The 57,671-nt window shown below is 34.8% G+C and carries 53 protein-coding genes, 1 tRNA gene and 1 pseudogene (1 of these 55 cut by a window edge); 34 read left to right on the plus strand and 21 right to left on the minus strand.

The annotated features are described in order from the left end of the window. Positions 1–78 precede the first annotated feature (78 nt). Both ACQUQZ_RS15015 and ACQUQZ_RS15020 read left to right on the plus strand, forming a co-directional pair. Positions 79–2,922 carry a TonB-dependent receptor gene (locus tag ACQUQZ_RS15015; protein ID WP_435355838.1) on the plus strand — a complete coding sequence of 948 codons (2,844 nt, stop codon included), beginning with the start codon at positions 79–81 and terminating at the stop codon, positions 2,920–2,922. A gap of 116 nt (positions 2,923–3,038) precedes the next feature. Next, the gene (locus tag ACQUQZ_RS15020) at positions 3,039–4,400 is read left to right on the plus strand and encodes an FGGY-family carbohydrate kinase (protein ID WP_435355839.1); all 1,362 of its coding nucleotides are present in this window, start codon (positions 3,039–3,041) and stop codon (positions 4,398–4,400) included. Between the two features lie 82 nt (positions 4,401–4,482). Here the strand turns inward: ACQUQZ_RS15020 and aac(6') are convergent, their stop codons facing one another. Together aac(6') and ACQUQZ_RS15030 are read right to left on the minus strand one after the other, a co-directional pair. Beyond that, entirely contained in the window at positions 4,483–4,944 is a 462-nt protein-coding gene (aac(6'), locus tag ACQUQZ_RS15025; protein ID WP_435355840.1) for an aminoglycoside 6'-N-acetyltransferase, read from the minus strand. 61 nt (positions 4,945–5,005) lie between these two features. Beyond that, a complete protein-coding gene (locus ACQUQZ_RS15030; RefSeq protein WP_435355841.1) occupies positions 5,006–5,902 on the minus strand; it encodes a hydroxypyruvate isomerase family protein in 897 nt (298 codons plus the stop codon). A gap of 207 nt (positions 5,903–6,109) precedes the next feature. Between ACQUQZ_RS15030 and ACQUQZ_RS15035 the strand changes: the two genes are divergently transcribed. The 8 genes from ACQUQZ_RS15035 to ACQUQZ_RS15070 all read left to right on the plus strand — a co-directional run bounded on the left by ACQUQZ_RS15035 (position 6,110) and on the right by ACQUQZ_RS15070 (position 12,533). After that, on the plus strand, positions 6,110–6,559 hold the full coding sequence (locus tag ACQUQZ_RS15035; protein WP_435355842.1) for a hypothetical protein: 450 nt from the start codon (positions 6,110–6,112) through the stop codon (positions 6,557–6,559). A 146-nt stretch (positions 6,560–6,705) separates the two neighbouring features. After that, positions 6,706–7,515 carry a serine O-acetyltransferase EpsC gene (gene epsC, locus ACQUQZ_RS15040; RefSeq protein ID WP_435355843.1) on the plus strand — a complete coding sequence of 270 codons (810 nt, stop codon included), beginning with the start codon at positions 6,706–6,708 and terminating at the stop codon, positions 7,513–7,515. 24 nt (positions 7,516–7,539) lie between these two features. Then, positions 7,540–8,412, plus strand: a complete 873-nt coding sequence (gene cysM, locus ACQUQZ_RS15045; RefSeq protein ID WP_435355844.1) for a cysteine synthase CysM — start codon at positions 7,540–7,542, stop codon at positions 8,410–8,412. A gap of 340 nt (positions 8,413–8,752) precedes the next feature. Continuing rightward, positions 8,753–9,304 (plus strand): RNA polymerase sigma factor, encoded by a 552-nt coding sequence (locus tag ACQUQZ_RS15050; RefSeq protein WP_435355845.1) that lies wholly within the window; start codon positions 8,753–8,755, stop codon positions 9,302–9,304. Positions 9,305–9,339: 35 nt separating this feature from the next. Beyond that, a complete protein-coding gene (locus ACQUQZ_RS15055) occupies positions 9,340–9,612 on the plus strand; it encodes a hypothetical protein (protein ID WP_435355846.1) in 273 nt (90 codons plus the stop codon). Between the two features lie 76 nt (positions 9,613–9,688). Continuing rightward, on the plus strand, positions 9,689–10,030 hold the full coding sequence (locus ACQUQZ_RS15060) for a hypothetical protein (protein WP_435355847.1): 342 nt from the start codon (positions 9,689–9,691) through the stop codon (positions 10,028–10,030). A 181-nt stretch (positions 10,031–10,211) separates the two neighbouring features. Beyond that, complete coding sequence (locus ACQUQZ_RS15065; protein WP_435355848.1) at positions 10,212–11,360, plus strand: hypothetical protein; 1,149 nt, start codon at positions 10,212–10,214, stop codon at positions 11,358–11,360. 90 nt (positions 11,361–11,450) lie between these two features. After that, a complete protein-coding gene (locus ACQUQZ_RS15070) occupies positions 11,451–12,533 on the plus strand; it encodes a Gfo/Idh/MocA family protein (protein WP_435355849.1) in 1,083 nt (360 codons plus the stop codon). A gap of 261 nt (positions 12,534–12,794) precedes the next feature. On the opposite strand, the gene ACQUQZ_RS15075 is transcribed toward ACQUQZ_RS15070, so the two are convergent. Further along, positions 12,795–13,331: a hypothetical protein gene (locus ACQUQZ_RS15075; RefSeq protein ID WP_435355850.1), complete on the minus strand. Its 537-nt coding sequence runs from the start codon at positions 13,329–13,331 to the stop codon at positions 12,795–12,797. 174 nt (positions 13,332–13,505) lie between these two features. Between ACQUQZ_RS15075 and ACQUQZ_RS15080 the strand changes: the two genes are divergently transcribed. From ACQUQZ_RS15080 to ACQUQZ_RS15105, 6 genes and pseudogenes are all read left to right on the plus strand, one after another. After that, positions 13,506–15,716, plus strand: a complete 2,211-nt coding sequence (locus ACQUQZ_RS15080; RefSeq protein ID WP_435355851.1) for a TonB-dependent receptor — start codon at positions 13,506–13,508, stop codon at positions 15,714–15,716. 141 nt (positions 15,717–15,857) lie between these two features. Continuing rightward, on the plus strand, positions 15,858–17,834 hold the full coding sequence (locus ACQUQZ_RS15085) for a heavy metal translocating P-type ATPase (protein WP_435355852.1): 1,977 nt from the start codon (positions 15,858–15,860) through the stop codon (positions 17,832–17,834). 144 nt (positions 17,835–17,978) lie between these two features. After that, positions 17,979–18,668, plus strand: a pseudogene (locus ACQUQZ_RS15090) (CoA transferase subunit A); the annotation flags it as partial. 72 nt (positions 18,669–18,740) lie between these two features. Next, the gene (locus ACQUQZ_RS15095) at positions 18,741–19,379 is read left to right on the plus strand and encodes a 3-oxoacid CoA-transferase subunit B (protein ID WP_435357661.1); all 639 of its coding nucleotides are present in this window, start codon (positions 18,741–18,743) and stop codon (positions 19,377–19,379) included. A gap of 133 nt (positions 19,380–19,512) precedes the next feature. After that, positions 19,513–20,418 (plus strand): uroporphyrinogen decarboxylase family protein, encoded by a 906-nt coding sequence (locus tag ACQUQZ_RS15100; protein ID WP_435355853.1) that lies wholly within the window; start codon positions 19,513–19,515, stop codon positions 20,416–20,418. Between the two features lie 44 nt (positions 20,419–20,462). Continuing rightward, entirely contained in the window at positions 20,463–23,003 is a 2,541-nt protein-coding gene (locus tag ACQUQZ_RS15105) for an AMP-binding protein (RefSeq protein WP_435355854.1), read from the plus strand. A 158-nt stretch (positions 23,004–23,161) separates the two neighbouring features. Here the strand turns inward: ACQUQZ_RS15105 and ACQUQZ_RS15110 are convergent, their stop codons facing one another. Together ACQUQZ_RS15110 and ACQUQZ_RS15115 are read right to left on the minus strand one after the other, a co-directional pair. Then, positions 23,162–23,302, minus strand: coding sequence for a transposase (locus ACQUQZ_RS15110; protein WP_435357662.1), 141 nt, complete (start codon positions 23,300–23,302; stop codon positions 23,162–23,164). Between the two features lie 362 nt (positions 23,303–23,664). Continuing rightward, positions 23,665–23,736 (minus strand) — tRNA-Glu (locus tag ACQUQZ_RS15115). Positions 23,737–23,925: 189 nt separating this feature from the next. Between ACQUQZ_RS15115 and ACQUQZ_RS15120 the strand changes: the two genes are divergently transcribed. The 3 genes from ACQUQZ_RS15120 to ACQUQZ_RS15130 all read left to right on the plus strand — a co-directional run bounded on the left by ACQUQZ_RS15120 (position 23,926) and on the right by ACQUQZ_RS15130 (position 27,905). Continuing rightward, entirely contained in the window at positions 23,926–26,421 is a 2,496-nt protein-coding gene (locus ACQUQZ_RS15120; RefSeq protein WP_435355855.1) for a M14 metallopeptidase family protein, read from the plus strand. 85 nt (positions 26,422–26,506) lie between these two features. Further along, entirely contained in the window at positions 26,507–27,439 is a 933-nt protein-coding gene (locus tag ACQUQZ_RS15125) for a sugar phosphate isomerase/epimerase family protein (RefSeq protein ID WP_435355856.1), read from the plus strand. Between the two features lie 103 nt (positions 27,440–27,542). Further along, on the plus strand, positions 27,543–27,905 hold the full coding sequence (locus ACQUQZ_RS15130; protein WP_435355857.1) for a hypothetical protein: 363 nt from the start codon (positions 27,543–27,545) through the stop codon (positions 27,903–27,905). A gap of 46 nt (positions 27,906–27,951) precedes the next feature. Here the strand turns inward: ACQUQZ_RS15130 and ACQUQZ_RS15135 are convergent, their stop codons facing one another. The 5 genes from ACQUQZ_RS15135 to ACQUQZ_RS15155 form a co-directional block, all read right to left on the minus strand. Beyond that, positions 27,952–29,049 (minus strand): PepSY-associated TM helix domain-containing protein, encoded by a 1,098-nt coding sequence (locus ACQUQZ_RS15135; RefSeq protein WP_435355858.1) that lies wholly within the window; start codon positions 29,047–29,049, stop codon positions 27,952–27,954. A gap of 42 nt (positions 29,050–29,091) precedes the next feature. Further along, entirely contained in the window at positions 29,092–30,258 is a 1,167-nt protein-coding gene (locus ACQUQZ_RS15140) for a sialidase family protein (protein WP_435355859.1), read from the minus strand. 51 nt (positions 30,259–30,309) lie between these two features. Continuing rightward, the gene (locus tag ACQUQZ_RS15145) at positions 30,310–32,670 is read right to left on the minus strand and encodes a TonB-dependent receptor (protein WP_435355860.1); all 2,361 of its coding nucleotides are present in this window, start codon (positions 32,668–32,670) and stop codon (positions 30,310–30,312) included. Between the two features lie 239 nt (positions 32,671–32,909). Next, on the minus strand, positions 32,910–33,308 hold the full coding sequence (locus ACQUQZ_RS15150; RefSeq protein ID WP_435355861.1) for a hypothetical protein: 399 nt from the start codon (positions 33,306–33,308) through the stop codon (positions 32,910–32,912). Between the two features lie 53 nt (positions 33,309–33,361). Continuing rightward, positions 33,362–34,402, minus strand: a complete 1,041-nt coding sequence (locus ACQUQZ_RS15155; protein WP_435355862.1) for an SMP-30/gluconolactonase/LRE family protein — start codon at positions 34,400–34,402, stop codon at positions 33,362–33,364. Between the two features lie 348 nt (positions 34,403–34,750). Between ACQUQZ_RS15155 and ACQUQZ_RS15160 the strand changes: the two genes are divergently transcribed. The 6 genes from ACQUQZ_RS15160 (at position 34,751) to ACQUQZ_RS15185 (ending at position 41,048) form a co-directional block, all read left to right on the plus strand. Next, positions 34,751–35,548 carry a ParA family protein gene (locus ACQUQZ_RS15160; RefSeq protein WP_435355863.1) on the plus strand — a complete coding sequence of 266 codons (798 nt, stop codon included), beginning with the start codon at positions 34,751–34,753 and terminating at the stop codon, positions 35,546–35,548. A 165-nt stretch (positions 35,549–35,713) separates the two neighbouring features. Next, the gene (locus ACQUQZ_RS15165) at positions 35,714–36,811 is read left to right on the plus strand and encodes a fatty acid desaturase family protein (RefSeq protein ID WP_435355864.1); all 1,098 of its coding nucleotides are present in this window, start codon (positions 35,714–35,716) and stop codon (positions 36,809–36,811) included. Between the two features lie 342 nt (positions 36,812–37,153). Continuing rightward, the gene (locus tag ACQUQZ_RS15170) at positions 37,154–38,743 is read left to right on the plus strand and encodes an MFS transporter (RefSeq protein WP_435355865.1); all 1,590 of its coding nucleotides are present in this window, start codon (positions 37,154–37,156) and stop codon (positions 38,741–38,743) included. Between the two features lie 376 nt (positions 38,744–39,119). Next, complete coding sequence (locus ACQUQZ_RS15175; protein WP_435355866.1) at positions 39,120–39,596, plus strand: hypothetical protein; 477 nt, start codon at positions 39,120–39,122, stop codon at positions 39,594–39,596. After that, positions 39,575–40,366, plus strand: coding sequence for a sensor histidine kinase (locus tag ACQUQZ_RS15180; protein ID WP_435355867.1), 792 nt, complete (start codon positions 39,575–39,577; stop codon positions 40,364–40,366). The genes ACQUQZ_RS15175 and ACQUQZ_RS15180 overlap by 22 nt, the downstream gene beginning before the upstream one ends. Positions 40,367–40,373: 7 nt before the next feature. After that, complete coding sequence (locus ACQUQZ_RS15185; protein WP_435355868.1) at positions 40,374–41,048, plus strand: response regulator; 675 nt, start codon at positions 40,374–40,376, stop codon at positions 41,046–41,048. A gap of 15 nt (positions 41,049–41,063) precedes the next feature. Here ACQUQZ_RS15185 and ACQUQZ_RS15190 read toward each other — a convergent pair whose 3' ends face one another. The 4 genes from ACQUQZ_RS15190 to ACQUQZ_RS15205 form a co-directional block, all read right to left on the minus strand. Beyond that, positions 41,064–41,486 (minus strand): MarR family winged helix-turn-helix transcriptional regulator, encoded by a 423-nt coding sequence (locus tag ACQUQZ_RS15190; RefSeq protein WP_435355869.1) that lies wholly within the window; start codon positions 41,484–41,486, stop codon positions 41,064–41,066. A gap of 121 nt (positions 41,487–41,607) precedes the next feature. Beyond that, positions 41,608–41,961: a dihydroneopterin aldolase gene (gene folB / locus ACQUQZ_RS15195; protein ID WP_435355870.1), complete on the minus strand. Its 354-nt coding sequence runs from the start codon at positions 41,959–41,961 to the stop codon at positions 41,608–41,610. A 74-nt stretch (positions 41,962–42,035) separates the two neighbouring features. After that, positions 42,036–43,571 (minus strand): DivIVA domain-containing protein, encoded by a 1,536-nt coding sequence (locus ACQUQZ_RS15200; RefSeq protein WP_435355871.1) that lies wholly within the window; start codon positions 43,569–43,571, stop codon positions 42,036–42,038. 354 nt (positions 43,572–43,925) lie between these two features. Further along, on the minus strand, positions 43,926–44,837 hold the full coding sequence (locus ACQUQZ_RS15205; protein WP_435355872.1) for a WD40 repeat domain-containing protein: 912 nt from the start codon (positions 44,835–44,837) through the stop codon (positions 43,926–43,928). 119 nt (positions 44,838–44,956) lie between these two features. Between ACQUQZ_RS15205 and ACQUQZ_RS15210 the strand changes: the two genes are divergently transcribed. Beyond that, a complete protein-coding gene (locus tag ACQUQZ_RS15210; protein ID WP_435355873.1) occupies positions 44,957–45,466 on the plus strand; it encodes a phosphoheptose isomerase in 510 nt (169 codons plus the stop codon). Between the two features lie 103 nt (positions 45,467–45,569). Here the strand turns inward: ACQUQZ_RS15210 and ACQUQZ_RS15215 are convergent, their stop codons facing one another. From ACQUQZ_RS15215 to ACQUQZ_RS15245, 7 genes are all read right to left on the minus strand, one after another. Next, positions 45,570–46,607 (minus strand): methionine synthase, encoded by a 1,038-nt coding sequence (locus ACQUQZ_RS15215; protein WP_435355874.1) that lies wholly within the window; start codon positions 46,605–46,607, stop codon positions 45,570–45,572. A gap of 17 nt (positions 46,608–46,624) precedes the next feature. Then, positions 46,625–47,068, minus strand: a complete 444-nt coding sequence (locus ACQUQZ_RS15220) for a DinB family protein (RefSeq protein WP_435355875.1) — start codon at positions 47,066–47,068, stop codon at positions 46,625–46,627. 9 nt (positions 47,069–47,077) lie between these two features. Beyond that, positions 47,078–47,491 (minus strand): GNAT family N-acetyltransferase, encoded by a 414-nt coding sequence (locus tag ACQUQZ_RS15225; RefSeq protein WP_435355876.1) that lies wholly within the window; start codon positions 47,489–47,491, stop codon positions 47,078–47,080. Then, positions 47,484–48,290, minus strand: a complete 807-nt coding sequence (locus tag ACQUQZ_RS15230; RefSeq protein WP_435355877.1) for a sugar isomerase domain-containing protein — start codon at positions 48,288–48,290, stop codon at positions 47,484–47,486. The genes ACQUQZ_RS15225 and ACQUQZ_RS15230 overlap by 8 nt, the downstream gene beginning before the upstream one ends. A 119-nt stretch (positions 48,291–48,409) precedes the next feature. Beyond that, positions 48,410–49,294 (minus strand): ROK family protein, encoded by an 885-nt coding sequence (locus tag ACQUQZ_RS15235; protein ID WP_435355878.1) that lies wholly within the window; start codon positions 49,292–49,294, stop codon positions 48,410–48,412. 127 nt (positions 49,295–49,421) lie between these two features. Then, positions 49,422–50,189, minus strand: coding sequence for an SDR family NAD(P)-dependent oxidoreductase (locus ACQUQZ_RS15240; RefSeq protein WP_435355879.1), 768 nt, complete (start codon positions 50,187–50,189; stop codon positions 49,422–49,424). A gap of 122 nt (positions 50,190–50,311) precedes the next feature. Further along, positions 50,312–51,145, minus strand: a complete 834-nt coding sequence (locus ACQUQZ_RS15245; RefSeq protein ID WP_435355880.1) for a M48 family metallopeptidase — start codon at positions 51,143–51,145, stop codon at positions 50,312–50,314. Between the two features lie 211 nt (positions 51,146–51,356). On the opposite strand from ACQUQZ_RS15245, the gene ACQUQZ_RS15250 reads away from it, so the two are divergent. The 8 genes from ACQUQZ_RS15250 to ACQUQZ_RS15285 form a co-directional block, all read left to right on the plus strand. Next, positions 51,357–51,968 (plus strand): fumarylacetoacetate hydrolase family protein, encoded by a 612-nt coding sequence (locus ACQUQZ_RS15250; protein ID WP_435355881.1) that lies wholly within the window; start codon positions 51,357–51,359, stop codon positions 51,966–51,968. A gap of 33 nt (positions 51,969–52,001) precedes the next feature. Further along, positions 52,002–52,223 (plus strand): type II toxin-antitoxin system VapB family antitoxin, encoded by a 222-nt coding sequence (vapB, locus tag ACQUQZ_RS15255; protein ID WP_435355882.1) that lies wholly within the window; start codon positions 52,002–52,004, stop codon positions 52,221–52,223. Next, positions 52,223–52,456, plus strand: a complete 234-nt coding sequence (locus ACQUQZ_RS15260) for a type II toxin-antitoxin system VapC family toxin (RefSeq protein ID WP_435355883.1) — start codon at positions 52,223–52,225, stop codon at positions 52,454–52,456. Before vapB ends, ACQUQZ_RS15260 begins: the two co-directional genes overlap by 1 nt. A 176-nt stretch (positions 52,457–52,632) precedes the next feature. Then, complete coding sequence (locus tag ACQUQZ_RS15265; protein WP_435355884.1) at positions 52,633–54,699, plus strand: M23 family metallopeptidase; 2,067 nt, start codon at positions 52,633–52,635, stop codon at positions 54,697–54,699. Continuing rightward, positions 54,632–55,081, plus strand: coding sequence for a thioredoxin-dependent thiol peroxidase (gene bcp, locus ACQUQZ_RS15270; protein ID WP_435355885.1), 450 nt, complete (start codon positions 54,632–54,634; stop codon positions 55,079–55,081). Before ACQUQZ_RS15265 ends, bcp begins: the two co-directional genes overlap by 68 nt. Positions 55,082–55,103: 22 nt before the next feature. Next, positions 55,104–55,925, plus strand: coding sequence for a DUF1295 domain-containing protein (locus ACQUQZ_RS15275; RefSeq protein ID WP_435355886.1), 822 nt, complete (start codon positions 55,104–55,106; stop codon positions 55,923–55,925). A gap of 178 nt (positions 55,926–56,103) precedes the next feature. Further along, a complete protein-coding gene (locus ACQUQZ_RS15280; protein ID WP_435355887.1) occupies positions 56,104–56,970 on the plus strand; it encodes a transketolase in 867 nt (288 codons plus the stop codon). Positions 56,971–57,056: 86 nt separating this feature from the next. After that, positions 57,057–57,671, plus strand: the 5' portion of a protein-coding gene (locus tag ACQUQZ_RS15285; protein ID WP_435355888.1) for a transketolase family protein. 342 nt of this gene lie beyond the right edge of the window; only the first 615 of its 957 coding nucleotides appear in the window; it begins with the start codon at positions 57,057–57,059; its stop codon lies beyond the right edge, outside the window.

A 57,671-nucleotide genomic window follows, 5' to 3' on the forward strand; every position in this document is an offset into this window, starting at 1 on the left:
TTAATTCCTTAAATACGACTAAACTATGAATAGATTTAGTAAGTCTAAGGTCAATTACACCCAATAATTTACTTACGAATGAAAAAACTATTTCTACAAACAATTATATTCTTTGCTGTAACAATCAATGCAAATGCCCAAACAGTTGAAGTTTCGGGCGTGGTTCAAGACGCAAAAAGTAATGTTGCCGTTTCGGGGGCAAGTATCCTATTAATAAATGCACGTGATAGTACACAACGAAAAGGAGTTTTGGCAAATGCCGACGGAAAATTCACCTTATTAAATGTTAAATCAGGAAATTATCGTCTGCGTGTAACATCAATTGGGTATGGCAATCTCGAAACAAGAGTTTTAGTTGGAAATACAGCTAAAAACTTAGGCATTCTGAAGCTTTCTGAAAATGATAATCAATTAGGGGAGGTAACTGTCAGAGAAAAACAGATAAGAGTTGAACAAAAAGGCGATACAGTTCAATACAATGCAGATGCTTTCAAAACAAATCCAGATGCTACGGCAGAAGATTTAGTTAAGAAAATGCCAGGTGTAACAATTGAAAATGGCGTAGTTAAAGCCCAAGGCGAAGAAGTTAAAAAAGTAACGGTTGATGGACAAGAGTTCTTTGGCGATGACGCTGCGTTAGCACTCAAAAATCTACCTGCAGAAGTGATTGATAAAGTACAGGTTTTTGACCGTCTAAGTGAGCAGTCACAATTTACTGGTTTTGATGATGGAAATTCAGTAAAAACCATTAATATCACCACTCGTCAAAATAAAAACAATGGACAATTTGGGAAAATTTATGGTGGATATGGCGAAAATGAACGTTATCAGTCAGGTGTGAGTGTTAACTTTTTCAAAAAAGCTAAACGATTGACTATCATTGGTTTATCCAACAATATTAACCAACAAAATTTTTCTAACCAAGATATTTTGGGCGTACTCGGCTCTTCTGGTGGCGGTGGCTTTGGCGGCGGTGGTGGCGGTGCAGCCGCAGGTGGAAATCGTGGTGCAGGTGGTGGCGGCGGAACTCCAAGAGGCGGTGGCGGCGGTGGCCAAGGTGGTGGTGGTGATGCCAGTAATTTTATGGTTGGTCAACAGCCTGGAATAGCTAAAACCACTTCTATTGGTATGAATTATAGTGATAATTTAGGAAAAAAAGTAAAAATCAGTAGTAGCTATTTTTTTAATGCTGCTAATAATGGAAACACTGGAATCACACAACGTGACTACCTCGGCACATTACCGCAAACTTATAATGACACCAGTGCAACAAGTAATAAAAACCTAAATCATCGTGCCAATGTAAGACTGGAATATACGATTGACAAGGATAATTCAATTGTTTTCACACCTCGAATCAGTTGGCAGGGCAATAACGCTATCTCTTCTCTCATCAGTCAGACTAACTTAGGCAGTCAATTGTTGAACACTAATCGCACCAATAATTCTTCTGAAAATAATGGCTTTAATTTCTCTGGAGAATTACTTTTTAGACATCGTTTTGCTAAAAACGGCCGCACATTTTCTTTCAATATCGGCGAAAACATAAGCGACCGTACTGGTTTGAGTACACAATTTTCAAAAAGTCATTATTTTTCTCCAAGAGATACGATTCAAATTGTAAATCAACAAACCAATTCCATAACCAATAGCAATCGAATTTCTGCTGGACTTACCTATACCGAACCTGTTGGAAAAACAGGTCAAGTACAGTTTGACCATAATATCTCCTATAATTTGAGTAATTCAGATAAAAAAGTAAATGCTTTCGATGAAAAAATACAAACATATTCTCTTCTCAAACCTTCACTCAGTAGCGTTTTTAACAATGATTATTTGACCAATCGGACGGGCGTCAGCTACCGTATTCGTGACAAACAATCATTTTTGACAGTAGGACTTACTTATCAAAATGCACTATTAGCAAGCGAACAAACATATCCAACAGCACAAAATGTAAAATATTCATTTAATAGCATTTTGCCAAATGCGATGTTCAATTATCGCTTTGAAAATAAAGCTAACCTACGACTTTTTTATAGAACCAATACCAATGCTCCTTCAGTAAATCAGTTACAAGGTGTAATTAATAATAGTAATCCAACACAACTTTCAACTGGAAATCCTGATTTAAAGCAAGATTATAGTCACTCAGTTTCGCTTCGTTATGGAGCTACAAATGCCAAAACAGCTCAAAGCTTTAATGCTTTTCTTAATTTGGCTTATTCAAATAATGCCATTGTTCAATCGACTTTCATTGCCGACAAAGATTATACATTGGCTCCAGGCATTACACTTTTTAGAGGATCTCAATTGACCAAACCGATTAATCTTGATGGGATGATGAATATTCGTACTTTTATTAGCTACGGCCTTCCTGTATCGAAGTTAAAATCGAATTTAAATTTTAATGCTGGGGTAAGTTATGCTAAAAATCCAAATTTGATAAACAACGTCAAAAGTTTTACAAATAATTATGGCATCAATGGCGGAATGGTATTGAGTAGCAATATGAGCGAAAAATTAGATTTTACTATTTCTTACTCTCCTACCTATAATATTGTACGAAACACCGCTCAAACAACACTCAACAGTAATTATATTTTCCAAACTACTTCTGTAAAAGTAAATTGGCTATTTGGCAAAGGCTTTTTGTTTCAGTCAGAAGCAGTCAATCAAGCTTATTCTGGTTTAGGTAGTGGTTTTAATCAAAACTTCACACTTTGGAATGCAGGCTTCGGCTACAAATTCTTGAAAAAACAAGCGGGTGAGTTACGTTTAAATGTCTTTGATTTATTGAAGCAAAACAATAGCATCAGTCGAAACATCAATACTGCGTACATCGAAGATGCCCGTAATCAAGTTTTAGGACGCTATTACATGATTACTTTTACTTATAGTTTGAGAAATTTTAGATTGTAAAACTTTTAAGCCTTAACTTTGGGTTACGATAATAATAGGCTTCTTATGAAATTACTCCTGTTGAAACTTTCATAAGAAGTCGAATGTAAAACTCAAGCAAGCTACAATTTAGAAAGATGAAAGAAAAACTACGTGTCTGTGCTGTTTTCGATATTGGTAAAACCAACAAAAAACTACTTGTTTTTGACCAAAACTATCAAATAATTAAAGAAGAACAAACCAAGTTTGAAGAAACATTAGATGATGATGGCTTCCCTTGTGATGATTTGATTCGACTCAATAATTGGTTAAAAAGTAGTTTTGAAAATATTTTGCAAAACACAGACTTTGAGGTAGTTGGATTAAACATTTCAGCTTATGGAGCAAGTTTTGTTCAATTAAATGCCGAAGGAAAACCCCTTACACCACTTTATAATTATCTAAAAGACTTCCCTAAAGCTCTTCGCCAGCAGTTTGTTGAAAATCATGGGAATGATGTTTTTACAGCAACGGCTTCGCCTGAATTAGGTATGCTCAACTCAGGACTACAATTATATTGGTTGAAATATGTTAAGCCTGAAATTTTTCATCAGATACGTTATTCTTTGCATTTACCTCAATATTGTAGTTTTATTTTCACCAATAATCCTGTTTCTGAAAGAACAAGTGTAGGTTGTCATACGTTGTTATGGGACTTTCAGAAAAACGATTATCATGCTTGGGTTGAGGCCGAGCATTTACATTCGGTTCAACAAAAACCACTTGCATCTAATACCATTGGTTTAACAGATAATAATATAGCAATGGGTATTGGTATGCACGATAGTTCGGCAGCCTTAGTACCCTATTTAAAATCATTCGACGAAAAATTTATTTTACTTTCAACAGGCACATGGGCCATTAGCCTCAATCCATTCAATGATGAACCATTGACAGCCGCTGAATTAGAAAAAGATTGCTTATGTTTTCTCAATTATGAAGGAAAACCCGTAAAAGCATCACGACTTTTTGCAGGAAATGAACATGAAAGACAAACAAAACATTTAGCAGAATATTTTGAAAAAGAGGTCGATTACTACAAACAAGTGAAATTCGACCACGATTTGGTTTGGTTGCTACGTAATAAATTCAAACAAGCTACCCCCGATACCGCTGATGTAGGTTTATTGAAAGACTGCCCATTTGTGGAGCGTAATATCAATTTATTTAAGACTTATGAAGAAGCATACCATCAATTCATGCTTGATTTGGTTGCTCAACAAGTTGCATCATTGAGCTTGGTGATGGGTCGTACAAATCCTAAAAAGATATTTGTAGATGGTGGTTTTTCTAAAAATGAAATCTACATGAGTTTGCTTGCCGAAACTTATTTCAATAAGCAAGTTTTTGCTTCAGAAATCGCTCAAGCCTCAGCTTTAGGTGCAGCCTTGGTGATTAATGAGCATTGGAATAATCAACCTATTCCAGAACAATTGATACAATTGAAAAGGTATTTTTAAACTTGATTTAATGTATTGAATTGAAAACGCAACTTTTGTTAAGTTGCGTTTTTTATTAAAGAGATCTTCTTCCTTATGAAAATTATATATTTTTTAAGAAATGGACTAACCTTTCTTCTTCTCTAAAACCAATACTTGTATGAAATTTTTGAGATTCAATATTTGTAAGCCAAGTATCAGAGCCAATTTGTGTACAATTATTCTGTCTCAACCATGCCTCTCCAATCTTTAATAAACCTTGAGCAATTCCTTGCCTCCTATATCTTTTATTAACAAAAATTCCTTCCAAATATCCCGTAGGTGATTTTTCAGCCCCTTCAACATAATCAACTCTTATAGAAATATTGGCAAAACCAATTGGTTCATGATTACTATTTTTTGCAATAAAGGCTTTTTCAGTAGTTGAATACAAAATTGTATTCAATTCTTCTTTTAACTCATCAATTTCAGAATCTTGCCATAATAATTTGGCCATATTTAACCACGAATCAAAGTCATCTTTTGTAATTTCTGCATAAATTACATTTGTTCTATTACTTTCCATTCAAATAAATTACTTAAACTTTTTTGATTTTGTAAGTTAAAAGACTTTCACTTTATCAAGATTAAATATCACAAATATTCACCCCTTGTTTCAGCGAAGCCAATTTGTCGGCACGAGCAGGAATAAATTCTTGGGCAACAAAACCTTTATAACCTGTTTCAGCAATTGCATTCATGATTGCTGGATAATAAATTTCTTGGGTTTCATCAATCTCATGGCGGCCAGGTACGCCTCCTGTATGATAATGAGCGATGTATTTATGATTTTCACGAATACGGCTAATGATGTCTCCTTCCATGATTTGCATGTGGTAGATGTCATAAAGCAACTTAAAATTATCAGAATCTATCTTTTTACATAATTCTACTCCCCAATCTGTGTGGTCACACATATAGTCTGGATGATCAACTCGACTATTGAGTAATTCCATTACAATATTAACTTTTTTCTTTTCGGCATAACTCATGATTTTTTTTAGACCTTTGGCACAAGTCTTTAAGCCATCTTCATCATCCAAGTTTTTTTCACGATTCCCTGAGAAACAGATCAAGTTTTTAAATCCTGCTTTTGATGTTTCATCAATCAAATATTTGTACCATTCTTCTAAGCCATCGTGGTTTTCTTTTTTATTCCAACCCTTCGTTATTCCCCAATCTTTACCAATACCAGACACCATAGCACAAGTGAGGTCGTGCTTTTTTACGGTATTAAATTCCTCAACTGTCAATAATTCTATTGATTGAATACCAATGTTTCGAGCAGCTTTACAAAGTTCATCCAAATCAATTGAATTATAGCACCAACGACAAACAGAATGATTGATACGGCCTTTGAGTGCAGTTCCCATTTCATCATCGGCTGCATTAATACGTGAAGCAATTGCTCCAGTGAGAGCGATTGCTGCTGCTCCTCCTACAATTTTTTTCATAGCGTTTCGGCGAGAAGTATTATTTTCCATTAGAATAAATGTCTTCCCTAAAGGGTGTTTTGAAAATTAAAATAGTGTATTTAAAAATTTGAGTAATTTTAATCAAAAAAAACTATTATCAATAACATTCTACTCAAATTTGAATCTAAATATAATAAATATCATATTTCAGCGTAATTGGGTTGTGAAAGTTTTATCGTGCTTTTACATTTTTTTAAAATATCAATATACTAACCAATGAAAAACACCACAAAAGTCCTTATTTTGCTCTTAGTTTCAGTTTTAGCCACTTCGTGTTTAAAAAAAATTAAAGAAGATCTTACTCCGGCTGGCTCTGCAAGCATTACCGCCAATGGCACAACAGTGACTTTAGGCACACCCACAGCCGTTACAGTTTTAGGTGTTGTAACAGTTGAAGCCTTAAAAGATAAAAACGGTTTTACATTAATCTTAAATAAATCTGATATTAAAGTTGGGAAAACCTATGATTTGAAAGGTTCAACTGGTTTTTTCACTTTTCTAAACGATGGGACATACTATGTTCCAAATACTGGTTTATTAGAAATTACAAAGTTTACTGACAATAAAATAGTCGAAGGAAAATTCAATTTTGAAGGAGCAGCTGTTGGTAGTGTAAGCAGAAGAATGACCGCAACTGGTACATTCAGTGTAAGCATCATTTTGTAACACAATTTTCCAAATTGTAAAATTATACAATTTGGAAAATTATACTACTTATTGACACAAAATTAACTTAAATAATTATTTTTCTCTCTCCACTGAACGGTGGTATAATTTTGGGTGTTATCATTTAGAAATCAAAAGAAGCATTTATGAATAAGGACTTTTTCCAGCATATTTTTGATAAACATCAACAAGCCGAACCTGTTCCACCTACCAAGGAAATTGCAACTTGGGCTTTACGAATTATTCGTTTGTTATTTCCTGAGCAAACAAAAGAATACTTTCGTTCGGAAGAAGAAATTGAAATTCAGTTTAAAAACCTTGAATTGGATTTAAGAAATATTTTAATTTCAACCTATCAATGCAAAGGCTGTAATCCTGAATGGAAAGCCAATGAATTTATTGAACGAATTCCTGAGGTTTATCGAATTCTAAAAACCGATATTCAAGCCATTATTGAAGGTGACCCTGCTGCTAAAAGTGAATTTGAAGTCATCAGAGCTTACCCTGGTTTCTTTGCCATTACATTTTACAGACTTGCCCATGAATTGTATGATTTGGGTATTCCACTCTTACCAAGAATCCTGACTGAATACGCTCACTCAAAAACTGGCATTGATATTCACCCCGGTGCTAAAATTGATGAATACTTTTTCATAGACCATGGCACTGGAATCGTTATTGGCGAATCTTGTATCATTGGTAAACATGTGAAATTGTATCAAGGAGTCACTTTAGGTGCATTAAGCGTAGAAAAAACAATGGCCAATACAAAACGACATCCGACGGTTGAAAACAATGTTGTGATTTATTCTGGAGCAACAATTTTAGGTGGAAAAACAACCATTGGAGAACATTCAATTATTGGCGGAAATGTTTGGCTTACCCGCTCAGTCCCCTCCTACTCAACCGTTTATCACAAACCAGAAATCAAAGTTGTAGAACGTGTAATGGAATAACCCATTATCAATTATTCATTAAAAATGGCATCAATCATTGACCTTGTTGGCAATACGCCCTTGGTTGAGTTACAAAAACTTAACCCTAATCCAAATGTAAAAATTTACGGTAAACTCGAAGGGAATAATCCTGCGGGAAGTGTAAAAGACCGCCCAGCATTAAATATGATTCGCAGTGCCGTTGAGCGTGGCGATATAAAAAAAGGCATGAAACTCATTGAAGCAACAAGCGGCAATACTGGTATTGCTTTAGCCATGATTGCGAGATTATTCGACTTGGAGATTGAATTAATCATGCCATCCAATTCGACTCGTGAACGGACACTGACAATGGAAGCTTTTGGTGCAAAAGTTATTTTACTCGAAAATATTGAAAAATGTCGAGATTATGCAGAAGAACAAGCAGCAAAAGATGAATATTTCATGCTTGACCAATTTGCTAATCCTGATAATTATTTAGCTCATTACAAAACAACTGGTCCAGAGATTTGGCGAGATACCGAACAAAAAGTAACTCATTTTGTGAGTTCAATGGGAACAACTGGTACAATTATGGGTACTTCGATGTATTTAAAAGAAGTAAATCCAGCGATACAAATTGTAGGTTGTCAGCCAACGGAAGGTTCTTCAATTCCTGGCATTAGAAGATGGCCAACGGAATATTTACCAAGAATATTCGACCCAAGTCGAGTGGATAGAGTAATGGATATTGCCGAAGCAGAAGCGACAGAAATGGCACAAAAATTGGCAAAAGTAGAAGGTATTTTCGCAGGAATGAGTTCGGGTGGAGCAGCATCAGCAGCCATTCGATTAGCACAAGAATTAGAATCTGGTGTAATCGTTTTCATCTGTTGCGACCGAGGCGATAGGTATTTATCAAGTAATTTATTTGGATAATAAATGTGATACACCTTTAATCGACTGCAAAGGAGGTGTGACACATTTATTTTATAATTGAAATTGATTGAATAATAATTTACCATCAAATAATTCTTATTGTACTATTTTTAGAGCGACGAACTCTCAGAAGCCCAAATGTGGCACACCATTGAACTTTTGTAGGTGTACCATATTTATTTTTTTAACTAAATAATTCAAAGCCATTAGCTATTATTTCTAATGGCTTTTTTGTTTTTAAAATTTACCACTTATCCATAATTTATTCCTTTCTTCACTAAATATCAATAAAAAACATCTCAAATCGTCTTCAAATCAAATAGCAAATGTTTTTCAATTAATGAACACTATCGAGCAAAATAAACATATTCAAGAAACCATCAGCGGTGAAAGAAATCGACTTTTAGGATTTATCCGTCAGCGGATGCCTTCTTTGCCCGATGCTGAAGATGTGCTACAAGAAGTGTTTTATGAGTTGGTAGAAATGTACAGATTGACAAAGCCAATCGACCAAACGGTAGCTTGGATGTTTACAGTAGCTCGCAATAAAATCAATGATTTTTACCGCCGAAAAAAAGTGGACGCACTGGAAGAAATTACGGCGAGTATAAATGATGATGAAGGTTTATCACTTTTTGATATTTTGCCTGATAGCTCAAGCCAAGATCCAATGATGCAAGAAACCATCTTGGAGGCCCTTTCGGAAGCTTTGGAAGAATTACCAACCCACCAAAGATTGGTTTTTGAATTGCACGAACTGGAAGACAAATCTTTCAAAGAAATTTCAGAAATCACTGGGGCAAAAGTAAATGTCTTAATTGCTGAAAAAAGACAAGCCATTCTGTTTTTGCGAGACAAATTACGGTATCTGTACGAAGATTTATTTGAATAAACATATTCGTTTTTAACAATATAAATATTAAAAAAATGACAACAATATGGATTTTAGGCGGCATTGCTATCGCAGTCGTAGCAGGAGTTGGAATGAGTTTGGCAGTAATGTATTTATGGAATTGGTTAGCTCCAATCGTTTTCAAATTGCCAACGATCAAGTTTAAGCATGCTTTGGGTTTATTAATTTTAAGTAAACTACTCTTCGGAGGTTTTGGAGGTTGGCATGGCCGACATCATGGTTTTCATCACAACATGAAAAATGAACAATGCAAAGAATGGAGAATGACTCCTTCTGAAAAAAAATAAGAGATTAAATGAACAACTGATTGATTACAAGTTAGTTAGAAAAACTAATTCAATCATCAAATAAATTAAGAAATACATGAAAAAGTTTTGGTTTTTAAAGGGTTTTGCCATCGTGGCAGCATTTATTTTCATTGGCGGATTTGCCGTGATGAGTCTTTGGAATTGGTTAATTCCAAGTATTTTCGGACTCACTACGATTACGTGGGTACAAGCATTAGGCTTATTGGTTTTATCTAAAATTCTTTTTGGAGGTTTCCGAGGTCGTGGACATTGCGGAGGTTATGGTGGTGGTGGACATCACTTTTGGAAACAAAGAATGGCCGAACGCATGGAAAAAATGTCACCCGAAGAAAAGGAACATTTCCGTGCAAAAATGAAAAATCGTTGGGGAAAATGGACTGAGAAAAGTGAAGAGTAATTTGTATATACCTAAAAACAAAAAAAATGTGATACTCATAAGTTGTGTATCACATTTTTTTTTGAGTAAATCTTAATAATTTGTTAAGCATAAGGTAAGTAGAATAAAAAAACAATCAAAAACTGTTATATTGCGACGCAATCTCTATACATCAAATAAGTACACGAAACAAAAATTCTTCATGAAAACAACATTAAAGTTTTTAGTAATTGGTTTTATCTTTTTTACAGTTTCTTGCTCAAAAAGTGGCACAAAAGCACTTGAAAAAGGTAATTATTATGAAGCAGTCAATCAAGCAGTTGAAAAATTAAGAAAAGATTCTGACAATAGTAAAGCATCTGAAGTTTTACCTATTGCTTATAAAAATGCTCAAAATGAATTTTTGCGAGACATCGAGCGTAGTCAAAACGCCAATCAGCAGTTTAGATGGGAAGCTGTTTTAGACTATTATACAAAGCTCAATAATATGCAGGAGGCAATTGATAGATGTACAGCTTGCAGAAGATTGGTTAGTCCCCAATCCTATTTCAAAGAAGCAGCAAATGCTCGTGAAAATGCCGCTTCTGAAAGATATGCTTTAGGCATAGATTTGATGAAAGGCAGACCATCAAGAGAAACTGCACGAATGGCCTTTGATCACTTTGAGCAAATTTCGATTTTTGCTCCTAATTATAAAGATGTCAATGAGCGAATGGAAGATGCTCTTAATATGGGTTCTTATCATGTAGTGCTTGAACAACCAAAAATTAACTCCCGTCTTTATCAATATAGTAATGAATATTTTCAAGGAAAAGTGGATGAGTTTTTACGTACCAACAGAAGAATGAATAAATTTATTCGCTTTTACTCTCCAGAAGAAGCTAAAACTGTAAAACTTAAACCCGACCAAGTGGTAAGACTTGAATTTATTGATTTTGTGGTAGGAGAAACAAATATTCAAACTGACCGTCAAACTGTTACAAGCAGAGATAGTGTAAAAACTGGTGAAGCCAATATTAATGGCAAAAAAGTACCTGTTTATGGTAAAGTCAATGCTCAGATTACAAAATCACGCAAAGCCGTTAGATCAAGAGGAATACTTTCAATGGAAATATATGATTTTCAAACAAATAAAGTGCTTTCTCGTGAAGAAATTCCTGGCGAATATACTTGGGTGAACGAGTGGGCAAGTTTTAATGGCGATGAAAGGGCATTGACAACTGCGGAATTGAATATGACGAGAAATCGCGAACAACTCCCTCCACCACCACAACAATTATTCATCGAATTTACTAAGCCTATTTATGACCAAGTAACTTCGAGAATCAAACGTTTTTACGAAAAATATTGATATTAATTGAAAATGGATAATTAATAATGAATGAAAAATTACAATTATCCATTTTCAATCCTAAATAACAACTTTAAATATTTACACAAAATGTTCAATCGTCGTGAAGCTCTCAAATCTTTAGTAATTGGCGGTGCTGCAAGCATCTTTTCACCCAATGTTTTACTGGCTGGTACAGCAAAAAAGAAGGATAAGTTAGGTATTGCCTTAGTTGGCTTGGGTTATTATAGTACGGATTTACTTGCCCCAGCCTTACAAATGACTGAAAAGTGTTATTTGGCAGGAATTGTAACTGGCACACCTGAAAAGGCTGAAAAATGGAAACAGAAATACAATATTCCTGATAAAAATATATACAATTATCAGAATTTCGATACAATTGCCAATAATCCTGATATAGATATTGTATATGTTGTTTTACCCCCTTCGATGCACAAAGAATATGTGATTCGTGCAGCAAAAGCCGGAAAACACGTTTTTTGCGAAAAGCCAATGGCTCCGTCAATCAACGATTGTATGGCTATGATAAAGGTTTGTAAAGATAACAAAGTAAATCTCGCCATCGGCTACCGCTGTCAACATGATCCAAATACACAAGAATACATGCGTATTACGAAAGAAAAACTTTATGGAAAAGTACGCATGGTTTCTTGTGGAGCTGGTTATTTTGATGCAAGGACAACACATTGGAAGCAAAGCAAAGCTCTCGGTGGAGGCGTCATGGGTGATATGGGTGTGTATGCACTACAAGGTGCAAGGTTAGCAACTGGCGAAGAACCGATTGCCGTAACAGCCCAGTCAAGTACAACTCGACCTGAAATTTATAAAGAAGTAGAAGAAACCATGATGTTTCAATTACAATTTCCGAGTGGGGCTTTGGCAGCTTGCCATACGAGTTTTGGAATAAATATGAATTATTTGCAGGTAAATTATGAAAAAGGTTGGTTAAAAATGGAGCCTTTCTCATCTTATTTAAACAATAAAGGCAGTCATTCTAATGGAATCATTGATTTTCCATTAAAGAACCAACAAGCTCGACAAATGGATGAGGATTGTACTGCATTAATGAATTCGACACAATTAACAGCTCCAGGCGAAGAAGGTTTGCGTGATATAAAAGTGGTTGAAGCAATTTACCAAGCAGCTAAGTCTGGCGGAACAGTAAAGATATAGGAATTAGGAATTAGGAATTAGGAATTAGGAATTAGGAATTAGGAATTAGGAATTAGGAATTAGGAATTAGGAATTAGGAATTAGGAATTAGGAATTAGGAATTAGGAATTAGGAATTAGGAATTGAAAATGCTGTTTAACTATTACTAAGTTCCAAAAAACACAAATAATTTGATTATTTATTTTTATTTGTACCTCGTCATTCACAATTCGTCATTCCAAATTCCAAATTTCACATTCCCAATTCTTAATTCAAAAACAATCAAGCTTCTGTCAATTTTTCTCCCGAAAATTGATGTTGAGGTTCTTTGAATAAAATATTAAAAGTTGTCATCGAGCCATAGCAACGTGTGATATATTGTTGGATATTTACCTTTTCTTCATCATCAATGCTGCTGGCGTTTACTCGCTGTTCTAATACTCGTAAGCGGTCACGCATCATCACTATTTTATGAAAAAAAACATCAATCGAAACTTCTTTCGACTGTAAATCTCTGCGGCCAGGCTGCAAAATCATCTTCCCTCCTTTCCAACGGTCGCCTAAAGGAACAATCTCGGTAGCATCCATCCAACGTTGTAAGATCTTTGATAAGTTTCTTTCTACATCAAATAAACTTACCATATCATGCGATGGTTCGACAGCTTCTAACACTTCAACAGGAAAATCAATTTTGATATTCTTTGTTCCGATTTCTACGAAAGTAATCACATAAACATCTGATTTAAAGTTAATTACGACTCCAACACCATACTCTGGGTGTTTTACACGTGAGCCAATTCCAAGTATAATATTTGCCATAAAATGTGGAACGAACATCCTGTTCGTTCAGAGATTAGGATGATTTTTGTAAATATCAATACAAACAAAATGCCAAATATTTATTCATATTTTTAGATTAATCTAAAAATATATTTAGAATAATTTTGAAATATAATTTTATTCATCAAACTTTGTATCAGAAATTAAATTAGCATGAAAAATATATTTACTAAAGCATTTATAATCAGTCTATTAAGCTTTTTTACAGCTCATGCTGGTGAAATTCACGGCATAGTCGTATGCAAAGACAAAGCAGTTAGTTTTGCAAGTATTACGGTTTTAGGAACAAAAATTGGTACTCAAGCAGATGAAAATGGGAAATTTATTATTCGGAATGCACCAATTGGTAAGCAAACGATTCAAGTTACAAGTGTTGGATATAAAACCAAGCAATTGATTATTAATATATTAGAAGGGAAAACAAATAACTTAAACATTGAAATCGAAGAAGAAAATGCCCAGCTAAATGAAGTAGTAGTAACTGGAACAATGAAAGAAACGACAGTTAATGAGTCTCCTGCCCCTATCCAAATATTAAACCCTACATTTTTTAGAAAAAACCCAACCCCAAATTTATTCGAATCGCTATCAATGGTCAATGGTGTTCGTCCACAACTCAATTGCAATGTGTGTAGTACGGGCGATATTCATATCAATGGCATGGAAGGTCCTTATACATTGGTACTAATTGATGGAATGCCAATAGTTTCGGCTCTCTCAACAGTTTATGGATTAAGTGGAATTCCAAATTCAATGGTGGAGAGAATCGAAATAATGAAAGGGCCAGCTTCGACGCTTTACGGCTCAGAGGCTGTCGGTGGTTTGATAAATGTTATTACAAAAAATCCTGCAAAAGCACCCAAATTCAATTTTGATTGGAATACGACCAGTTATTTAGAAAATAATTTTGATGCCAGTGCAAAAGCACAAATCGGGAAAGCAAATGTACTTTTTTCAGGAAATTATTTCGTTTTTGGTAAACGCTGGGACATCAATAACGATAATTTTACAGATATTACCCTTCAAAATCGGGTCTCGCTATTCAATAAGTGGTCTTTTCAGAGAAGAAATAATCGCGTATTCAATTTAGCCGCTCGTTATGTTTACGAAGACCGTTTCGGTGGAGAGATGCAATGGCAAAAAAGTAATCGAGGTGGCACTGAAATTTATGGTGAATCTATTTATACAAAACGCTGGGAAATGCTTGGCAGCTATCAATTACCCATTGATAAGGAAAAAATTACACTTAATTTTTCGTTCAATCAGCACCAACAAAACTCATTTTATGGCACAACAGCTTATCTTGCTACCCAACGGATTGGTTTTGGTCAATTGCTTTGGGATAAAAAATTAAGTAAAAACCATGATGCTCTATTAGGTCTTACGATTCGCAATACATACTATGATGATAATACACCAGTAACTCAAAAGCCTAACCTTCAAAACGCCCCTGATTTGATTTGGTTGCCTGGACTTTTTGCCCAAGATGAAGTAACATTGAACGCACAAAACAAGGTTTTATTGGGGATTCGCTATGACTACAATTCAAAACATGGTGGCATCGCATCACCACGATTAAACTGGAAGTTTTCACCTAATAAAGATAATATTTTTAGATTAAGTTTCGGCAATGGATATCGGGTTGTAAACTTATTCTCGGAAGACCATGCTGCACTCACTGGTTCTCGTAAAGTACTGATAATGAATAATTTAAAACCTGAACGCTCGTATAATGCTAACCTTGATTACCAAAAGTTTTTTACATTTGGGCAAGGCTATGGTAATATTCAACTCAATGGTTTTTACACCTATTTTTCAAATAAAATCATTGCTGATTATGACCAAAATCCTGAGTTGATTGTATTCGACAATCTAAAAGGTTATGGTATTTCAAAAGGGATAGCCCTAAATGCCGAATTTGCTTTTCTATCAAGTCTCAAAATATTTGCAGGAGCAACGTTGATGGATGTTTATCGCAAAGAAAATGACTTAAAAGTTACCCAAATCCAAACGCCACATTTTACGGGAAATTATGCTATCAGCTATACAATCAATAAAGCACAAGTTACTTTCGACCTTACGGGTAATTTGTACAGCCCAATGCGGCTACCTGTGGTTCGTGCCTATGGTGACACCCGTCCCGAATATTCGCCATGGTTTGGTATTCATAATATTCAAGCGACTAAACGCTTCGCCAATGGTTTACAAATGTATGGTGGCATCAAAAACCTAAGTAATTTCCTTCCAAAAGAGCCAATTTTTAGAGCAGATGCTCCTTTTAGCGAGCAATTTGACCCGAGTTATAATTACGCCCCTATGCAAGGTATCAGAGGCTTTATAGGTCTAAGATGGAGTTTTTTCTAAAATAAAACTTTATTCCTGATCGTTTGTTGCAAATGCAACAGTGAGTTATTGTTTAGACTAATTCTAAGTAAATACTTTTTGACTACCTGTTGCATGAATAAAATATTGATATTTGCTAAAATTAAATATTTTTCATAAAAAATGGCAAATACAGCAATTCATAAACATGAGGAACATGATCATGCACATTTAGCAGAACATGACCACGAGCATGATCATGGCCATTCTCATGGCAATCCGACCGAATCAAGTCCATATCTTTTTCCAATCATTTCATTGATTATACTCCTATTGGGTATTGGTTTAGATTATTTTAATGAAACTCAAAACTTTGCTTTTTGGAATAAATCAACTCGATTAGTTTTATTTGGTATTGCCTTCCTTTTAGTAGGCTGGGATGTCTTGAAAATGGCATTTCAAAACCTTATAAAAGGGCAGATTTTTACTGAATTTTTATTGATGTCCATTGCCACTTTAGGTGCATTTTATATTGGTGAATACCCCGAAGGAGTAGCGGTGATGCTTTTTTATGCCATTGGCGAATTATTTCAAGAAGCAGCTGTCAATCGAGCAAAACGAAATATCAAAGCATTGTTAGATGTTAGGCCCAATATTGCGAATGTTTTCCAAGGGAATACTTGGCAAACTATCAATCCAGAAATGGTACAAATTGGCGAGAAAATCTTAGTAAAAGTTGGAGAAAAAGTACCTTTAGATGGTGTTATTTTATCAGAAAATAGTAGCTTCAATACGTCAGCCCTGACTGGTGAAAGCAAACCTCAAAGTCTCAAAAAAGGCGAAACTGTTTTAGCTGGAATGATCAATCTTGAAAAAATTATTGAAGTAGAAGTAACAAAGCTTTTTAAAGAAAGCTCTATCGCAAGAATTTTAGAATTAGTCCAGAATGCCACTTCAAAAAAAGCTCCAACCGAACTTTTTATCAGAAAATTTGCTAAAATTTATACGCCAATCGTCGTATTTTTAGCCCTTGGATTGGTATTTCTGCCCTACTTTTTTGTCGAAAATTATGTATTTAATGATTGGCTTTATCGGGCTTTGATTTTCTTGGTTATTTCTTGCCCTTGTGCTTTGGTTATTTCCATTCCTTTGGGCTATTTTGGGGGAATCGGGGCTGCATCTCGCAATGGAATCTTGTTTAAAGGTTCAAATTATCTTGATTTAATGGCGAAAGTAACGACGGTTGTGATGGATAAAACAGGTACGTTGACAGAAGGTGTTTTTAAAGTTCAAGAAATCAATACAACAATTGATGAAAGTTTGTTTCTAAAATACCTCAAAACGATTGAATCTCATTCAACACATCCAATTGCAAAAGCCATAGGAAATTATACAAATGAAAAGAAAATTGAAGCTTTTTCTATTAATTTAGAAGATTTTGAAGAGATTTCTGGTCATGGAATGAAAGGCAAAATTGAAGATCAAAGTATTTTAGTGGGAAGTTTAAAGTTATTAAAAAAGTTTGACGTAAGTTATGAAACCCAACTCGAAAATATCATTGAAACGATTGTGGTTATGTCGATTGATAATCAAGTAGTTGGATATGTTTTGATTGCAGACCAACTAAAAGAAGATGCTCAATTAGCCATCAAAAAAATGCAAGAAATTGGTATCAAGGAAACGATTATGCTTTCGGGCGATAAATCAAGTATTACGCAAAAAGTGGCATCAATATTAGGGATTTCTAAAGCTTTTGGCGACTTATTACCAGAAAATAAAGTAGAAAAAGTACAAGATTTAAAACGAGACGGGGCAAGAATCATTGCATTTGTAGGCGATGGTATCAATGATGCTCCTGTACTCGCTTTGTCAGATGTGGGCATTGCAATGGGAGGTTTAGGTAGTGATGTTGCAATCGAAACGGCCGATGTAGTCATTCAAACCGACCAACCTTCAAAAATTGCAACAGCTATCAATATCAGCAAAAAAACAAAGCAAATTGTGTGGCAAAACATTGGTTTAGCTTTTGTAGTAAAAGCAATAGTCTTAACTTTGGGGGCTGGTGGTTTAGCTACCATGTGGGAGGCTGTTTTTGCCGATGTTGGTGTGGCACTTTTGGCCATTTTAAATGCAGTAAGAATTCAGAAAATGGAGTTTTAGCAGAAATGGTTTATAAACAGCTTCTACTTTACTCTTTTTTATGACATCAACTGAAATTTAAAAGCCAAAAATCTAAGGGCTAATCGCTAAAACCCTCTTAAAACCATTGATAATAGAGAAATTACAGCAAAACCTATTAAAAAAATGATAAATAAAGTTATTACAGGAGCTGATGAAGCAGTGGCTGATATTCCAGACGGAGCAACGCTTATGTTGGGCGGATTTGGTTTATGCGGGATTCCCGAAAATTCAATTTCAGCTCTTCTTCGTAAAGGAGTGAAAGGGCTAACTTGCATCTCAAACAATGCCGGTGTTGATGATTTTGGTATTGGTTTAATGCTTAAAACTCGTCAAGTTCGAAAAATGATTTCGTCGTATGTTGGAGAAAATAAAGAATTTGAACGACAATTATTGTCAGGTGAATTAGAAGTCGAACTCATCCCACAAGGTACGCTTGCTGAGCGAATTCGTTCAGGTGGTGCAGGAATCCCTGCCTTTTATACTCCCGCAGGGGTAGGTACAGAAGTAGCAGAAGGTAAAGAAATTGAAGAATTTGACGGTAAAAAATATGTGCGTGAAAACTGGCTAAAAGCTGATTTTGCTATCATAAAAGCATGGAAAGGTGATACACAAGGCAATTTGATTTTTAAAGGCACTGCTCAAAATTTCAGTCCAATGATGGCAGCGGCGGGAAAAATCACCATTGCAGAGGTGGAAGAATTAGTCCCTGCAGGTAGCCTCGACCCTGCACAAATTCATACACCTGGCATTTATGTTCAAAGAATTTTTCAAGGGAAAAATTATGAAAAAAGAATCGAGCAGAGAACCATTAGTAAGCCCGATGATATTTCTGAAAAAAATACTATAGCAGCATTACAAAAAGGTCAAGGTCTTGATAAAAATCAAATCGCTCAACGCATTGCTCAGGAGCTAAAAGATGGCTATTATGTAAATTTGGGTATTGGAATACCTACTTTGGTGGCGAATTATATTCCAGAAGGAATCAATGTGGTTTTACAGTCTGAAAATGGACTTTTGGGCATCGGACCATTTCCTACTGAAGAAAATGTTGACGCAGACCTAATCAATGCAGGCAAACAGACAGTAACCATGACGGCTGGTTCGGCCTTGTTTAGTTCGGCCGAAAGCTTTGCCATGATTCGTGGCGGTCATGTTGATTTAACCATTTTGGGAGCAATGGAAGTTTCTGAAAACGGAGACATTGCCAACTGGAAGATTCCAGGAAAAATGGTCAAAGGTATGGGTGGAGCCATGGATTTAGTAGCTTCTGCCGAAAATATTATTGTAGCCATGCAGCATGTCAATAAAGCGGGAGAATCTAAATTATTGAAAAGTTGTAGTTTGCCCATTACTGGCTTACGTTGTGTAAAAAAGATTGTTACTGAATTGGCAGTTTTAGAAGTAATGGCTGAGGGTGGTTTCAAATTATTGGAAACGGCTCCTGGCATTTCAATAGAAGATGTTCAAAAAGCCACAGAGGGAAAATTGATTATTGCTGATGATGTCATAGAAATGAAGTTTTAGATTTTGTAAAAGAGGTAGTTTGAATTTTAAATTACCTCTTCTTACTCATACTCTGCACAGCGTTCATTTCTTTCGATTTTGGAACAATTTAATTATCTTTATTTCTAATCTAACATCACAAAAGTAAACTATTATGGATATTTCTTTTTGGAAACACCATCCAGTTTCAGATCAACACGGCTATCAACTTGCACAAGAAGCACTTGCTTTTCAAAATACTTTTCAATTTGATTTTCTAAAGTTAACTCCTGCTGGTGACTGGCTTGCTGTTTGCTACGGAGCAAAAGATGAAGTTTGGGAAAACGATCCTGTCGGCAGACGTAAGATTACAAGTTTTCCATTAAAAGAAAACAAAGATTTTTACAACCTTAAAAACTTTTCTTTCCAAGAAAAATTACTCGTCGAAATTTTTAAAGCTTTGCAAATTTGCTGTACTCAAGTAAAAGTGCCTGTATATGCTACAATTTTTTGCCCTTTATCTCAATTGATTCAAATTTCAGGAATAGACCTTTTTCTAAAAACTGCACAGACAGATCCAGAAGCTATTGATGCTGCTCTTGATGTTATTATTTACAATACAAAAAAAGTTATAGAAAAAGCCTCAGAAATTGGTGTAAAAGGACTATACTATGTTACACAACATATGCAACCAGATATCCTTTCGCTTGAAATTTATAAGCAGTTTGGTAAATCTTCGGATGAAACTTGTTTGCTCAAAGCAGCCGATTTTTTCGATTCCATCATTTTTCATTTACATGGCAATGATTGTTTTGCTTGTATATCCGAGAATATCCCCAAATTAAGTATTCATTGTACTTATAATCAAATTCAAACAATTAATAGCAAATCTATAGAAGAATCTGGTTATCCTATCATTTATGGGTTACCAGCTAATACCTTGAGTAAGGTCAATAACGAACAAGATTGTAAAGAGATTCTTGAAAATTTTCCGTTAAACACCTTACTTACTTGTGAGTGCGTTTTACCTTTAGATTTTCCAAATGAGAAAATAAATTTCTGGAAAAAAGCATGTAAATAGTCTTAAATATCACTGCATTTACTTATTGACTTTTCTTAACTCTTATGAAAGAGATATTTAAGCGTTTACCCATTTCTTGGATTAATGCCTCAGTTTTCGAGCATTTTGAGGAAATTGCACTAAAATTCCCTCAAAAAATTGCTTTAGACGATGGCGAAAATATATTAACTTATCACGAAGTAAAAACCCTCGCCTACTGTCTTGCAAAAAAAATACAAGCATCAGAAGAAAGCGATAGCCCTGTTATAATTTTATTAGAAAACAATGCTATATATATATGTGCGATGCTCGCATGTTTGGTTGAAGGCAGGGGTTATATTCCATTAGATGCTTCATATTCCCATCAAAGAAATCAACAAATCATCACGCATTCACAGGCAAAAGTAATTATTAGCCAAGCTACTTTAGTAAAAGAATACAATCTTGATAGTTCTATACATCTTATAGAATTTAATCCAGATCTGACAGCAGTTTTACCTAATGAGTTCAATAAAAACCCACAAAGCTTAGCATACATTATTTATACTTCAGGTTCAACAGGGCAACCTAAAGGTGTTTTTCAAAATCAACAAAATCTTTTGCATGATGTGATGCAATACATAAATGTTGCAGAAATTACAGCAGAGGACAGGTTGAGTTTACTTTATTCCCCAAGTGTAAATGGAGCAATTAGAGATATTTATGGAGCATTATTAACTGGTGCCACCTTGTATATCAATAACTTACAAAAACATGGAGTAGCATCCATTCCAGATTTTATAGACGATAATAAGCTAAGTATTTACCATTCGATACCCAGTATTTTTAGAACAGGATTGGTTTGCAAAACAACACAATCATTCAATACAGTGAGATTGATTTATCTCGCTGGAGATAAAATTTTCAAACAAGATGTTGACTTATATAAACAAGTATTTTCAGATGCTTGTAAGTTGTATATAGGCATAGGTTCTACTGAAAATGCAACAATTTATTGTCAATGGTTTATTGATAAAAATACACAAGTAACTTCAGGAGTAGTTCCTGTTGGGTATGCGGTTGATGACCGTGCAATGACTTTAGTAGATTCTGAAGGCAAAGAGGTTCAATCTGAGTTTTTAGGCGAAATTCATGTGAGAAGTAAGTATTGTGCTTTAGGATATTGGTTGGACGAAGAACTCACAAAAAAACATTTTATCTTACATACGGATGGTAGCCGAACTGTAAAAACTGGAGATTGGGGACTTGTCAACACCAAGGGTTTATTAGAATTCAAAGGTCGTCAAGATGGGCAGGTTAAAATCAATGGTTTCCGAGTTGAAATCGGTGAAATCGAAGCTAATATAAGAACCTTAGAAGGAGTTGAAGATGCGGCTATTTTAGTTAGAAATCTGCATAAAAGTAGTAAGATTGTAGCATATATTTTATTACAAAAATATGCTTCATTAGAGGAAATAAAGCTAAAATTAGCAAAAATATTATCTGCACACATGTTTCCTTCATATTTCTATACCATCGAAAAGGTCCCCTATTTGAGTAACTTTAAAATAGATTATCAAGCCTTGCAAGCACTTGACAAGCAAAATATTGAATACGAAAGTAGCGTGAAATATCAAAGAAAGAAGGTTGTCAACGAAGGGTCATTATTCATTAAAGAACGACTCCTTAATTTATGGTGTCAGTACGCTTCCTATGAATCCTTTAAAAATGATAGGACTTGGAAAATGGGTGGTGGGAGTTCATTAGAAGCCATCAACTTTATTGTATCGTTGGAGCAGGAGTTTAAAGTAGAATTTCCTGATAGTTGGGTTAATGAAGCGATGAAGCCAAGTATTATTGAAAATCAAATCAAACAACTTTTAGGTTGTAAAACTTCCTATTCAAATGAAGCAGTAAATGAGTTAATACATGTATATGCTTTTCCTCCCTTAAAGGGAATGATTCCGCAGACTCGCGAATTTTTTCGAGTATTGGGTCAACATGTTCCATTAACATTAATTAACTATCCAAAATTGGAGGAATGGAAAAAAGAAGATATTTGTCTTGAAAATATTAGTAAAACAATCGACACAAGAATATTTGAGAAAGGAACACATAAAGTCTTTATTGGACATTGCTCAGGTGATCATGTTGCTTTTTATATTCTCAATCAACTGGAAGAAAAATATCCAAAATCACTTAACTTTCTCATTATGGATTCTTGGAATCTCAGTTATACACTCTATGAGGCTCCCCACCGCCGTATTGAGAGATTTTGGAATAAATTAAAATGGCAAGGATTTTGGAGAGCTATAAAAAGTTTTTTTAGCACTAGATTAAGAAGAAATATTGGTAAAGAAAAACCCCACGATTTTGCTCAAATGAAAGTCGTTTTAGAGCGTCACCCTTTCAAATTAATGGATATTAAGGCTCATTTATTGATTTCATATGAACACGCCTACTCAAATAACATGATGGGTTGGCAATATTTTTTACCTAACCTGACTTCAGAAATATTTACATTTAATCATTTAGAAATGTACAAAGAAGGATCGAATCAACAGATAGTTTTGGATAGAGTGCTTAAGTTTGTTGATGAAGTCCGGCAAAATAATTCAAAGCAATAGTCGTTTTTCAAAGCTACTTTTAGCGTATATCTTCAACTCGTTTAATTTAGACTTAATCACAATTTAGGCGTCAATCGTAAAAGTTGAAGGATTAAGTATAAATTTTTTATAATCTAAACAGGAAAAAATTTACATTTCTAACTCCTCTAAACTGATTTCTAAAAGCCTTTATCTTTGCACGGTTCGCCGCTGCGATTGAACGATTCGGCAGAAGCATTTGTACTTCTATTGTCAAAGAAATTCAAGATTTTTTCATAATTATTTTCAATAGTTTGAGCAATATTTCTGAACGATGTAATGGAAAATCTCTCACTGTTTCCTCATCAAAGAAACCTCAGGCGACGGTCTGCTTGGATTGTAGTTTTTGATTCCTGTATTCTTGTATGTGGATATTCTTTTCAGATAAGTAAAAAATATTAAGAAACACTATTTTTTGAATATCAGTAAGTTCAAAATATTCCAGCAATTCTTCGGGTAATATAAATTATAGTAGGTTTGAATCCACATCATTTATCTTTTCTACAAAATAAATAACTTTTTAGCTTGACCCCAACTTTTACGATTAACCTTGAATCTGTCCCTCACAGAGGGATAGAAAACAAAAATGCCTGACAATCGGTTGATTATCAGGCATTTACGATTTGCAGAACGCATTCAATTGTGACCCTAAGGGGAATCGAACCCCTGTTTAATCCGTGAAAGGGACTTGTCCTAACCGCTAGACGATAGGGCCGGCTGGTTCCATTTATCGTCTGCGTTTGTAAATCGTGGTGCAAAAGTACAACAATTTTTTTAATCCACAATACCTAACCAAAAAAAAAGTAAAATATTTTCAAGTTTCTTTTTTCAAACAAAATTTTCAAGGAAAAATCATATCTTTGAAAAATGTTTATCTTACACTTCAAAAACAGCCATTACCATAATGAGAAGAATTATTGCAACCTTGTTTCTCTCCATTACCCTATTAAGTCTATCCGCTCAAACCACTAAAACTCCCGAAGAATTTCTTGGTTATCGTCTCGGAACAAAATTTAGTTTTCATCATCGCATTGTAGATTATGTGCGATATGTAGCAACACAAAATCCTTCACAGGTAAAAACCATTGATTATGGAATGACATTCGAAGGTCGTCCCTTGATGGTAGCTGTTATTGCTTCTCCCGAAAATTTAGCAAAAATTGAAGAGATACGTACCAACAATCTGAAGAGTATCGGTCTCATAGAAGGAAAGCCAACTGGTAAAGTTCCTGCCATCGCTTGGCTCAGCTATAATGTTCATGGAAACGAAGCTGTTAGCTCAGAAGCTGTATTACAGGTTTTATATGAGCTATTGAATAAGAATAACCCAACAACACAAAATGTATTGAAAAATACAGTTGTAATCCTTGACCCATGTATTAATCCTGATGGACGTGACCGCTATGCACAATGGTACAACCGAGTGGCTAATCAAGGAGGGAATCCTTCGCCTTTTGCTATCGAACATAATGAACCGTGGCCAGGTGGGCGTTTCACGCATTATATTTTCGACCCTAATCGTGACTGGGCTTGGCAAACACAAGAGATTTCACAGCAACGTGTGAAACTTTATAATCAGTGGATGCCACATCTCCATGCTGATTTTCACGAAATGGGGTATAATACACCCTATTATTTCGCTCCATCGGCAAAACCATATCACGAAGACCTTACCAAATGGCAACGTGAGTTCCAACAGACTTTGGGTGAATTCAATAAAAAATATTTTGATAAAAATTATTGGCTGTATTTCTCGAAAGAAAACTATGATTTGCTTTATCCAAGCTATGGAGATACTTATCCTTCCTACAACGGTGCCATCGGTATGACTTATGAACAAGGTGGTGGTGGACGTGCTGGTTTGGCTATTGCTAAAGAAGACGGAGACACGCTGACACTTTCTCAACGGATTTCACATCATTTCGCAACAAGTATGGGTTCGTTGGAAGCAATTTCAAGTCGTGCTGATAAAACTGTTGAAGAATTTACAAAGTTTTTTACTGATAAAACAACCAATGGCTACGGGACATATAAATCATTTGTGATGAAAACCAAAGGTGATGAAGCAAAAGCACACGCATTAACAGGTCTTTTGGATAAACTTCAAATCTCTTATGGTTATGCAACGAAAGATGTAACCATCACTGGTTTTGGATACCAAAGTTTAAAAGAAGAAAGCTTCAAAGTAGAATCTAATGATTTGATTATCAGCACTTATCAACCAAAAGGCACTTTTGTGAAGATATTATTTGAACCTAAAACAGCTCTTGAAGATTCGGTAACTTATGATCTTACCTCTTGGTCATTGGCTTATGCTTATGGCTTGAAAGCTTATGCAACAAAGGAAAAGCTGGCTTTGGGCAGTTCACTGTTAATAGCCAACAAAACTTCAAATATTGAAGGGAAACCGTATGCTTATGTGGCTGCGTGGAAATCATTTGAGGATGTTAAGTTTTTATCAAAAATATTGGCTGCTGGCATAAAAGTGCGTTTCAACGAAAATCCATTTGAAACCGAAGGCCGAAAATTTGATGCAGGTTCATTGATTATTACTCGCACGAATAACGAACGTTTGGGGGATAAATTTGATAAAACCATACAAGCTGCCGCTAAAGAATTCAATATCAATCTTTTAGGAACTACCTCTGGAATGGTTTTAAGTGGAAATGATTTCGGCTCTGGTTCGGTCAATGTCTTGAAAAATCCAAGAGTTGCTTTGATTGCAGGTGATGGAGTGGTTTCAACTGCTTTTGGCGAAGTTTGGCATTTCTTTGAACAACAAATCAAATATCCGATTACTGTTATTGAAGGAAGTTCGTTTTCACGAATACCACTTGACCAATTAGATGTCATTGTTTTGGCTGATGGAAATTATGAAAAGATTTTCGGAAATGGCGATGCACTCAAAAAATGGATTCAAGGCGGTGGAAAAGTAATTGCTCTCGAAGGGGCAACTGGCTATTTTGCCGATAAAGATGGCTATGGATTGAAACGTAAGAAAGATAGTTCAACAAGTGATAAAGCCGAACTGAAAACCTACGGTATTCGTGAGCGTGAAGCATTAATGGAACAAATTCAAGGAGCCATTTATAAAGTTGATATTGACAAAACTCATCCACTTGGCTACGGCACAGACGGTTCGTATTATGCTCTTGTAAGAGATGTCTATAATTATGATTATTTGAAAGACGGCTGGAATGTTGGTTATATCAAAGATAACGCTCTTATTACTGGTTTTGCTGGGAAAATTGCGAAGGAAAAAATGAAAAATACCTTGACTTTTGGGGTACAAGAGTTGGGACGAGGAAAAATCATTTATATGGCTGATTCACCACTTTTTAGAGGTTTTTGGTATTCGGGTAAATTGATTTTTGGAAATGCTCTCTTTACAGTAAATTAATTTTTGAAGATACGTGATTCGAGATGAAAAAAAGTCAAATTACGTATCTCAAATCCAATATCTAAAATCTCAACTCAATAAAACTATGAATAATACCCGACGCTCATTTCTAAAATCAGTTCCATTGGTAGGTGCTGCCGCTTTCACAAATCCTACTTTTGCTGAAATCCAACAAGCTCCAATCAAAACAGCCAGTCGAATCAAACTCAGTGTATCGAGTTATTCGTATTGGCATTTCAAGGGTGATAAATTTCCAATTGAGAAAGTAATTGATGAGGCAGCGAAATTGGGTTTAGATGGCATTGATGTTCTCCATCGCCAAATGGATGGCGAAGACAATGCTTATCTACAAAAACTCAAAAAGCATGCTTTTGTGAATGGAATTGCCATGACTTGTTTATCAATTCATCAAGGTTTTGTTTCACCTGACAAAGCAGTCTTGAAAGAACACATCGATCATACCATTCATTGTATTGAGTTAGCCTACAATATGGGTATTCCTTGTATGCGTTTGAATACTGGCCGTTGGGGAACAATCAAATCTTTTGATGATTTTATGGCCAAACGTGGCATCGAACCTGCAATTGCTGGCTATACCGAAGATGAAGCATTCAAATGGTGCATTGATAGCATTCAACAATGTATGAAAAAAGCCGAAGAATGTGGCATTTTGCTGGCTCTCGAAAATCATTGGGGGCTTGGTTCAACGCCCGAAGGAATGCTTCGTATCAAAAATGCAATTGATTCGCCGTGGTTAGGATTATTAATGGATACGGGCAATTTTTTAGAAAACCCTTATGATAAATTAGAGAAAATTGCTCCACAGACAAGTTTTGTACAAGCGAAAACTTACTATGGCGGTGGCGAATGGTACAGCCTTGATTTGGACTACAAACGCATTATTGATATTTTGAAAAAAGTAAATTATCAAGGCTATATTTCGATTGAGTTTGAAGGAAAAGAAGATCCAAAAACTGGCGTTCAAAAAAGTGTTGATTTATTGAGAAAATATTTATAAAACGATATAAGATGTTAGATACTCGATATTTGAAGCTTGGTTTATCTTAAAATCCAAACCCGCAACATTGAGTATCAAACATCGATCATCCAACATCAAAACGATGAGTTATAATATTCAAGTCTATACTGCCCAAACGATGATGGCTGAAATGGAATCAGAATCAGAAGAGTTTTTTGATAATGATAAAAATCTGATTCCATTTTCAGAGAAACAAATACAAGCCTTGAAAAATCGTCTTTTGCAGCAAAATTTTGAAATAGCAAAAGAAGATAAAAAAGGGATTACCTTTAAAAATGATAATTTTGAAGGCATGAGAGCTATTCTCACCTCAAATGCCTTATACTTGCGTTCAAGTTTCGACGATGCTTTTGAAATTGGTATCATAGCATCCGAATTAGCTGACACAGGGGAATACGCAAAATATGACCCACAAGCTGATGGCTGGGAAGTTTTGGGAGAGTAGTTTTTTTGATAGTAAACAAGTCCAACATTAATTATATGAGAGTAATTCAATCATGAATTACTCTCATTTTGCGTCTCAACCATAGCATAAAACCTGTAATAGCTAATAATCCAGGAGTAAGGCCAAGAATGATGTAAAGAATTTTAATCGGAATTCCGCCATAATTACCTACGTGCAAAGGAAAAAATAAGGCTTCTACTTTTTCCCAAAAATTAAAATTTTCAAAGCGACTAAGACTCAAAAAATCTCCAGTATTGGCATCAAATCTAATACAATTCCCACCCGCAAACATCGGATTTTGGCCTTTCAAATTTCCACGTACACTGAATTTTTTCTCAGGTTGTGTAGGCAAATACACATAACTTGGCATTAAATCATGCATTTTTTGAAGACTTTCAGCATACATTTTATCAAGCGATGCTTTCACCAAAGTATTATTTGGTGTCGGAATTGTTTCTTTTTTCCACGTTTCAGCCTCAAAAGCAAATAAATTCATCCAAAATCCAGTAAAAAAAACAATGGTGTTGAGCAATAGCGACCACACTCCCACTACTCTATGTAAATCTGAGCTTAACATTCGCCAGTTTTTGGTTTTTATTTTTACTTTGAAAGTCAGCACTTTCCAAATAAATTTTCGATAAATGATAAAACCTGTAATAATTGAAATAAGCATCGTCAGACCAAAAATAGCAGTGAGTGCTGCCCCGGGCATTCCGAGATGAAAAGAAAAATGGAATTCAAAAATCCATTCAATCCAACCTACCTCCAAATCATCGCTTCGTCCTGAACGCAAAATTTCACCTGTGTATTGGTTAATATTTATTGCTCCTAAATCATACGATTCTAAGCGAGCGTCGTTCAAGTACAATCGAAAATGATACGATTGGTCTTTGGCAGCCAAAGGGTTTATCCAAGCTATTCCATCTAAGTTTGGGTATTTATTTGTAATTATTTTGTACAAACTATCAAGAGGTAAAACCTTTGTTTCGGGTTTAATTGTCAATGTTTTATGATAAATCCATTCATCAAGTTCATCTTTGAAAATCAAAATCGAACCACTCAGACCCAACAGGAGTAGAAATACTCCTGTGATGAGTCCGAACCAACTATGGATGCTAAAAAGTAAGCGTTTAAATTTATTCATTAGAGCGTATTCATCAATTTATTTCTCTATGCAAATTTGGGTTTAAAATTTGACTTTCTTCCAAGTAATGACTGTATTTTGCTCACCAATTTTTCTTTCATAGGCAAGTATTAAATCATTTTCGAATGATATGATGCTTGGATAACTACAATCTTCCAAACTTTTACTTAAATAAATGGTTTGAGCATTTCCACTTAATTTACGAAGTGCAATACTTTTGAAATATTCTTCACCTTGATTTTTTATTTCTGAATAAGTCAAATAACTATTTCCTGATTTTGTGCTTGTTATTTGAGGAGAGCGTACTTTAGTCGATAAGGCGGTATTGATAATTTTTCCAGTTTCTACATCACAAACTTTGATTCCTGCAGCGTTTTCTTTGCCTGTAAACCAAGTCATCCAAATTCCTTTAGTATTTACAGTTGCCGAAGGCCCAGCATGCGGACAAGCATTCACTTGCCATTTATCGGGATAAACATTACGAGGTTCTGAAAAACTTTCGCCATCGTCTTTGGAAAAAATATAACTCATGTCACGAGATTCATCTTCATATACATCTCGATAAAAAATATGTAAAACACCTTTAGGGTCAATTATTGCTTCAATTCTGCAACATTCACAAGCTTGGTTATCAATTACTTTAGGCTCTCCAAAGCCTTTTCCTACTGAAGTCTTAGCAAATTTTACGCTTCTGCCCTTTGAAGTTAGTTTTTCGTCAAGCCAAACAACACCAATTTCGCCATCGGCTAACCTCACCGTTCGGCTAAATGAATGACTTTTATTAGGATTTCTATCAGATTGTACGTAATCTGGAGCTGACCAATTTTTACCATCTTTTGAGTAAACATATAATAAATCAGAGCCAAAACGAGATGTTGGATTGTCTTTTTTTAATTCAAAAGTTACAATCATGCTTCCATCTTTTTTTATTGCTAATCGTGGCATTCCTTCGGCATGCGTAGATGCTGAATCTACAATTGGAACTTTGATTTTCTCGCCAAACAAATAACCATCATAAATACTGTAAAAAAAAGACACTTTTTTACTTATCTTTTCAGTTTCAACCCAACTTAAAATAATTTTCCCATCGGGCGAATTGGTAAATGATGGCACTGCGGCACTATTTACCACATTTGAAATAACCCCCTCTTCTATACTTTTAATGAACGATAAAAATGGGATGAGCAAAATAATTAAGAATATTTTCATGTTTTTGATAGGTTAAAGCACTTATCGAAATTTGGTAAGTGCTTTATTGATTTATTTCTTTCCAACAAATTTGTATTGCAAACCCAAAACAAAAGTACGAGGAGCAGCAGCAGTAAATGTTGTACGGTCGGTTGTAGCATTACCACGAGTAGCGTTATAGGCATAAAGTGCATCTGTCAAGTTCATTACATTAGTAAATACCTCAATACCTTTCCAATGATAGCCCGCTCTGAAATTTAATACTTCATAGCCTTTGTAACTGATAGTATTTACTTGGTTTTGATACCATTTACTTACATGCTGCCACTCGACCGAAGTACGCAAACCTTTTGCCCATTTAGGATAATAACTAATTTCTGAGTTCCAAATCCAACGAGGAGCAGAAGGCATATCATTTCCATTCACATCTTTTATTGCATCCGATGCTTTTTGACTCAATGTAAATTCTACGAATTGGTGAATAGAATATGCTCCACCAAAACGGAAGAAAATTTCTTTTGATGGTTTGTAACTTATGCCATATTCTAAACCTTTATGAAGCGTTTTGCCTGCAGCTTGATAATCGGTAGAATTATCAGGTTGACGAATACTCAATAATTCGTTTGTTCCAGACATCTGATAGAAAGTTGCATCTATATAAAGTTCATTCTTCAGGAGCGATGCCCAACCCCCAATTTCGGCATTATTGAAAGTTGCTGGTACGAGGTTATAGTAAAACAAGTCACCATTTGCAGCAGGCGTTGGTCTTTTGCGAAAAATTGCTGTTAAACCAGAAGGAGCAAAACCTTTTGAATAATTGGCATAAATGCCTTTTCCTTTACCCAAATCATAGGTGATACCAATCTTAGGCGTAGTTTTAGTATAAGTTTTTGAACCTCCGATACCCAATCCAGTTGTTTTGTCTATGTCAAGATTATTAACAAAATCAAATGACATATTATCATAACGAAGTCCTGCTGAGACTCTCAATTTTTTGATTGGCTCGAAATCATATTGCAAATACACTGCTGTATTATGAATATTAGCATTATAATCGGCAATCTTAATATCTGGACGCTCTTTTAAAATGGTATATTTCTCAACAGATTTTTTATCAGGACGCAATTGGGCAGCTAAGTCGATTTGATAAGACCAATAATCATTGGGCGAAAAATCAACTGTTGTACCAATAGTAACTTTCGAGTTTAAAAACTTAAATCTCTGCGTTTGTTGTGCAATTACGCCAAAACTTCTAAAGTCATTAGAGTTAATTTCACCTCTTGCAGTCGCCGTTCCCGAAGTCCAACGAATACCGTAACTTGGATTTTGTCCATGTTTGTTATCACGGGCAAAAACTGTTACGAAAGATTGAGAACCATTTGCCCAATCTTTTTCAAAAGTTAAACGAGTACGAAGTGAGTATGCTTTTCGGTAAGTAAAATCAGTTGTACTCACGTATTGACGACTATAAAATACTACACTATCGATACTTCCGCTGGTTTGAGAATTATATTTAGAATAAGACAAAGTATAAATCAAGCGGCTACTTGGTGTAAAATTATACTCCAAACGTGCATATTGAGCATTTTTTGTATAGTCTGAACTTGCCATCCAAGAATCTTTTTGCTCACCAACCAAACCACCTAAATAAATACCAAACTTACCAATGGTTGCACCAGCTCCATACTGAACTATACGAAAACCATATTGGTCAACTTGCACGCCGACACGAGCCGTTGGCACAGCAGTTGGGCGTTGAGTAATAAAATTAACGGCACCACCCACCGCTTCTGGGCCATAAATCGACGAAACTGGGCCTTTTACTATCTCTATTGAACTCACAGTAAACTGGTTCATTTCGAGTAATGCGTTATGATTGAAAACACCCATCGGGCGAATCGGCACCCCATCTTCCATGTATAAATAATAGGCGTTGGTGGTCATTGGTTGACGAATCGACATCATGTGCTGCTCATTACCCAAATTTACCATCAAAACGCCCGGTGTTTTGTTCACAACTTCATAAACCGATGAAACTTTGGCTTCATCAATCATTTTTGGAGTAATTTTTGAAATAGCAATGGGCGTTTCGGTTCTTAAAACAGCCTCACGATTACCTGTTACTATAATTTGCTGCAAATTTTGGACTGATGGTTCGAGTGAAATCCTAATTTCTTGCTTACTATTTATAGAAAACTCTTGTGTCTGAAAGCCAATTGAGCTAACTGCAATTTTATCGATTTTTTGAGAGTTTTTCAATTCAAAAGCACCCGTAGAATTTGTAATTGCACCTTCTGCTGTTCCTATATTTTTAATGCTCGCACCAACAATTGGCTCTTTTGTAGTAGCATCAAATATTTTGCCTTTGATATTTTGGGCAAATAAGGTGTTTACCCCCATGAAGAGTATGATTACCAGAAAAATATTTTTCATATTTTTTTTATTAAAATTTTATTATTTTTTGCAATTATCAATTATCAAAAAGTATAATGTATTGATAATCAATAATTTACAATTACGATTTAGTCTTTGGAGATACAATTAAAATGATGCATTTTTTCAGTCAATCTTGTGCAGATATACAATTGGCTTGTAAAATGGAATACAAGATATTGATACAACAAGTTGCAAAAACCAATTGTATTAAACTGAAAAAACAAATAAAATGAAGCTTAGCCCAAACAAGGAGGACGAAAAAGAGCAATCGTGAGCGTAGAATAGTGGCTCGTCTTGTATGAAAAATTGTTTTGAACAGTACTAATTACACCTTCAAATGTTTGCGAAAAAACAAAATTGTCATGATGAAATGTTTCTTCTAAAAGTTTTTTGAAATTTTGTTCTTGCCTTCCTGCTTCTTTGTTGGCTTTGTCTTCGGCAACTTTGTGGAGTTGTTTGGCCAAATAACATTGACCATTACATTTTAGCTCAGGCTTGAAGCGATTTTCGCAAAGGTTTTTGATGATATAATCTTTGTTCAATTCAAAATCAAGATAAACCACAGGCACTACCAGTATGCGTACACTGGTAAGTAATAGCAGAAAAACTGCTAAACTGCGTTTACTTTTTGACATTAAATTCATGGTGCAAAACTATGCCATGATTTTTATGAAACCAATGATTATTATCACTTTTTCAACGTACAAAGAAGAACTTTATTCCCAAAAACACTTCCAATTAATAATTTATCACCAAAAACAGCACCCACACTTGAGCCTGAAACTGGTTTTCCATCATTTAAATAAACGCTTTCTAAACTAACTTTTCCTTTTGATTGGTAGTTAATTTTAATAATTTCTGAAGGAGATGGCTTTGAATGGTCTTTTGAATGTGCCAAATAAGCTAATAATTTGGGGTGACAACCCACCCAAAGATTTCCTACTTCATCAAGCTCGATATTGTCAGCACCGTTGATCGCAATTTCATCAGATTCCGTCAAGCTGCCCGTGCTGACATCACGGTCAAAAACTTTGATTTTTTGTCCAGAAGTAGCCGCAACAAAAAGTTTTCTTCCATCCAAACTTGTGTTTATACCATTTGCATATAAAAAACCTTTAGCTAAAATACTTGCCTTTTTACCATCAAAATAGCATGCATTCCCCATTGGGATTTGTAATAAATCTTTCTTCGATCGCCAGTCAGACTTTACTTCATCGTGGTCATTGGTCAAATAAAAAGTTCGTTCTCCCACTCCTACAATGTCATTTGGACTTACAAACAATGGATCTGTGATACTTTCGAGATGGACCAATGTGCTATCTGTAAATTGAAATATTTCTATGAAATTACCAGTTTTTCGATGATTGACTACAAATAGTTTTTTAGTCCCATTTATAGCTTTGAATAAACTTATTCCATGAGGATGAAAATCATCAAATGGTAACTTTTCAGTTAATTTGATTGGTTTGGGTGCGATTTCATTGAGATTAAGCAAATAAATTGCTCCATTAGGCATATCAGTAGAAAAATCACTTGATGAGATTAATGCTAATCCTTTGGCTTTATCAATAGTAATATCTTCGGCTCCATGAAAACCAGCAATTTCAGAAACACTTCCATTGAAATGCGGGTCAATTTTCGTAAAAAAGCCTGCATTCAAAAGTGTTCTGCCTACGAAAATGAGAATAATAGTAAGTAATACGATTGATATTTTAAGCCAAAGTTTCATTACAATTGAGAATTAAAAATAGATGGTTGAATATTAGAAAACAATGAAGCAAATCTAATGATTTGAATTTCGATTCCTCATCATAAGCCATATAAAGATAGAAATTTATTTTTATTTCAGAACATTTTGTCTAAAACTCCTTTCATAATCTCTTCAAAAATTTCATATTTTTAATTCATCAAACATAAAAATAAAAAACCAAAAAATAATATTTCATATAGATGCATAAAATGATACCGCTCAATAACTACTTGATTATCAAACACTTATAAAACACATCATACACTTGGATTGCATTTCTTTTTGTATATATTTGCTTCACATTTACGATCTATCCCAATAATCTAATTGAAAACGCTCAGTTTTGTAAACAACAAAGGTGGCGTCGGAAAAACTACTTCTGCCCAAAATGTTGGAGTGGCTCTTCACAGGTTTACTGGCAGCAAAGTGCTTTTCATTGACCTCGACGCCCAAGCAAGTTTAACTCGCTGTTTTGGTTATAATAATTTAGATTTCTTCAATGCCGATAGCGGCAGTTTTATTTTAAACGATAAAACATTTGATGAAATCGTAGTCTCAACTGATGTAGGAGATTTACTTCCTGCTTCAATGGGATATATTGTTGCCGAAGACCGAATTAAAGCAAGCCCACTTTTTCCTTTTAATCTTAAAATCGCTCTTGATAAAATCAGTCATCGCTATGATTTTATCATTATTGATTGCCCGCCAAGCCTATCAACCTCGGCTCGAATCGCTTTGGTTGCTTCCGATCTATATTTTGTCCCATTACAAGCCGAATACCTTAGTTATGAAGGATTACGAAATTTCCTCAGTTTTGCGAGTCAACTTTCAATGATTTGCCCACATTTAGCTCTTGGTGGAGTTTTTGCGACAAGGTATAACCCACGAAATCGTAAAAAATTAAGTAATGATCTTGTAAAATCTATTAAACTGCAATTACAAGGACAATTCTTAGAAACCTATATAAGGGACAATGTAGCAATTCCTGAAGCCCAATCACACCACAAAGACATTTTTGGATATGACCCTGATTCAAACGGAGCCTTTGATTATTATAAACTTACTCGTGAAATGATTAATAAATGTTTTGTAAAAAACTTGATGGAGCAATTGATGCGTGCATAAAAAAAATAAATATTTATAATTAAAGTACAATTTTCGCTCCAAATTTGCACTATTTTGGCGATTATTTTTAGACGATTTCTACAACAAATATTACTTTTTTTAAGTTCTATATAATATACTCATAAATTCTAAGTATTTTTGTAGTATCATCTAACCTAACCCTACATGAAGCCTGCCAAGTATGCAAAAGTGAAATTCCTAAACAAGGATAAATCACTATTCTTTTCTGCACTCCGAGAAAATATTGATGCTTATTTCGACGAAAATCAACTCGTCAAGACGGGTGGAAGAAAATTACTGATCAAAGCAATCTTCATGTTGAGTCTTTACCTCATCCCTTTTGGTTTAATCTTAACAGGTAATTTCTCGCATTTTCAAATGCTGTTTTTATGTGTTGTGATGGGTATCGGCGTTGCTGGTGTGGGAATGTCGGTCATGCACGATGCTATTCATGGTTCTTTTTCATGCTCTTCTACAACCAATAAGTTCTTTGGTTGGAGTATCTATCTACTTGGTGGCAATGTTTATAATTGGGATGTTCAGCATAATAAACTGCATCATACTTATACAAATATCCATGAAATTGATGAAGATATTACGGGTAAGTTCTTGCTACGATTATCGGTAGGTGACAAACTTAAATCTATTCATCGCTTTCAGCATATTTATGCGTTTTTCTTGTATAGTTTAATGACTATTTCGTTTTTGTGGAAAGATTTCAAAGAAATTTCTCTTTATAATAAAATGGCTAAAACTGGTTTAGTAAAGCCTTTTCCTAAAAAAGAATTAGTCATATTGATTATCAGCAAAGTTGCTTACGCTTTGTTGATTTGTGGAGTTCCAATGATGATGCTTGACATTACTTTCGGTCAATGGGTATTAGGTTTCTTGGCTATGCACTGCACCGCAGGTTTGATTTTAAGTACTGTTTTTCAACTGGCTCACGTTGTTGAAGGAGCTCATCAACCAAGTCCTGACGAAAAAGGAAATCTTGAAAATGCTTGGGCAATCCATCAGCTTCTTACTACTTCAAATTTCGCAGGGAATAATAAGGTACTATCTTGGTACATTGGTGGCCTCGACTATCAAATTGAACATCATTTGTTTCCAAATATTTCCCATATTCATTACCCCGCCATTTCAGCCATTGTGAGCAAAACCGCTCAAGATTTTAATATTCCTTACAACAATAAAACTTCTTTCATTAAAGGCTTAAATTCACATATTAGGATGTTACATAATTTAGGGCATGGTGTGATTTAATCAAGATTCAATTAAACGACGAATACCTTTCGGATTTTGATTTGTTTTGTTGATATTCTTATGCTTAAACTTATAATTTTACTAAAAATAGCATTCATTTGTACGCAATGAATGCTATTTTTAATTTCTTCTCAACGATTGATTATAAGCCTTTTGGCTTACTTAATTTTTGTTTTCTTAGAATCAATTTTCTATTTCATAAACACTTATTCTGATAAATAAAACTTTCTAAATGATTGGATAATTTTTATAAAAAATCATAAGAACTTCTATTAAAATGTTTTGAAAATACTGCATATATTTAGTTATTTGTAAATTAATTATCACCCTAAACATCAAGTTATGCAAAACAATAATCGTTCACATCTTTATACCCTCATGACCGTTTGGTTCTTTTGGAGTTTTGTGGCAGCATCAAACGGAATTTTAATTCCACTATTTAAAGAAAAATTCACACTAACCCAAACACAAGCTCAATTGGTTGATTTTGCTTTCTATGCAGCATATTTTATTGGTTCGGTGCTTTATTTGATTTTCTCTCGCATCATGGGAGGCGATATTCTCAATAAAATCGGTTATAAAAATGGTATTGTCATTGGTCTATTGATTTCAGCTCTTGGCACATTACTCTTCTATCCTGCTGCTGAGTTAAAATCTTATAATCTTTTATTATCAGGATTATTCATTGTTGGACTTGGGTTCTCCTTGCAACAAACTGCTACTCAACCTTTTATGATTGCTCTTGGGCCACCAGAAACAGGTGCTCAACGTATCAATTTAGGTGGTGCTGTCAATAATCTTGGCGGTACAATCGGGCCAGCTTTGGTATCTTATGCCATTTTTGGTTCAATCTCAAAAGATGCCGCAGCAAATGCGTCTATTGAAGATGTAAAAGTACCATATTTAATCTTAGGTGCTTTATTTGCCTTGATGGCCTTGTTTTTCTGGCGTTCAAGTTTGCCTCGTATCAAGAATGATGAAGATGTGCAAGTTAGCAATATTGTCATTGGTTTACCAGTTACTTTCTTGGTCTTATGTGTTGGTGTAGCAGTTACTTTTTCTATTCAAACAGCCATTCTATTTACTTTTGCTTTAATGGTAGTTTTGATGTTTGGATATTTAATTTACTCACTTGCAAGCAAAGCTGGTGAAATAAAAAATGCTGGTTCAGTATTAAGTTACCCACAAGCCGTTTTAGGAATGACTGGAATTTTTGTGTATGTAGGTGTAGAAGTAACCATTGGCTCAAATCTCGGAGAATATCTCAAACACACACAAAACTTGGATTCATCTCAAATCTCCAAATATGTATCTTTATTTTGGGGCAGTATGATGATTGGTCGTTGGACAGCTTCGATTGGCAACTTTAATCCTTCACCCTCACTCAAAAAAATATTGATAGCAATTATTCCATTTGTTGCTTTTGCCATTGTTTTATTTGTCAATGCACTTTATAGTGGCGATGTAACAGATCTATTACCGTATGCTGCTTGTGTTTTAGTGATGATTTTGGCCTATTTTGCCAGCAATGAAAAGCCAGTTCGCTTATTATTAATTTTTACTGCCTTAGGAGCAATCATGTCTATTATTGGCGTAATGACCACTGGTAAAGTTGCTTTATTCTCATTGATTTCTGGTGGATTATTTTGTTCGGTGCTTTGGCCAAGTATTTTCTCTTTAGGAACAGCAGGTCTCGGAAAATTCACCAATCAAGGAGCAGCATTTTTAATTATGATGATTTTAGGGGGTTCTATCATACCAGTTGTACAAGGCAGAATTGCTGATATTTTTGGTATTCAACAATCTTATCTATTAGCTGTGGCATGCTTTGCTTACCTATTTGTTTTTGGACTTGTAGTGCAAGCGGTTTTACGTAAACAAGGTATTGATTTCGATAAAGAAGTAGTTAAAGCCGGCGGGAAAGGACATTAATTTAAAAAAAGATTCATATTGATAGGGATTCTTTTTTGAATCCCTATTTTTTTATCCTTACAAAAACAGGTATTTTTACGTATTTAGACCTCTTATTAAAAAATTATCTTTGTTATAAGATTCTAAAATATTATTTTTCTTCTCATAAGAATTCATACAAAGTGATTAGTCTAAACATTAGTTTACCCAAATTCATGTACTGCAAATGATAGATAAATTTTTAATATGGCTGCTTGATTATGTACAATACGTTCTGATATTTACAATTACAATAGCCCTTATTAGATTGAAATATTTGACAAATGAGTTAAAATATATTTGGTATTTCATTCTTTTAGGTACTTTTTTTGAGATTTTATCTCGAACATTACTTTATATGAAGGTTCGAAATACACTTCCTTTCCTACACCTCTATACTACCCTTGAATTTATTATTATAGGTCTTTTTTACCATCGATATTTTGGCAGTTTTTTTCCAAGAAAACTACTTCCAATTGTCATTAGTATGTTTGTGGGTTTTGCCATTATTAATGCTTTTTTCATTCAAAAACTCAATAATTTTAATACTTATGCCAGTGGTTTAGAAGGCATTTTAGTGATTGGACTATCAATTTTATGCTTTTATAAAATGTTGATAGAGTTAGATACTCGAAGCCCCACAAAACAGCCTACGTTTTGGATAAATTCAGGTTTTTTGTTTTACTTTGCGGGCAACATTTTTATCTTCATTTTAAGTAATTTTATTAAAGAAGATAATCACTTATTATCGCTCGCATGGGGCATGCACGCATTTTTGATGCTTATCTTACACATTTTTATAGGAGTCGGTTTATGGCAAAGTCATCGCCGTTAGATTTATACGTTTTATTGTATGGTGGTACAATTGCCATGATTCTTTTAGCATCAGGGATTGTTAGTTTTGTAATGTTATACCAACGTCGAATCATAAAACAAGATTTAGCCTTTAAAGAAGCAGAAGCTCAACACCAACAAAATCTTTATCATGGCACCCTTGAAGCCATCGAAAGTGAACGAAAACGATTAGCAAGAGACCTGCATGACGAAGTTGGTGCTTCGCTTTCAGCTATGAGGCTTTTGGTCGGACAAATGCAACATCAATCTTCTGATTTAGCATATATAGATGATATTAGCAATAAATGTAAATTACTGATAGATAGCACAATAGATAACGTTCGTCGCATATCCAATGATTTATTACCTCATGGTTTGGAAGAATTTGGTCTTCCTTATGCTATTGAAGATTTATGCGAAAAGTTTGTAGAAATTTCAAAAATTGATATTCATTTAAAAATTGATCAGATTGATTCTAACAATTCAAAAATTAATTTAATCATTTATCGACTCGTCCAGGAATTATTGAATAATGCAATCAAGCACTCAGAAGCAACAGTTATTGCTTTATCTCTGAAAAATGAACAAAATGAATTAATCTTGAACTACTCTGATGATGGTATAGGCTTTAATTTTGTAGATGCTTATGAAAAAAGAAGTTTAGGACTAAAAAATATTGAAACACGAACTAAAATGATTAATGGCACAACCAAGTTCAAAACAAAACCAAATGAAGGCTTGAAATTAGAAGTGCGTATTCCATTAATTTGATTCTTTTATGAAAACTATCAACGTAGCTATTGCCGACGACCAAGTTTTGTTCAGACGAGGAATGGTTTCAATTGTGAATACCTTCAAAAACATACATATTTCGATTGAGGTCAATAATGGCAAAGAATTGCTTCAAGCCATTGAAATAGCAGAGATAAAACCGGATGTCATTTTACTCGATTTATCAATGCCTGAGCTGAACGGCGTAGAAACAACAAAAATTCTTCACCAACAATACCCTGACATCAAAATCATTATACTTTCAGTCTATGGTGAAGATCGTTTTGTAACTCATTTGATGGAATTAGGTGTCAATGCTTATCTTTTTAAAAACGTTGAGCCAGTTGAAGTTGAAAAAGCAATTTGGGCAGTAGTAGATAAAGATTTTTATTTCAATGAGGCATTTTTAGCTGCTATGAAAAACCGCCAAACTGGAAAAAAACCTCGACTTTTAATTCAAGATGATATTCCCTCAACGCTTACACAGCGAGAATTGGATGTTTTAGATTTGATTTGTAAACAATTTACTGCTCAGGAAATTGCCGATAAATTATTTATCAGTGTTCGGACAGTAGATGGTCATCGGAATAATCTTCTCGAAAAAACGGGTATGAGAAACACCGCAGGTTTGGTAGTTTTTTCAATCAAAAACAATTTACTCGACCCAGCAACTTTACTTTAGAAGAGCAAAATTAAACTAATTTTGTCGTGTCGTTTCAAGCACCGTACCAATCACTTTGCGAAAAACTGAAAGTTCTTCACTTGAAATATTACCAAAAAGTTTTTGTTCTAATGTATCAATGGCTGCATTGCAAAAACCTAATACTTCAATTCCGTTTTCGGTCAAACTTATACGTAAAATTCTTTTATTTTCAGCATCAACATTTTTCACAACCATCTCTTTTTTTTGTAGCATCGTCACAGTTTCGTTCATTGATTGAGGTGTCATCTTAAACCTACGTGATAATTGAGCTGACGATAAGTCTTTTTGGTTATCATTGACAAAATTAAGTATGATATATTGTGCCAGCGTCACACCATATTCAGCCAAAGCTTTATTCATTTGAAGTGTAATTTCTGTTTCTATTCTTTTTACCAAATAAACGGTTCTTGCGGGCATAATTCATTATTTTTTACAAAAATAGTAAAGAGTTACCATACACAACTCGCTTTTTATCTCAATTTTCAATTTTACTATTAATTTATAATTTTTGTAAAATATGAAGCCTATGTTAAATAGCTCAGGGCACAGCAATCGTTACTTTTGAACGTTCACAAACACCTCCAATGGGAGGATTAAATTTTGAAACACTTACCGTAACAGCCTGAATATCAGGAAATTGAAACTTTACAACTTCAATAATTTTATAAGCGATATGTTCCAATAGTCGATGTTTTTCTTTCATTACATCAGCAATGATTTTATAAACTACCTCGTAATTTATTGTCAATTTTAATTTGTCTTCTTGAGCTGCACGGCTCAAATCCGCCGTGATGGCTATATCAATCGAATATTTATTGCCGATTTTTTGTTCTTCGTCATAATAGCCATGATAGGCAAAAAATTCAACTCCTTCCAATGAAACTATTCCCATAAAATTACTGATAAATGATGAATGATAAAGAAAAAAGGTTCAAGTAAAACCTGAACCTTTTTCTTTGTACTATATTAAATATTATCAAAAAACGAGCCACCACTACTTTCGTTAGGCTTTCCAATCACATCATTGACAGTTGGCAACGGTGAATTATCTTTTACTGTTGAGTCACTTTTTTCAACCATAGCTTTACGAATGGCTGCTTTTACCTTGTTGACTTTCTCTAACATTTCTTCTGTAATCGAATCAAGGTTGTTTTCTACTGGCGACTGCACCACAGCAGTTGCTGGTGATATTTCTTCACTCACCTGCTTTTCTAAAGGAATAATTGCTTCTATCGTTTCCTCTACTTTTGTTACGGTATCTTCTACAACTACTTCGATAACTGGCTCTTCTCTTTCCTCTTTTTGTTCATCTACCAACTCTGGCTCCTTTCCTCTTATCAAAAAGCCCTTCAATGCCTCTAAGTCGTCCCAACGCCCTTCGGCAGCAAGTTTGGCTTGTTGAGTCCAAGTACTTGGATCGTGTCTTGCATATTGAGGGCCAGCAGCTTCTAAAATTTCTTCAATTTTATAAACTGGGGTTATTGCTAAATCACGGAAAGTAAAGATGCCTGCATCATAAAGCAACATAGAAATTTTAGGGCCAATCCCTTCAATTATATCTAATTCATCTGTTTTTGGCACATTAGATTTAACTGGTTCTGATTCCACTTCAAGTTCGCTTATTTCCTCAAAATTATTAGCTGCAGAAGTAATCACTTCTTCGTCCAAAGAGAATTCTTGCTCCTCAGCAACAGGCGTTTCTATTTCAAGCTCTTCAATTATTGGTTCATCAGCTTCTACAGCTATCTCATTTATCTCTTCCAATAATGTTTCATCAGCAGTATTTTCAGCAGCTATTTCTTCTGTATCAATATCATCATATTCTTCAATATCATCCGACTCGATATTTGAAATTTCAGTTTCAAACTCTTCAACGGGCGTTGTACTTGTTAATGTTTCAATTGGCTCTTCAACGATTTCAGGTTTATCGGTATCGGTCAACATCGAAGTTGCTTCTTTAAATTTAGCATCAACACCTTCTTTGTCAAATTTCTCTTCAAAACGCTGTACATGCTCAAGTGTTGCATTAGAAAGACTACGCATTTGCACAAGCAAATTGGTTTTATAATGATCCATTGCACGAAAATCTCGTTCCAATACCTTCACATCACCTAAAACCTCTTCTTTAATATATTTTGCTCTGCTTTCAGCCTGGCGAATGATCTCGGCTGCTTTATGCTGAGCATCAATTAATGTTTTTTCTCCCAGTATTTTTGCTTCTTGAACATGCTTATCAGCCTGTTGGCTTGCTTGTTCGGTAATCATTGTACTCGTATCCTCGGCCGTTTTCAATGTCTTGAAAAGCGTCATTTCAATTTCACGCAACTTATTTGCTTCCTTTTCAGCAATTTCCAGTTGCATCCGAAGCATCTTGCTTTCATTAAGTACACGCTCCCATTCTTGTGAAAGATTAGCTAAAAAACTATCAACTTCTTCAATATTATATCCTCTGAAAGTTTTTTCAAATTCATGTTGGCGTATTTCGAGGGGTGTAATTTTCATTTTAAACAATTGTTTTAGGAAGTTAGCAAAACTGGATTTCGTTTAGAGATTTGAAAAACACATATTTTTCAATCAATTTTCGATGATACTCGTATTATGTTATATATGTTTTGATTTAATTTTTTAAAGATTTTTTTGTAAGCTTTCAAGAAAAATAATTTGAAATGATATTTGTCTAACGATATTTTTCGAACAAATAATCTATTTTTTTTCTTTTATTAAAAAAATGCAACTTTCACATTCAGTAATTGTAATATTCTAATACTCTCTAAGCAATCATATTGCCAAATTTCAAAAATATTATTTTAATTAGCAAAAATAAGAAAAAAAGGAGGTTTAATGCTTACACTTAGACTATTTTTCTTCGTATAGCTTCCATATTGAAATCGTTCTATCATCGCTTCCTGACACAATTTGGTCATCAAAATCTGTCCAAAGCAACTTATTTACAGATGTTCCATGTCCAGCGTGTCTGGCTCGATCAATCACTTTTAATAGTTTGAATGTTTCTGCATCCCAAATCTTTACTGACTTATCCATACTGCACGTTGCAAACAGCCTATTATCAGGGCGATATGCAATGTGATTAATAGCAAAAGTATGGGCTACAATTTCCTTTTCCAAAGCATAATTTTGTTCAATATTCCATATTTTCAAGCGAGCGTCACGGCTTCCCGAAAGCAAAAATCTAAAATCAGGAGCGTATTTTAAAGCAAAAACCGAATTGCTGTGTGCTGCAATTACTTGCTTCAATTCAAGCGTTAGTAAGTCAAATATTTTAATTGTATTATCACTAAATCCCGCCGCCAATTCTCGATCAACTGGATTAATCGCCAAACAGCGTACACTCATTTCTGATGCTTTGATGTGTTTACGAAAAACAAAACTTTCTACATCAATCACAGAAATTACACCATCTCCGCCTGCTACAAAAGCTTGGTTTTGGTAAATCTGAATATCAAAATAATTGGTTGGAGCTAATTTTAACGAACGAAGTTCTTGTTTGGTTTCAATATCGATTACATGAATTCCTTCAAAATTTTCGGCAATCCATAAATGATTTATATGAGGTAAATATGCCAATGCGTACACAGAATGTGCAATTTTTGCTATCAATTCGCCCACATCAGGTTTTTGAAGATTCCATCTAACCACAAATCCATCACCTGCAGCCGAAAAAAAACGGTGCTTTTCACCCGATTTTTCTAAAGCATAAACACAATCTCTGTGTCCTGTAAACGAATCAATTTTCTCGACTTTAATCATATTAATTTAGCAAAATTCATAAAATTGTGTTTCAAGTATAAAAGATTTGCCAATCGCAATTTAAAATACTATTTTTGTTCACAAATGTAATTCATTAAACTTTCATACGCATATAATCCATGAAATTTTCAGCCGAAACTGCAAAAGAAGTCGTATTTAGCCAAGTAGAAAAAGTTATTACTGATTTAGGATTTAACATCGACAAACAAGACCAAAGCCGCCCCTGGGGAGGTTTTTTTGTATTAGATGAGTCGCAAGCTCCTAAATTTATCGAAACTTATTTCCCGCATTTATCAGTCAATGATTTTGGTATTGGCCGAAAATTAAGCCCAAAAATATTGGTTGTTGCTCCCAACAAACGTTTATCTTGGCAATATCATTTCCGACGTGCTGAGATTTGGAAAGTAGTTGGCGGAGTTGCTGGCGTTGTGACGAGCGAAACCGATGAGGAAAATGAATTACAAACATTGCCTTTGGGAACGATTATTAACTTAAAACAAGGCGAAAGACATCGTTTGATTGGTTTAGGTGAATGGGGAATTATTGCAGAAATCTGGCAACACACCGACCCACAAAACCCTTCAGATGAAGACGATATTGTACGTGTACAAGATGATTTTGGAAGATAATTTTTGTGAATTGTGAATGATAAATGGTTAATTACACACCCTTTAAAGTATCTTTATTAGAGCGTCATTAATGCCAAATTTATCATTCACAATTAATCATTTATCATTCAAAAAGTCTTCTTCTTACTTCTTTTGCTCCAGCACACATATTGATTAATTTTTGACGAGAAGCCCAACGAGCAGTTTGACTTAATCCACAGTCGGGAGCAACTGCCAATTTTTCGGCTGGGACATATTTTAAGCATAATTCTATTCTTTCAATTACATCTTTTACACTTTCACAGTAATAATTTTTAACGTCAATTATACCTACAGCTACATCCATTTTTTCAGCAAATGCTGCCAATAATTCTACTTCATCAAATTCTCGATTAGCCATTTCAATATGAATTTCGTCAACATTCATATCTAAAAAATCAGGTAACATTGGGTGCAATTTTCGATAGCCAACTGGTCGCCCTTTAAAATTTCCGAAGCATAAATGTGTAGAAACCCTTGCTTTTCCTACAACCCCCTCAATGGTTCTATTAAAAATATCAACAAAACGCTTAGTATCTTCTTTGTAAGCATAACAAGACATGGAAGGCTCATCTACTGTAATTTCGGTACAACCTGCGGCAACCAAATCTTCTAATTCTTTTTTGACATAAGGTAATAGTCCTTCAGTCACATCAAAACGGTCTTTGTAGATTTTACCATCGGGCAACATTCTGCCTGAAAGAGTGTAAGGGCCTGGAACTGAGGCTTTTAAAGTATATCCAGCAGGAGCAAGTCGTTTTAATCTTTCAAATTCTTTCACAGCACCTAAGCCTTTAGGGGCGGTTAAAGGTTCAATAATTGAATGTTTTCCTCGTTGGTCATGAGCGGGTGGACCAAATTTCCGAGTTTCTGAATGATTGGGTTCAAGCCCTTTGATGAAGCCATAAAATGATAAATTGAAATCTAGGCGAGTTTGCTCGCCATCGGTAATCACGTCCAAACCAGCAGTAGTTTGGTCATGAATGGCAGCAATGACTGCATCTTCAATCATTTCTTCAATGTCGGCTGCTCCAAATTTATCCAAATTTTGAGAAGCAAATTCAAGCCATCCTGGAAAAGGATAACTTCCTACTACTGTAGTACGAATAGGTATAGGTTGCATATTTTTTGAATTAACTCTTAATTTGAAATAAGTCTTCGATGATAATTGATTTGCCCTAAATGATAATTAAAATGTCCAAAAAGATGAATCAGAAAATATTCATTGGAATCGTGTCCACCATAGAATTCTTCTGTATGATTTTGTGCTAAAATTTCGTCTGAAAGTGTTGGTAAAATAGCTTTCAACATGATTCTTGTAGCTTCAATTTTAGCAATTACTTCGGCTCTTGGTACATTCTTATCTGAAAACTCCAAAGGGCGATTACGAACATAATCAGTTTTCCCCAACTGATGCCCGATGTAATGGTTGAGATTTCCCATTAGATGCAAACAAAGATTTCCTGCAGAATTTTTGATTTCACCACGAATCATCCACAAATCGTTTTCGTCTTCGTAAGCTTCGATTTCTTTTCTGAGATTTTGTAAATCTCGGTCGTATAATTTTATTAATGATTGTAGCATTTTCAAAATTTATTCATTCAAAACAATTTCCATTTTTACGTAATCTTTCCCATTTTTTCGAACAACATCAGACACTACCTTCATACCAAATTTTTCGTATAAACTTATGGCATTTACTCTTGCACTACAAAATAGATATTTGATATTCAATAATTTAGCTTCTTTCATTAAATAATTGAGTAGTTTAGACCCATAGCCTTTTCCTTGAAAATCTTTGTCAGTTGCAAATTTTCTAAACTGCCCTTCATTTCCAAATTTAAATAATGAAATCACTGAAACTAAGCGTTCTTTTTCGTACAAACCATAGTGTAACCCATCTTCATCTTCTGGTAAAATCACAAACTCAAATGGTTTATTAGGCCACATTACTTTGTGTCTCAATGGCCAAGTTTCTGCCGCAGTGATTTCTTTTATTTCAATCATTTTTTTTAGAAATGTAAGACTGAATACCATTTTTCTCATACATTTTAGCGATTCGATGGGCATGTTCATCATAAGCTGCTTCAAATAATTCAGTAGCTTTTTGAGTACCAACCAATACACCTGCGGTCAGCACTTTAGGTGGCTTGCCTGCAAGTGTTAAATATTCTGCAACTTGAGCTTTGATGCTGTTAACAAGTAATGCTCCCCCTATTGTTGAACCAGGCGAAACAGGTGTATCTAAATTTGGTACATAAACCATCGCATCACCAACTGGAGCTCCTGTATCAAGTACTAAGTCGGCAAAATCAGAAAGTTTTTTTCCATCAGTTCGCTTACTGGTACTTGCTTCTAAATGCTGTTTTGTAACCAGAGCCACTACTTTGATACCTTTTTTCTGAAAAATTTCAGCCATTTCAATAGGTACAACATTACAGCCTGAAGACGAAATAACAAGAGCAGTATCAATTTCGTTTATGTCAAAATTTCTTAGAATTCTATCTGCTAAACCTGACACATTTTCGAGAAACATGGCTTGTCGCTGACCATTTGCTCCCACAACGAGGTTATGAAAAGTCAAAGAAAGTTCAACAATTGGGTTAAAACCTGCAAAAGAGCCATAGCGTGGCCACATTTCCTCAACCATGATTCTACTATGGCCAGAACCAAAAACATGCACCATTCTTCCTGCCAAAATCGAATCCGAAAACCATCGAGCCGCAATTTTAATTTGTTCTTCTTGTTTTTCAACAACGTCAATGATTTGACGAGATTTATAGATGTATTCTTGGATAACACTCATAGAGACTAATGGAGAATTGATAATTAAAAATTGAGAATGTCTAAACTATTGACAAAACCCACTTCATTGAATTCAATTGTTTGGTAAATGTTATTATATAATTCTATTAATTTCGCTAATTACATCAACTTTGATTGAACAAACGCTGCTGCTCCAATTGCTCCTGCCATATCACCAAAATATGCCTGAACAATTTCTGTTTTTTTACCACCTGGTCGCCATTCATATAAATCCATGAATGTCTTCAAAGGCTCATAAAGTGCATCATCGGCGAGTGTAAGTCCTCCTGCCAAAACCACCATTTCGGGAGAAAGTGCATTTGAAATTGAACTAATACCTATGGCCAATTTTTGTATGGAAGAAAGCCATGTATATGTAGCAAAATAATCACCTTTGCGATGGGCTTCCACTAATGCCCATGTTGAAGTAAATCTTCCATGTGTTCGGGCTTCAATCGAATAATTACCAATGGCATATTCTAAACTTCCAACCATGCCCACAATACTTGTATTGTTATCAGTAGCATTTACAGAAATATGTCCTAAATGTCCTGCCATTTGTGAAAGTCCTTGATATAATTGTCCATTAATCAAAATTCCACCACCAACGCCTGTGCCGAGTGTGAGTAAAACTACATTTTTCTTGTCTTTTGCTACACCAAATTTCACTTCTGCCATCAAAGCCGAGTGAGCGTCGTTTAATATATAAGTTGCCTCACCCAAATATTCGCCCCACATAAAATTTTCTAAACCATTCAAACGATTAGGAAGGTAAGCAATACATTGATTTTGCTCATTGGGTAAACCTGGAGCAGAAAGCCCAATACCTAAAATCGGTTCTTTCAAGAAATCTTTTAGATAAATGACCATTTCCTTGACATTTTCACGCCAAGAGCCATCTCCAGTATCTTGTGTAGGGATATAGTGCTGCTTCAACACATCACCATTTTTATTGATGATGATACCCTTAATATTTGTTCCTCCTAAATCTATTCCGATGAACATAAATCTCTTGCCCCCAAATGAGGTTTTTATTGATTTTAATTTTTTATAAATTCCTCATTTAACTGATAATGAACAAATTATAACATTTATAATTCTACATTCTTAATTCATAATTCTACATTCTTAATTAGCTTATTCCCCAGCCACCATCAACAAAAAGTGTCTGACCAGTAGTAAATTTTGAGGCGTCAGACATAAAATAAACTGCCGCTCCATCTAAGTCATTAACTTGTCCATTTCTACCGCCATCAAGTGGCTGTTTAGTTTTTATAAAATTCAAAATTGTTTCATCTTTTGATGCACGTTGAGACATCGGTGTTTCGACCAAAGCTGGTGCTAAAACATTGATGCGAATATTATTTGGAGCATAATAAGCTGCAATAGATTTTGAGAACCCTGTCACAGCCGATTTTGTAGCAGCATAAGCATGAGTCGAAAAATATTTTGGAGAAGGAAATTGTCCTAAAACTGAACTCATATTTAAGATAGAACCTCCCCTACCCAATTCCAAAAATTTTTTCACTGCTGCCTGATTAGACAACATCAAGCTGGTCAGATTCAATTCAAATGTTTTATTCCAAGCATCTAAAGTTAATTCATGTAATGGCCCATCACCAAATTTTCGCCCACTACCTCCTGCCACATGAAAAAGCCCATCAAAACTACCAAACTCACTGATTATCAACTCAATAGCATTTATTGCTGTATTTTCATTTGCTGCATCACCGCTCATCGCACGAGCATTTTCGCCTAATTCTATTTCAGCAGCGACACAACTTTCTGGATTTCTTCCAACAACCACCACTTTTGCACCGTTCTTGATAAACGCTTTGGCAGCAGATATTCCTAAACCTGTTGTACCACCAATGATTACTATTTTCTTATCTTTTAACATTCTAAAATTACAACTTGTCTATACAAGCACAAATGTATATAAAGAAAACTTGTTTCCAAATTTTACAACAAAAAAGGTGTTGAAGAATTTTCAACACCTTTCACAATCTTAAAAAAGAAGGATCACTTTTTTAAATATGCTTGATAATACTTTTGTGCTTGTGGCAATTGTGCTTGTAAATCGGCAATACGAGTCTCGTCAGCAGGGTGAGTAGATAGTAATTTTGGTGGTTTTTGAGACTTGGAACCTGCTTCGGCCATTCTTTTCCAAAAATCTACAGCATTCTGAGGATTATAACCTGCCATTGACATAAAAATCAAGCCTAATTTATCAGCTTCTGATTCTTGATTTCGGCTATTAGGAAGCACAAACCCAAGCTGCGAACCAACACCTAAAACTTGACCAGCTATTTCCATCACTTGCTGATTCCCTGTTGCCACACCAGCACCAATTGCACCTAATTGTGTGATACCCTGAGCAGCCATTGCTTGGCTCATTCGCTCACGACCGTGACTGGCGATTGCGTGTGCAATTTCGTGACCCATTACTACTGCCACACCAGCTTCATCTTTACAAATAGGCAAAATTCCAGTATAAAAACAAACTTTTCCACCTGGCATACACCAAGCGTTTAGTTCTTTACTTTGTACCAATTTAAATTCCCATTGATAGCCATCAATAACTTGGCTATAATTGTTCTGAATTAGATAGTTCTCAACGGCCGTTTTAATTCTTCCACCCACACGAGCAACCATTTCAGCATCTTTTGCACCTGACGATACCACTTTGGATGTATCCATAAAACCCTTATATTCAGTAAAACTCATCTGAATCATTTGTTCGTTCGATACCAAACCTACAAATTGTTTACGCCCTGTCAGTGGCACTCTTTGACAAGCCCAAATCAATATTACCAGTACAATGGCAGCAATAGAAGATTTAAAAAAAGTTTTCATTTTAATTTTTATTTAGATGTGCTTTAGACAAAATATTTGTCTTATAGTGTTACAAATATACCTTAATAAATCGGAGTTAGTGAAAATTATAGTATTTAATCATTACTTCCAAAGGATTAATTACGTATTTTTGTAAACAATATTGCTTAAAAGAATAGAAATATTGGCAATTTCATAAAAACTTTTTCTTCAAATTTACTCTAATTTTTCAATGAAAATCATCGCTATTGGCCGAAATTACGCTGAACATATCAAAGAATTGAACAACGAACGTCCTGACGAACCTGTTATTTTCACAAAACCAGAAACAGCCATTTTGAAGGATGGAGAAGCATTTTATTACCCTGATTTTTCGCAAGATGTGCATCACGAAGTAGAAATTATTGTCAAAATCAGTAAAATGGGGAAAAATATTGAAGAAAAATTTGCCCATAAATATTATGACGAAATTGGTATTGGTATAGATTTTACGGCAAGAGATATTCAATCTAAACTTAAAGCGAAGGGCTTACCTTGGGATTTAGCCAAAGGATTCAATGGCTCGGCTCCAATTTCAAACTTTGTTCCAAAATCAAAATTTACAGATTTAACCAATCTTAATTTTCATTTGGATGTCAATGGTAGCCTTCGCCAAGAAGGGAACACTTCAATGATGCTTTATCCAATTGATACCATCATTGCCTTTATTTCAAGGTATTTTACATTAAAAACTGGCGATATCATCTTTACTGGTACACCAGCAGGCGTGGCACCCGTAAAAGTAGGTGATACTTTGAGTTGTTTTATAGAAGGCGAGAAAATGCTGGAGTTTGAAGTGAAATGAAGTATTTTTGATAAATAATAAGTCATTAAAGCTGTGTCAAATGCTATTTTATTTGAAAAATTCAGCAAATTACCTGACTATTTAAAAGTTGAGGTTTTAGATTTTGTTGAGTTTTTAGAATATAAAAAGGCATCAGAAATCCAGAAAAAACAATCTGATGAAAAGAAAGGCCCCGTATTTGGCTATGCTAAAGGTAAATATGTAATGTCGGCTGATTTTGACGAGCCATTAGATGAATTTAAGGATTATATGTAATGAACTTACTTTTAGATACACATACATTTCTTTGGTTTACATCTGGCTCTGAAGAAGTACCTAAAAAATTAATTGATTTGATAGAAAATCCAGTTAATAAGTGTTTTGTTAGTTTAGTTCCGTTATGGGAAGTTTCAATCAAAAATTCTTTACGAAAACTAAACTTCAAAAGTAATTTTAATGACATTTTAAAAGACGTAGCAGGTAATTATTTGCCTCCAATTGAGTTTTAATCACATTTCTGCTCAAAATAAACTACAACTAATTCACAAAGACCCTTTCGATAGAATGATTATATCACAAGCTATTGTTGAAAATATGAATCTATTAAGTAAAGATGAAGTTTTTGATGAATATTTATAAAGATACAATAATAAAACGAATTTGGTAATTTTTCCAAATAGAACACATGATAATTACACGCTTTTTAAGTTCACTTTTGCTTATTACATATTTGGTTTCGGATACTTCTTCTAATTTTGCTTTTGCCCAAAGAAGGTCGTCAAATCAAAACCAGGAATATCCAAAAGGCTATTTTATGTTTCCAATCCAACCAGGTCAACAGGCCTCATTATCTGGTGGGTTTGGAGATTTACGAACGAATCACTTCCATGCCGGACTGGACATTAGAACCGGGGGAGCTGAAGGCTTACCTATCTATGCTGCTGCCGAAGGTTATGTTTCACGAATCAGGGTTATGCGAGGTGGCTATGGAAATGTGCTTTATATTACACACCCCAACGGTTATACAACTGTTTATGGTCACTTAAAAAATTATAATAGCCGTATTGAACAATACTTACGCCAACAAGAATATAATCAACAAACATGGGACATTGAATTAACGCCCTCTTCCGATGAAATTCTAATCAAAAAAGGTGAAATTGTTGCCATTTCTGGCAATACTGGTGCATCAGGCGGGCCACATTTGCATTTCGAGATTCGTGATCAATTTGAAAATGCCATTAATCCAATGAAGTTTGGTTTTTGGGAAGTACAAGATTCGCAATCGCCTGTAATTGAGCGAGTTATCTTGAAAACCTTGAATGCTTATTCTCGTGTGAATGGAGAGTTTGGACGAGTTTCGGTTGCTCCTACTCGTGTTTCAGAAGGAAATTATTCGCTTCCAACGGTCATTAAAGCTCATGGAATTGTTGGTCTCGAACTCAATACTTATGACCGCAGTCAAACTTCGCCTTTCAGAATGGGTATTACAGAATTAGAAGTACAGGTTGATGGTATTACTACCTATAAGCTGAACTTAGAAAAAATGCCTTTTGATATTTCCAAAGATATTAACGTACATATCGACTATGAAATAGCTGAAACAAATGGCGTACGAATTCAGAAATGTTATGTTTCTGACGGCAATCGCCTTTCGATTTATGAAACTGACCAAAATCAGGGCAAAATCTATGTAAAAGATGGTCAATTACACCAAGTTTATATTAGAGTAAAAGATTCTTATGGCAATTCAACTAATCTGAATTTTTCGATTCAAGGTGACCAACCAAACGAAAACTTTGAAGAAGAATTGGCTGATGAGAGTAATTTCGTTGGAAATATTGCTACTTCAATTACCGAAAACACCCTTGCCATTAGAGCCAAAAACGCCAAAACAACGACAGCTATTTTGCAATACAAAGGCATTCCAAAATCAGTTCCATTATCCTATAAAAGAGGCAAAGAATCAGTCTATTTATATGATTTAAACAAAGGAATTGCTGATTTTGTACAAGTTGAAAGTAGCTCTGAGAAAATAGGTATTAAACAAGAAATTTTACCTAAAAAAGGGCAATTCTATGCTGAGCCTAATCTTCAAATTGATTTTGCAGATGCTTTGTATGATACTTTATATTTACGCACCTCAGTCAATGCTAATCGAATTTCCCTCAATTCTGAGAAAATTCCTTTAAAAGACTTTATCAATGTCTCTTGGACGCCTACCGGCATGGCGATTTCACCTAAAACGGGGGTTTATTATGTCAATGATGGGCGAAAATATTTGGGTGGAACTTGGTCGGGAAACCGAATTCAATTTAAAACCAAAGAATTAGGTGATTTCCAAATCATTAGTGATTATGAAGCTCCAGCAATTCGACCTGTAAAAATTGATTCAACCGAATTACGTTTTTCTATTTCTGATGGACTTTCAGGTATCAAGAACTTTAATTGCTACGTGAATGGTCAATGGGTTTTGATGGACTATGAATATAAGTCAAACAGGATTTGGTCAATAAAATTAGATGAATCACAAACATTTTCAGGCGATTTAAAGTTGGAAGTAACAGATAATGTAGGCAATTTGGCCGTTTATGAGGTTAATATTGATGAATACATAGCAACCCAAAAATTAGTAAAGAAAAGTTCAAAAAAAGTATCAAAAAAGAAATCATCTAAGAAAAAACATGTCTCTAAAAGTAGGAAATCCAGCACCAAAAATTCAAGCAAAAAATCAAAACGGAAGCGTCGTTAATCTTTCAGATTTTCTTGGCAAAAAGGTAGTCTTGTATTTTTATCCACAAGACGACACCCCAACTTGCACCACTGAGGCTTGTAATTTGAGAGATAACTATCATTCATTACAAGCAAAAGGCTATGTGGTTTTGGGCGTAAGCCCAGACAGTGAAAAGAAACATAAGAAATTTATCGAAAAATATCAGCTACCTTTCGATTTATTGGCAGATGAAGACTTGAAAATCTGCAACGATTATGGTGTTTGGGCAGAAAAAACGACATTTGGGAAAACGTATATGGGTGTAGTACGCACAACATTTATCATCGATGAAAAAGGGATAATTGAAGAGATTATAAGCAAAGTAGAATCAAAAAGACATCATGAACAGATTTTAGGATAATTATTTACACATAGTTCAAAACATGGCTCGGATTCTATTACTCATTTCATTGATCGTAATTACCATCTTTTTATCTTTCCAAAGTGAAGTTTTTGGGCAAGGTTTCTTGGTCATAATGACTTGTCTGACACTTGTATGGCTTCTGAGTTTGTATCTCAAAGACGCCAGTATTATTGATATTTTTTGGGGACTGGGTTTTGTGGTGGTAGCATGGTTTTACCGAACAAAACTAAACCTTTCTGATACTCGCTCACTTATTTATTGTATTTTGATAAGCATTTGGGGACTAAGATTGAGTATTCATTTAGCATTACGGAATATTGGGAAAGGTGAAGATTATCGTTACCAAGAATGGAGAAGCCAATACAAACAAAATTGGTGGTGGATTTCATTTTTCAGAGTTTTTCTATTGCAAGGCATCATTTTATGGATTATTTCATCGGTTTTTGTACCTGTAATCTCAAAGTTAGAATCAACATTCAGTATTTTTGATTATTTTGGCATTATACTTTGGACAATAGGTTTCATATTTGAGGCTGGTGGTGATTGGCAACTTGTTCAATTTAAGAAAAATCCTGACAATAAAGGTAAAGTTTTACAAACTGGTTTTTGGGCTTTGACTCGTCACCCTAATTATTTCGGAGATTCGTTGCTTTGGTGGGGATTCTATTTATTTGCCATAACAAATAGTGGCTATATTTTTATGTATAGTCCTATTCTCATGACTTTTTTATTGATGAAAGTTTCGGGAGTAGTTCTGTTAGAAACGAAATTGCAAGAAACAAAACCACAATATACTGACTACATCAAAAGTGTTCCAGCATTCTTTCCAAAGTTATTTTGATTTTTTTGTATAAATTATGCAGATTTCAATAAAAACCTCGCTTTCGTGAGGTTTTTATGTTTTTAAAGCAAGATGTATTCCGTACTTTTGCAGAATATTTATATAAACCTTCATTTTTTATATTTTTTCATCTACTTTTGTATTAATTGTATATTTGACACTTAATAATTATTTTTAAATGCAAACCAAAGAATTACAAGACATCGCTTCGCAAGTTCGCCGAGACATCGTAAGGATGGTTCATGGCTGTCAATCAGGGCATCCAGGCGGTTCATTAGGTTGTACCGATTTATTGGTTGGATTATATTTCCAACAAATGAAAATCAATAACCGTAAAGGCAAAGGAGGATTCCTTACTTTTAATATGGACGGAACAAACGAAGACTTATTTTTCCTTTCGAACGGACATATTTCCCCTGTTTTTTATAGTGTTTTGGCACATAGAGGCTATTTTGATAAAGCAGAATTGGTAACTTTCCGTAAATTAAATTCTCGCTTGCAAGGGCACCCAACAACTCACGAACATCTTCCAGCCATTCGTATTGCATCGGGTTCACTTGGACAAGGCTTGTCAGTAGCCATTGGTGCTGCATTGGCGAAGCGTTTGAATGGCGAAAAAACGACTGTTTATTGCTTGATGGGTGATGGCGAACAACAAGAAGGACAAGTTTGGGAAGCAGCACAAGCAGCTCCACACCACAAACTCGATAACTTGATTGCTGTAATCGACCTAAACGGACAACAAATTGACGGCCCAACAAAAAAAGTAATGGATAACCGTGACTTGAAAGCTAAGTACAAAGCTTTCGGTTGGAACGTAATGGAAATTGCTGATGGTAACGATATGGAGCAAGTAATTACTGGACTTCGTAAAGCTAAACGTTTGTCAGGCAAAGGCCAACCAATCATGATTTTGTTGAAAACTGAAATGGGTGCTGGCGTTGACTTCATGATGGGAAGCCACAAATGGCATGGTGTAGCTCCAAATGATGAGCAATTAGCCGCAGCATTAGCTCAATTGCCTGAGACTTTGGGTGATTATTAAGTCCATTCAAATCATTAAGATTATTTCAAGAATAACTCTCAAATCAAACATTAAAAAAAAACTGTTTGATAAACGATATTATAAAAATGACAAAATATCCATTTACCGAGAAAAAAGATACACGCTCTGGATTCGGAGCTGGCATGACCGAGCTTGGTCGCACAAATCCTAATGTCGTAACACTTTGTGCCGACTTAGTGGGTTCATTGAAAATTGATACTTTTATCAAAGAAAACCCTGAGCGTTTTATCCAATGTGGTATCGCTGAGGCAAATATGATAGGCGTAGCAGCAGGTTTGACAATCGGAGGTAAAATTCCGTTTGCTACTACTTTTGCTAACTTTGGTTCAAGCCGTGTTTATGACCAAATTCGCCAATCTGTTGCTTATTCTGATAAAAATGTAAAGATTGCTGTTTCTCACGCTGGTCTTACTTTGGGAGAAGATGGTGCAACCCACCAAATCTTGGAAGATTTAGCCATGATGCGTTCATTGCCAAATATGACAGTAATTAATCCTTGTGATTTTAACCAAACAAAAGCGGCGACAATCGCAGCAGCTAACCACGAAGGTCCTGTTTATCTTCGTTTTGGCCGCCCTGTTGTTCCTGTTTTCACTGCACCAGACCAAAAATTTGAAATCGGAAAAGCGTGGATGGTTTCAGAAGGAAAAGATGTAAGTATCTTCGCCACAGGTCATTTA

This window comes from Emticicia sp. SJ17W-69 (assembly GCF_051209875.1).
In the GTDB taxonomy this organism is placed as follows: domain Bacteria; phylum Bacteroidota; class Bacteroidia; order Cytophagales; family Spirosomataceae; genus Emticicia.

Coding starts and splice junctions, on each gene's coding strand:
- bcp (WP_435355885.1), top strand. CDS start 54,632: ATGTCTCTAAAAGTAGGAAATCCAGCACCAAAAATTCAAGCAAAAAAT.
- ACQUQZ_RS15170 (WP_435355865.1), top strand. CDS start 37,154: ATGCAAAACAATAATCGTTCACATCTTTATACCCTCATGACCGTTTGG.
- ACQUQZ_RS15155 (WP_435355862.1), bottom strand. CDS start 34,402: ATGAAACTTTGGCTTAAAATATCAATCGTATTACTTACTATTATTCTC.
- ACQUQZ_RS15120 (WP_435355855.1), top strand. CDS start 23,926: ATGAGAAGAATTATTGCAACCTTGTTTCTCTCCATTACCCTATTAAGT.
- ACQUQZ_RS15225 (WP_435355876.1), bottom strand. CDS start 47,491: ATGATTGAAATAAAAGAAATCACTGCGGCAGAAACTTGGCCATTGAGA.
- ACQUQZ_RS15280 (WP_435355887.1), top strand. CDS start 56,104: ATGCAAACCAAAGAATTACAAGACATCGCTTCGCAAGTTCGCCGAGAC.
- ACQUQZ_RS15035 (WP_435355842.1), top strand. CDS start 6,110: ATGAAAAACACCACAAAAGTCCTTATTTTGCTCTTAGTTTCAGTTTTA.
- ACQUQZ_RS15065 (WP_435355848.1), top strand. CDS start 10,212: ATGAAAACAACATTAAAGTTTTTAGTAATTGGTTTTATCTTTTTTACA.
- ACQUQZ_RS15175 (WP_435355866.1), top strand. CDS start 39,120: ATGAAGGTTCGAAATACACTTCCTTTCCTACACCTCTATACTACCCTT.
- ACQUQZ_RS15085 (WP_435355852.1), top strand. CDS start 15,858: ATGGCAAATACAGCAATTCATAAACATGAGGAACATGATCATGCACAT.
- ACQUQZ_RS15050 (WP_435355845.1), top strand. CDS start 8,753: ATGAACACTATCGAGCAAAATAAACATATTCAAGAAACCATCAGCGGT.
- ACQUQZ_RS15250 (WP_435355881.1), top strand. CDS start 51,357: ATGAAAATCATCGCTATTGGCCGAAATTACGCTGAACATATCAAAGAA.
- ACQUQZ_RS15265 (WP_435355884.1), top strand. CDS start 52,633: ATGATAATTACACGCTTTTTAAGTTCACTTTTGCTTATTACATATTTG.
- ACQUQZ_RS15150 (WP_435355861.1), bottom strand. CDS start 33,308: ATGTCAAAAAGTAAACGCAGTTTAGCAGTTTTTCTGCTATTACTTACC.
- ACQUQZ_RS15145 (WP_435355860.1), bottom strand. CDS start 32,670: ATGAAAAATATTTTTCTGGTAATCATACTCTTCATGGGGGTAAACACC.
- ACQUQZ_RS15015 (WP_435355838.1), top strand. CDS start 79: ATGAAAAAACTATTTCTACAAACAATTATATTCTTTGCTGTAACAATC.
- ACQUQZ_RS15260 (WP_435355883.1), top strand. CDS start 52,223: ATGAACTTACTTTTAGATACACATACATTTCTTTGGTTTACATCTGGC.
- ACQUQZ_RS15105 (WP_435355854.1), top strand. CDS start 20,463: ATGAAAGAGATATTTAAGCGTTTACCCATTTCTTGGATTAATGCCTCA.
- ACQUQZ_RS15060 (WP_435355847.1), top strand. CDS start 9,689: ATGAAAAAGTTTTGGTTTTTAAAGGGTTTTGCCATCGTGGCAGCATTT.
- ACQUQZ_RS15130 (WP_435355857.1), top strand. CDS start 27,543: ATGAGTTATAATATTCAAGTCTATACTGCCCAAACGATGATGGCTGAA.
- ACQUQZ_RS15245 (WP_435355880.1), bottom strand. CDS start 51,145: ATGAAAACTTTTTTTAAATCTTCTATTGCTGCCATTGTACTGGTAATA.
- ACQUQZ_RS15200 (WP_435355871.1), bottom strand. CDS start 43,571: ATGAAAATTACACCCCTCGAAATACGCCAACATGAATTTGAAAAAACT.
- ACQUQZ_RS15180 (WP_435355867.1), top strand. CDS start 39,575: ATGGCAAAGTCATCGCCGTTAGATTTATACGTTTTATTGTATGGTGGT.
- ACQUQZ_RS15070 (WP_435355849.1), top strand. CDS start 11,451: ATGTTCAATCGTCGTGAAGCTCTCAAATCTTTAGTAATTGGCGGTGCT.
- ACQUQZ_RS15135 (WP_435355858.1), bottom strand. CDS start 29,049: ATGAATAAATTTAAACGCTTACTTTTTAGCATCCATAGTTGGTTCGGA.
- cysM (WP_435355844.1), top strand. CDS start 7,540: ATGGCATCAATCATTGACCTTGTTGGCAATACGCCCTTGGTTGAGTTA.
- ACQUQZ_RS15080 (WP_435355851.1), top strand. CDS start 13,506: ATGAAAAATATATTTACTAAAGCATTTATAATCAGTCTATTAAGCTTT.
- epsC (WP_435355843.1), top strand. CDS start 6,706: ATGAATAAGGACTTTTTCCAGCATATTTTTGATAAACATCAACAAGCC.
- ACQUQZ_RS15275 (WP_435355886.1), top strand. CDS start 55,104: ATGGCTCGGATTCTATTACTCATTTCATTGATCGTAATTACCATCTTT.
- ACQUQZ_RS15210 (WP_435355873.1), top strand. CDS start 44,957: ATGAAATTTTCAGCCGAAACTGCAAAAGAAGTCGTATTTAGCCAAGTA.
- ACQUQZ_RS15215 (WP_435355874.1), bottom strand. CDS start 46,607: ATGCAACCTATACCTATTCGTACTACAGTAGTAGGAAGTTATCCTTTT.
- ACQUQZ_RS15220 (WP_435355875.1), bottom strand. CDS start 47,068: ATGCTACAATCATTAATAAAATTATACGACCGAGATTTACAAAATCTC.
- folB (WP_435355870.1), bottom strand. CDS start 41,961: ATGGGAATAGTTTCATTGGAAGGAGTTGAATTTTTTGCCTATCATGGC.
- ACQUQZ_RS15185 (WP_435355868.1), top strand. CDS start 40,374: ATGAAAACTATCAACGTAGCTATTGCCGACGACCAAGTTTTGTTCAGA.
- ACQUQZ_RS15030 (WP_435355841.1), bottom strand. CDS start 5,902: ATGGAAAATAATACTTCTCGCCGAAACGCTATGAAAAAAATTGTAGGA.
- ACQUQZ_RS15205 (WP_435355872.1), bottom strand. CDS start 44,837: ATGATTAAAGTCGAGAAAATTGATTCGTTTACAGGACACAGAGATTGT.
- ACQUQZ_RS15055 (WP_435355846.1), top strand. CDS start 9,340: ATGACAACAATATGGATTTTAGGCGGCATTGCTATCGCAGTCGTAGCA.
- ACQUQZ_RS15230 (WP_435355877.1), bottom strand. CDS start 48,290: ATGAGTGTTATCCAAGAATACATCTATAAATCTCGTCAAATCATTGAC.
- ACQUQZ_RS15125 (WP_435355856.1), top strand. CDS start 26,507: ATGAATAATACCCGACGCTCATTTCTAAAATCAGTTCCATTGGTAGGT.
- ACQUQZ_RS15140 (WP_435355859.1), bottom strand. CDS start 30,258: ATGAAAATATTCTTAATTATTTTGCTCATCCCATTTTTATCGTTCATT.
- ACQUQZ_RS15235 (WP_435355878.1), bottom strand. CDS start 49,294: ATGTTCATCGGAATAGATTTAGGAGGAACAAATATTAAGGGTATCATC.
- ACQUQZ_RS15075 (WP_435355850.1), bottom strand. CDS start 13,331: ATGGCAAATATTATACTTGGAATTGGCTCACGTGTAAAACACCCAGAG.
- ACQUQZ_RS15190 (WP_435355869.1), bottom strand. CDS start 41,486: ATGCCCGCAAGAACCGTTTATTTGGTAAAAAGAATAGAAACAGAAATT.
- ACQUQZ_RS15165 (WP_435355864.1), top strand. CDS start 35,714: ATGAAGCCTGCCAAGTATGCAAAAGTGAAATTCCTAAACAAGGATAAA.
- ACQUQZ_RS15240 (WP_435355879.1), bottom strand. CDS start 50,189: ATGTTAAAAGATAAGAAAATAGTAATCATTGGTGGTACAACAGGTTTA.
- ACQUQZ_RS15100 (WP_435355853.1), top strand. CDS start 19,513: ATGGATATTTCTTTTTGGAAACACCATCCAGTTTCAGATCAACACGGC.
- ACQUQZ_RS15020 (WP_435355839.1), top strand. CDS start 3,039: ATGAAAGAAAAACTACGTGTCTGTGCTGTTTTCGATATTGGTAAAACC.